At 36.7% G+C, this 50,373-nt stretch carries 46 protein-coding genes, 2 tRNA genes and 3 pseudogenes; 43 read left to right on the forward strand and 8 right to left on the reverse strand.

Annotated features, from left to right (window positions below):
• The 16 genes and pseudogenes from APF76_06745 (at window position 1) to APF76_06820 (ending at window position 18,329) form a co-directional block, all read left to right on the forward strand.
• Window positions 1-391 (forward strand): annotated as a pseudogene (locus APF76_06745).
• A 456-nt stretch (window positions 392-847) separates the two neighbouring features.
• Window positions 848-1,531 (forward strand): two-component system response regulator, encoded by a 684-nt coding sequence (locus tag APF76_06750; GenBank protein KUO51930.1) that lies wholly within the window; start codon window positions 848-850, stop codon window positions 1,529-1,531.
• 9 nt (window positions 1,532-1,540) lie between these two features.
• Window positions 1,541-2,788 (forward strand): hypothetical protein, encoded by a 1,248-nt coding sequence (locus APF76_06755; GenBank protein KUO51931.1) that lies wholly within the window; start codon window positions 1,541-1,543, stop codon window positions 2,786-2,788.
• An 87-nt stretch (window positions 2,789-2,875) separates the two neighbouring features.
• On the forward strand, window positions 2,876-3,559 hold the full coding sequence (locus APF76_06760; protein KUO51932.1) for a peptide ABC transporter ATP-binding protein: 684 nt from the start codon (window positions 2,876-2,878) through the stop codon (window positions 3,557-3,559).
• On the forward strand, window positions 3,556-5,970 hold the full coding sequence (locus tag APF76_06765; GenBank protein ID KUO51933.1) for a hypothetical protein: 2,415 nt from the start codon (window positions 3,556-3,558) through the stop codon (window positions 5,968-5,970). The genes APF76_06760 and APF76_06765 overlap by 4 nt, the downstream gene beginning before the upstream one ends.
• Before the next feature lie 926 nt (window positions 5,971-6,896).
• A complete protein-coding gene (locus tag APF76_06770) occupies window positions 6,897-7,088 on the forward strand; it encodes a hypothetical protein (GenBank protein KUO51934.1) in 192 nt (63 codons plus the stop codon).
• 937 nt (window positions 7,089-8,025) lie between these two features.
• Window positions 8,026-8,376 carry a hypothetical protein gene (locus APF76_06775; protein ID KUO51935.1) on the forward strand — a complete coding sequence of 117 codons (351 nt, stop codon included), beginning with the start codon at window positions 8,026-8,028 and terminating at the stop codon, window positions 8,374-8,376.
• Between the two features lie 538 nt (window positions 8,377-8,914).
• Window positions 8,915-9,517: a DNA-3-methyladenine glycosidase gene (locus APF76_06780; protein KUO51936.1), complete on the forward strand. Its 603-nt coding sequence runs from the start codon at window positions 8,915-8,917 to the stop codon at window positions 9,515-9,517.
• Window positions 9,518-9,646: 129 nt separating this feature from the next.
• Window positions 9,647-10,153, forward strand: coding sequence for a hypothetical protein (locus APF76_06785; GenBank protein KUO51937.1), 507 nt, complete (start codon window positions 9,647-9,649; stop codon window positions 10,151-10,153).
• Between the two features lie 1,596 nt (window positions 10,154-11,749).
• Window positions 11,750-13,255, forward strand: coding sequence for an anthranilate synthase (locus APF76_06790; GenBank protein KUO51938.1), 1,506 nt, complete (start codon window positions 11,750-11,752; stop codon window positions 13,253-13,255).
• Window positions 13,236-13,838, forward strand: a complete 603-nt coding sequence (locus APF76_06795) for an anthranilate synthase (GenBank protein KUO51939.1) — start codon at window positions 13,236-13,238, stop codon at window positions 13,836-13,838. Before APF76_06790 ends, APF76_06795 begins: the two co-directional genes overlap by 20 nt.
• A gap of 43 nt (window positions 13,839-13,881) precedes the next feature.
• Complete coding sequence (locus APF76_06800) at window positions 13,882-14,916, forward strand: anthranilate phosphoribosyltransferase (protein ID KUO51940.1); 1,035 nt, start codon at window positions 13,882-13,884, stop codon at window positions 14,914-14,916.
• The gene (locus APF76_06805) at window positions 14,913-15,689 is read left to right on the forward strand and encodes an indole-3-glycerol phosphate synthase (GenBank protein ID KUO51941.1); all 777 of its coding nucleotides are present in this window, start codon (window positions 14,913-14,915) and stop codon (window positions 15,687-15,689) included. The genes APF76_06800 and APF76_06805 overlap by 4 nt, the downstream gene beginning before the upstream one ends.
• Window positions 15,686-16,345 carry a hypothetical protein gene (locus tag APF76_06810; GenBank protein KUO51942.1) on the forward strand — a complete coding sequence of 220 codons (660 nt, stop codon included), beginning with the start codon at window positions 15,686-15,688 and terminating at the stop codon, window positions 16,343-16,345. Before APF76_06805 ends, APF76_06810 begins: the two co-directional genes overlap by 4 nt.
• The gene (locus tag APF76_06815; protein ID KUO51973.1) at window positions 16,345-17,529 is read left to right on the forward strand and encodes a tryptophan synthase subunit beta; all 1,185 of its coding nucleotides are present in this window, start codon (window positions 16,345-16,347) and stop codon (window positions 17,527-17,529) included. The genes APF76_06810 and APF76_06815 overlap by 1 nt, the downstream gene beginning before the upstream one ends.
• Window positions 17,530-17,552: 23 nt before the next feature.
• Window positions 17,553-18,329, forward strand: coding sequence for a hypothetical protein (locus tag APF76_06820; protein ID KUO51974.1), 777 nt, complete (start codon window positions 17,553-17,555; stop codon window positions 18,327-18,329).
• Window positions 18,330-18,428: 99 nt separating this feature from the next.
• Here the strand turns inward: APF76_06820 and APF76_06825 are convergent, their stop codons facing one another.
• A complete protein-coding gene (locus tag APF76_06825) occupies window positions 18,429-18,761 on the reverse strand; it encodes a hypothetical protein (GenBank protein ID KUO51943.1) in 333 nt (110 codons plus the stop codon).
• A 105-nt stretch (window positions 18,762-18,866) separates the two neighbouring features.
• On the opposite strand from APF76_06825, the pseudogene APF76_06830 reads away from it, so the two are divergent.
• The 5 genes and pseudogenes from APF76_06830 (at window position 18,867) to APF76_06850 (ending at window position 23,121) form a co-directional block, all read left to right on the forward strand.
• Window positions 18,867-19,213 (forward strand): annotated as a pseudogene (locus APF76_06830) (cytoplasmic protein).
• Window positions 19,214-19,609: 396 nt separating this feature from the next.
• Window positions 19,610-20,905 carry a hypothetical protein gene (locus APF76_06835; protein KUO51944.1) on the forward strand — a complete coding sequence of 432 codons (1,296 nt, stop codon included), beginning with the start codon at window positions 19,610-19,612 and terminating at the stop codon, window positions 20,903-20,905.
• A 695-nt stretch (window positions 20,906-21,600) separates the two neighbouring features.
• Window positions 21,601-22,533, forward strand: coding sequence for a hypothetical protein (locus APF76_06840; protein ID KUO51945.1), 933 nt, complete (start codon window positions 21,601-21,603; stop codon window positions 22,531-22,533).
• A gap of 43 nt (window positions 22,534-22,576) precedes the next feature.
• Window positions 22,577-22,852, forward strand: a complete 276-nt coding sequence (locus tag APF76_06845; GenBank protein ID KUO51946.1) for a hypothetical protein — start codon at window positions 22,577-22,579, stop codon at window positions 22,850-22,852.
• Window positions 22,849-23,121 carry a hypothetical protein gene (locus APF76_06850; GenBank protein KUO51947.1) on the forward strand — a complete coding sequence of 91 codons (273 nt, stop codon included), beginning with the start codon at window positions 22,849-22,851 and terminating at the stop codon, window positions 23,119-23,121. The genes APF76_06845 and APF76_06850 overlap by 4 nt, the downstream gene beginning before the upstream one ends.
• On the opposite strand, the gene APF76_06855 is transcribed toward APF76_06850, so the two are convergent.
• From APF76_06855 to APF76_06865, 3 genes are all read right to left on the reverse strand, one after another.
• Window positions 23,089-23,643: a hypothetical protein gene (locus APF76_06855; protein KUO51948.1), complete on the reverse strand. Its 555-nt coding sequence runs from the start codon at window positions 23,641-23,643 to the stop codon at window positions 23,089-23,091. The two genes, APF76_06850 and APF76_06855, sit on opposite strands and share 33 nt — an antisense overlap.
• Window positions 23,644-23,889: 246 nt before the next feature.
• A tRNA-Trp gene (locus APF76_06860) sits at window positions 23,890-23,965 on the reverse strand.
• A 6-nt stretch (window positions 23,966-23,971) separates the two neighbouring features.
• A tRNA-Met gene (locus APF76_06865) sits at window positions 23,972-24,048 on the reverse strand.
• A gap of 267 nt (window positions 24,049-24,315) precedes the next feature.
• On the opposite strand from APF76_06865, the gene APF76_06870 reads away from it, so the two are divergent.
• The 11 genes from APF76_06870 to APF76_06920 all read left to right on the forward strand — a co-directional run bounded on the left by APF76_06870 (window position 24,316) and on the right by APF76_06920 (window position 37,352).
• The gene (locus APF76_06870; GenBank protein ID KUO51949.1) at window positions 24,316-24,720 is read left to right on the forward strand and encodes a hypothetical protein; all 405 of its coding nucleotides are present in this window, start codon (window positions 24,316-24,318) and stop codon (window positions 24,718-24,720) included.
• Window positions 24,717-25,307, forward strand: coding sequence for a hypothetical protein (locus APF76_06875; protein ID KUO51950.1), 591 nt, complete (start codon window positions 24,717-24,719; stop codon window positions 25,305-25,307). Before APF76_06870 ends, APF76_06875 begins: the two co-directional genes overlap by 4 nt.
• Window positions 25,300-26,865: an oxidoreductase gene (locus tag APF76_06880; GenBank protein ID KUO51951.1), complete on the forward strand. Its 1,566-nt coding sequence runs from the start codon at window positions 25,300-25,302 to the stop codon at window positions 26,863-26,865. Before APF76_06875 ends, APF76_06880 begins: the two co-directional genes overlap by 8 nt.
• Before the next feature lie 788 nt (window positions 26,866-27,653).
• The gene (locus tag APF76_06885) at window positions 27,654-29,240 is read left to right on the forward strand and encodes a sodium:solute symporter (protein KUO51952.1); all 1,587 of its coding nucleotides are present in this window, start codon (window positions 27,654-27,656) and stop codon (window positions 29,238-29,240) included.
• A 145-nt stretch (window positions 29,241-29,385) separates the two neighbouring features.
• Complete coding sequence (locus tag APF76_06890; protein ID KUO51953.1) at window positions 29,386-30,303, forward strand: hypothetical protein; 918 nt, start codon at window positions 29,386-29,388, stop codon at window positions 30,301-30,303.
• Window positions 30,304-30,336: 33 nt separating this feature from the next.
• Window positions 30,337-31,638, forward strand: a complete 1,302-nt coding sequence (locus APF76_06895; protein ID KUO51954.1) for a phenylacetate--CoA ligase — start codon at window positions 30,337-30,339, stop codon at window positions 31,636-31,638.
• Between the two features lie 12 nt (window positions 31,639-31,650).
• Complete coding sequence (locus APF76_06900) at window positions 31,651-32,103, forward strand: hypothetical protein (protein ID KUO51955.1); 453 nt, start codon at window positions 31,651-31,653, stop codon at window positions 32,101-32,103.
• 305 nt (window positions 32,104-32,408) lie between these two features.
• Window positions 32,409-33,149 (forward strand): hypothetical protein, encoded by a 741-nt coding sequence (locus APF76_06905; protein KUO51956.1) that lies wholly within the window; start codon window positions 32,409-32,411, stop codon window positions 33,147-33,149.
• Window positions 33,150-33,398: 249 nt separating this feature from the next.
• Window positions 33,399-34,700, forward strand: a complete 1,302-nt coding sequence (locus APF76_06910) for a phenylacetate--CoA ligase (GenBank protein KUO51957.1) — start codon at window positions 33,399-33,401, stop codon at window positions 34,698-34,700.
• A 276-nt stretch (window positions 34,701-34,976) separates the two neighbouring features.
• On the forward strand, window positions 34,977-36,167 hold the full coding sequence (locus APF76_06915; protein ID KUO51958.1) for a hypothetical protein: 1,191 nt from the start codon (window positions 34,977-34,979) through the stop codon (window positions 36,165-36,167).
• Between the two features lie 27 nt (window positions 36,168-36,194).
• Window positions 36,195-37,352 carry a hypothetical protein gene (locus APF76_06920; GenBank protein ID KUO51959.1) on the forward strand — a complete coding sequence of 386 codons (1,158 nt, stop codon included), beginning with the start codon at window positions 36,195-36,197 and terminating at the stop codon, window positions 37,350-37,352.
• A gap of 323 nt (window positions 37,353-37,675) precedes the next feature.
• Here the strand turns inward: APF76_06920 and APF76_06925 are convergent, their stop codons facing one another.
• The 3 genes from APF76_06925 to APF76_06935 form a co-directional block, all read right to left on the reverse strand.
• Window positions 37,676-38,008: a hypothetical protein gene (locus tag APF76_06925; GenBank protein KUO51960.1), complete on the reverse strand. Its 333-nt coding sequence runs from the start codon at window positions 38,006-38,008 to the stop codon at window positions 37,676-37,678.
• A gap of 13 nt (window positions 38,009-38,021) precedes the next feature.
• A complete protein-coding gene (locus APF76_06930; GenBank protein ID KUO51961.1) occupies window positions 38,022-38,207 on the reverse strand; it encodes a hypothetical protein in 186 nt (61 codons plus the stop codon).
• Window positions 38,208-38,317: 110 nt separating this feature from the next.
• Entirely contained in the window at window positions 38,318-38,662 is a 345-nt protein-coding gene (locus APF76_06935; GenBank protein KUO51962.1) for a hypothetical protein, read from the reverse strand.
• Window positions 38,663-38,822: 160 nt separating this feature from the next.
• Between APF76_06935 and APF76_06940 the strand changes: the two genes are divergently transcribed.
• The 11 genes from APF76_06940 to APF76_06990 all read left to right on the forward strand — a co-directional run bounded on the left by APF76_06940 (window position 38,823) and on the right by APF76_06990 (window position 50,070).
• Window positions 38,823-39,797 (forward strand): hypothetical protein, encoded by a 975-nt coding sequence (locus tag APF76_06940; protein ID KUO51963.1) that lies wholly within the window; start codon window positions 38,823-38,825, stop codon window positions 39,795-39,797.
• A 283-nt stretch (window positions 39,798-40,080) separates the two neighbouring features.
• Window positions 40,081-40,674, forward strand: a complete 594-nt coding sequence (locus APF76_06945; GenBank protein KUO51964.1) for a hypothetical protein — start codon at window positions 40,081-40,083, stop codon at window positions 40,672-40,674.
• Between the two features lie 7 nt (window positions 40,675-40,681).
• The gene (locus tag APF76_06950) at window positions 40,682-42,031 is read left to right on the forward strand and encodes a hypothetical protein (GenBank protein ID KUO51965.1); all 1,350 of its coding nucleotides are present in this window, start codon (window positions 40,682-40,684) and stop codon (window positions 42,029-42,031) included.
• The gene (locus APF76_06955) at window positions 42,024-42,641 is read left to right on the forward strand and encodes a response regulator (GenBank protein ID KUO51966.1); all 618 of its coding nucleotides are present in this window, start codon (window positions 42,024-42,026) and stop codon (window positions 42,639-42,641) included. The genes APF76_06950 and APF76_06955 overlap by 8 nt, the downstream gene beginning before the upstream one ends.
• 300 nt (window positions 42,642-42,941) lie before the next feature.
• On the forward strand, window positions 42,942-43,913 hold the full coding sequence (locus APF76_06960) for a peptide ABC transporter ATP-binding protein (GenBank protein ID KUO51967.1): 972 nt from the start codon (window positions 42,942-42,944) through the stop codon (window positions 43,911-43,913).
• A gap of 2 nt (window positions 43,914-43,915) precedes the next feature.
• Window positions 43,916-44,896 (forward strand): hypothetical protein, encoded by a 981-nt coding sequence (locus APF76_06965; protein ID KUO51975.1) that lies wholly within the window; start codon window positions 43,916-43,918, stop codon window positions 44,894-44,896.
• 74 nt (window positions 44,897-44,970) lie between these two features.
• Entirely contained in the window at window positions 44,971-46,584 is a 1,614-nt protein-coding gene (locus tag APF76_06970) for a peptide ABC transporter substrate-binding protein (protein ID KUO51968.1), read from the forward strand.
• A gap of 118 nt (window positions 46,585-46,702) precedes the next feature.
• Window positions 46,703-47,707, forward strand: a complete 1,005-nt coding sequence (locus tag APF76_06975; protein ID KUO51969.1) for a peptide ABC transporter permease — start codon at window positions 46,703-46,705, stop codon at window positions 47,705-47,707.
• A 19-nt stretch (window positions 47,708-47,726) separates the two neighbouring features.
• On the forward strand, window positions 47,727-48,638 hold the full coding sequence (locus tag APF76_06980; GenBank protein ID KUO51970.1) for a peptide ABC transporter permease: 912 nt from the start codon (window positions 47,727-47,729) through the stop codon (window positions 48,636-48,638).
• Window positions 48,639-48,771: 133 nt separating this feature from the next.
• Window positions 48,772-49,461: a hypothetical protein gene (locus APF76_06985; GenBank protein ID KUO51971.1), complete on the forward strand. Its 690-nt coding sequence runs from the start codon at window positions 48,772-48,774 to the stop codon at window positions 49,459-49,461.
• Between the two features lie 180 nt (window positions 49,462-49,641).
• Complete coding sequence (locus APF76_06990) at window positions 49,642-50,070, forward strand: hypothetical protein (protein KUO51972.1); 429 nt, start codon at window positions 49,642-49,644, stop codon at window positions 50,068-50,070.
• 56 nt (window positions 50,071-50,126) lie between these two features.
• Here APF76_06990 and APF76_06995 read toward each other — a convergent pair.
• Window positions 50,127-50,373 (reverse strand): annotated as a pseudogene (locus tag APF76_06995).

Below are 50,373 nucleotides of genomic sequence, written 5' to 3' on the forward strand. Positions count from 1 at the left end.
GCAAAAAATAGACCATGAAAATCAGGATATTGCTCTAGGAAAAGACCTAATTCTCGAATTTGTTACTAATGCCGGTATCAATCCGGACGTTTTTGAAGCGATGACTTCCCTGATGTACCATTTCCCGAGTATTTTCAAGGAACCTGGATTGCACATTCTTTCCAAACACCAAAAGGAAACCGGGGGATTGCATTTATTCTCTGGTGTAAATACCGTGTTTTATTTGGAGAGGGCTATTCAGAGATACTTACTGCTTGATAATACTGAACCATTACCAAGGGACTTACATGAAGCCTGTTGTGTTTTACTGAATGCACTCATTGAAATGGCTTCTTCCGAGGCGTACTACCTTCGTGAACACTTGATTCGGTCTCGAAGGATAATTAATTAAGAAGGAATTTTAAAGCTATATTACTTACCAGTATCCATATACTGGGGGGAAAACTTAACTTCGGATAAGGCTAATAATAGGTAGTTGGATAATGGGGTAAAAATTTTAGGTTTCTGTAGTAGGTAATTTAAAGCTTAAATGCTTAGGTGTACAGTAATATTCTGCAGTAGTTAATTTTATTCCAGGGATGTTCATACGAAATGATGTTTGATTACATAAGTTTAAAAGTTTGGTCTAGTAAAACTGAAACACCAGGGTTTATACTAGAAGGTGATGATTGGCTATTAAATGGAGATGAAGGGGACCTGAATTTTGAATATGTTGGCATCGGTACTAATGTGTCCGAAAGTACATTGAAGAAGGGTTGGATAATCTAGCAGATGCCTAGAGGATCAGGACAAAATAACTAAATTGGCATTTGAATAATAATATAAAAAGGGAGGATGGAGGCATTTCATGAAAAATATTTTATTAGTTGAAGATGATTTAAGCATCATTGAAGGCTTGAAATTTTCACTTTCTAAACATGACTTTGATGTAACCATTGCTCGAACTGTAAGAGAAGCCAAAGCATGTTTAAAGCTACCTGAATACAATCTAATTATATTGGATTTAATGCTTCCTGATGGTAGTGGTTTTGACTTGTGTAAAGCAGTTAGGCAAACATCAAACATTCCAATAATTTTCTTGACCGCTTCAGATGAAGAAGTGAATATTGTCATGGGTTTGGATATTGGTGGGGATGATTATATAACAAAACCATTTAAACTAAATGAGCTTTTATCAAGGATAAATGCAGCCTTAAGGCGGTCGAATCATGATAAGCAACAATTAGCGGAATTAAATTCAAATGGTATTACAGTAAAGCTTTTAGAAGGCAAAGTAATGAAAAATGGAGTGGAATTAGAACTTACATCAGTAGAATACAAATTATTATGCCTGTTTATGCAGAATCCAAAGGTCATATTATCAAAAGAACAAATAATGCAAAAATTATGGGATTGCCGTGAATGTTTTGTTGATGATAATACCTTGGCAGTTTATATCAGCAGGTTGCGAGCAAAAATCGAAGATTGTCCAAAGGACCCATCATTTCTAGTAACAGCTAGAGGAATGGGATATAAGTGGAATATTGTATAAGGGGTTTTTATGAATCTACTAGTTAATAAAGAAGTCAAAAAATTATTTATATCGCTTATGTTAGTCTTTATTGCCGGAATTATACTCTTTCAAATTGCAGCTTACATAAATGCGATCAGTTTTAGAAAAGAGATGCTTGAGCATGATTATGAGATTGCAGGTTATTTAAGCCAAAAATATCCGGAGCTGTCTCATGAAATTCGGGAAGCCTTCACGGCGGAAAAGACATCTAGTCACCAGGAAACAGGAAAATCCTTGTTAGAACAGGTGGGCTATAAGGATAGTATTCAATTGCACTTGCTTCCTCAAGTCAGTAGATTTTATGAAACAAATGGGATAATAAATTTCATATTGTCAATCTTGTTTATATCTGCCACCTTGTTTTTTAGTTACTGTTTTTTGAGAAACCATTATAAGAAACTAGAACGGTATAATACTGATATTAATAAAATTATGAACGGAGAAATTTCAACCAGGCTTTATGATAATGAGGAGGGCAGTTTATCAAAATTAGCGTCATCTGTTAATATGTTGACTTCATCCTTATACACCCATATCGAAAAAGAAAAAGATAACAAGGTCTTTTTAAAGGAAAATCTGACAAATATATCCCATCAGCTTAAAACCCCTTTATCTGCCCTTACTATGTATAATGAGATCATGAAAAATGAAAATACAGACAATGATGTAATAACAAGCTTCTTAAATAAAAGCGAAAATGAGCTGGGACGGATGCAAACCTTGATAGCCAATCTATTAAAGTTGGCTAGGTTGGATGCTGGAATCATAAAGCTTAATAAAAAAGTACATATTTTTAACGACATTATGGAACAGGTGGCCGAAAGTTTTGAAACCAGGTTGTTAAAGGAGCAAAAAACCTTTGAGATAATATCCCATGGTATAGTTTCATATCCATGCGACAAGGAATGGATGTTTGAAGCCTTGAGTAACTTGTTTAAAAACGCTGTGGAACATACAGGAGCCGGAAACCACATCAGAGTTATAATTAGCACAACGCCGTTGATAACAAAAATAACCGTCGAAGATAACGGGGAAGGAATTCACCCTGATGACATCAATCATATTTTTAAAAGATTTTATAGGAGCCGGTTTTCGCAGGAAAAACAAGGGACTGGAGTAGGATTAACTCTGGCGAAAACGATTATTGAAATGCACGGGGGATACATATCAGTAGAAAGTATAATTAAAAAAGGAACAAAATTTACCGTCCATTTGCCAAACCTTACAAAATTGTAAGGTTTAATTCATGTCAGAGTAAGGTGGATAGGTTATTCTATTGTTGTTCTTAAATTAACTATTAGAATAATGATCGAGGTGGAAAAATTGGAAATACTGAAAACAGAAAATCTATCAAAAACTTATAGTCAGGGCGAAACAATGGTAAAGGCTTTAATTAAGGTGTCAATTTCTATTTCCAAGGGTGATTTCATTGCTATCGTAGGACCATCGGGTTCCGGAAAAAGTACACTTCTTAATATGCTTGGGGCTTTGGATGTGCCAACTTCCGGAAGGGTTTTTATAGATGGCAGGGATATTTATGCAATGGAGGAAGAGGCGCTGGCGGTTTTTCGCAGGCGTAACATAGGTTTCATTTTTCAAGCCTACAATCTGGTTCCTGAATTAAATGTCGAGGAAAACATAATCCTGCCCTTACTGTTGGATTATAAGAAACCAGATCGGCAGTATATTGATGAACTGCTGGAGATATTGGGACTGAAGGAAAGAAAATATCATCTTCCCAGTCAGCTTTCAGGAGGACAACAACAGCGCGTGGCAATTGGGCGAGCTCTAGCAACTAAGCCTGCAATTATTTTGGCCGACGAGCCGACAGGAAATCTTGATAGTAAAAATAGTCGAGATGTAATTGATCTGATGAAGCTGTCCGTAGAAAGGTTTAGACAGACTTTGATTATGATTACGCACAATGAAAACTATGCTTCCGTTGCAGACAGAATATTCCAAGTAGAGGATGGAGTGGTTACTGAGCTAGGAGGTGGAGGCAGATGAATCATTACACCGAACTTGCTTCCAAGTACCTTTCCATGCACAGGAGAAAGACCAGGTTGGCCATTGTTAGCGTGGCGATTTCGGTTGCTCTTGTTACCGGAGTATTTTCCATGTTGGATGTCTTTATGCGGTTCGAAAAATTACAGGTAATTCACGATTATGGGAATTACCATCTTGCTGTCATTGATGCAAGTGATAAAGAGGTTTCTTCCATAAAAAGCCGCATCGACGTTAAAAATTCGGGAAGATGGAAGGACTTTGGAAGTGGGACTATAAACGGTATCTCCTGCCGGCTTGGAGCGATGGATGAAGCTTTTGCCGGGAATTTAAACATAAAAGTTCTGGCAGGGAGATATCCAACTGGTAAAAATGAGATTATGGTGGAACAATGGGCGACTGAAGGCTTGTATCTGGATGCGGATATTGGCGACACGGTTAAGCTCTCTTTTGAGGATAATATTGAAAGGGAATACGTCATTAGCGGCATCTATAACGATTTGGGAAATATGAAGGCTGCCGCCATGCCTGGCGTATTTGTATCAACGGTCGGTGTCAGTAATATTGAGTCTGAAAAACCAACTTTGTATCTTGTTGAATTTAAGGAAAGGGTCAGGATCAATGAAGCGGTAGCAGATATCAAGAATGGTCTTAATATTGCCGATGACAAAATTGAACTTAATAATCACCTGCTCGCAGTAATGGGACAAAGCAAACACAAAGCAGCCATCGGGATGTATATCATCGGTGCCATTTTGTTTAGTATCGTCCTCGTAGCAGGCGTTGTGATGATATACAATACTTTTAACATTTCTGTTATGGAAAGGGTCCGGCAGTTCGGCCTTTTAAGGTGTGTCGGAGCATCCAAGTCACAGATAAAAAAGCTGATCCGAAGGGAAGGACTGGTCATAACCCTGCGGGCAATTCCTCTGGGTATTCTTGCAGGCATGTTTATGGCCTTTGTTTGCAGTGCTATATTAAAGTTTTTTAACAATAGCATATTCAAAGATATCCCCCTGTTTAGCATAAGTATAATAGGTATTGCGGCCGGAGTAGTTATCGGCTTTTTGACTGTATTTATTGCTTCTTTACTGCCTGCAAAAAAGGCGGCACGGGTTTCTCCTGTGAATGCCGTAACGGGAAGCAACGAAATAAAGATCTCTAAAAGAAAAAAGCTTGGTTTTTTATCAAAGATCTTGCGTGCTGAAATAGCGATGGGAATAAACAATGCCTTTATGCGAAAGAAAACGCTTTTTCTCATGTCGTGCTCCATTGCTGTAAGTATAATTCTATTCCTGGGCTTTAATGTGTTTATCGATTTTATGCATTCCTCGCTTAAAACTACCAAACCGTACACTCCTGATATTTCCTTGGTATCAGAACAGGGTATAGACGACGAGGTATATGCAAAACTGTCGGCTCTTGATGGAGCGGAAAGAGTCTATGGAAGGATGTTCGGCTATGTTAACGCTACCTTTGATGCGTCAAAACTGACCGATACATATAAAGAGGCCGTGAATGGGGTTACAGTAAAAGATAACGGTCTATTCGTACCTCCCGAAAAATCAGGGCTTATTTCCTACGATAGAAATCAGCTGAACTGGGCAAAAGCTGACCTGATAGCTGGGGAACTTTCAGAGGTCAGGATGAATGAGGGGAAAGGGGTTATTGCTGTTGCCAGTCACTTAAGAAATAACATTACGGCAGATACCGCCAATCTACAACCGGGGGATAAGGTCTATATTGATACCCCTACCGGCACAAAAGAGTTAACTGTTATGGGTATATTGCGTTCTGTACCCTTTAGCGATAATGAATTGACTTTAACTACATTTATTACTACAGAAGCAATATTTACCGAGCTTACTGGTGAAGCTTCATTCAAAGCCGTAGACATTCAACTTAGGAGAAAAGCGGATGAACAAACCGTTGATGCTATAAAGGCCATGGTGGATAACAGCATATCCTTCCATGACGTGCGCCAAAAAAACGCCGAGATCAATCAGATATATATAACAATGGCTGTCTTTGTATATGGTTTTGTAGCGGTAATTGCTTTGATAAGCATCTTGAATCTTATAAACACTATGAACACCAGCGTTGCGTCAAAAACCAAGTATCTAGGGGTCATGCGGGCGGTTGGAATGTCTGGAACCCAATTAGAGAAGATGATTTTATCAGAGGCTGCTGCATACAGCCTGACCGGTTGCCTTATGGGATGCACATTAGGAATTTTACTGCAAAAAGTATTGATTTCTAACTACCTTTCAAGTTTTCATGTGATTTGGGAATTTCCTTTAGTTGAGATTATTATGATATTCAGTCTTACTCTATTAGTTACTATTTACTCTGTGATTAGTCCACTTAAACGCATAAAATCAAAGGGTATTTCAGAGGTTATCAATTCACTATAAGTCTATTTTGATGTTTAGAATAGAACGACTTATCTTTGATTAAAACACAAATAATAGCAATAGTGATAATAAAAGTTAAATCTCTCAGAAGGAATTCAATTACTTTTATAGAATGTAAACAGGACTAAAGTCTTAAAATAATAGGACTTTTATTAAAAAAACTATATTACAGCTGAAAAAGGCAAAGCTATCGAAAGATAGTGACGCAAAGCTATGGGTCTAAAGTGTGCAGAGGTAATTTTTTTGCATTACTATGACTGCCAAGCCACCAGACTTAGAAGCTTATTTAAGCTTTATTAAATAGGAGTGGCCAGTTTGGCAATCCTATTTTTTTGTATTTCTAAACTCTTTAGGAAGTATTCGCTAAGATAGTTATTAAATTAGAGAAAGGATGAAAAGATAGTGCTTAAATTAAAACATTTCTTAAGTAGAGAAGAAAAGGAATTTTTACATCAAATAATACAAAGCACTAGCATAACCCCAAAGCCCAAAAAATTCAGCCTATCAGAATTTTTTAAGAAGATTTTTTGTTTTAACTTGTAAGGTAAATAGCTTAGTAACTCATTTATTTTCAACTTTAATATATACCTTTTCACTTCTTGACCTTGCATATAAAGACGACTTCATGGAACGAACAATGTTGATGGACTTGATTTTAATGGTAATCCTACTCTTTTCGAGTGCTGCTATTGCCTGCGATGTTATGGTTAAATGTGAATGAAAAGATAGTTAGCTTTCTAGCTCAGAAACTTCATATATAGATAGCACAATCTAGACACTCAATTCATTGCAGAATCATTTATAGCTAAAGCAACAGAAGCTATAACTCCAGCCCTAGAAAAGGCACGTAGCTTTATAAGCTAACAGTTTAAAAAATGCGATAAATTCTGATGTAGTTAGTAATTTGTCTAAGAGGAGGTAAAAGAATGTTAACAAGATACAATTATTTATGCCAACTAGCACACGACGATATTTTTGCTTTCATTGGAAAGATAATGAATATGGTAGAAAGCGAAAAGGGCAAAGAACTTGCAGAGCAGTACTATAACGAAGCTATATGCTCAGAAACCAAAACAGAAAGTATAAGGATAGCTCAAAAATATATATTCATTGGCTAAAAAATTATTATGTGTTTCCTTGTTTTCAAATTTTTGTGCTACAGCTAATAGTAATATCTATTAGTGAGAGCTTTAAAGTGTAGTCAAACATGGAGTCAACAAGCAAGTGTCCTTTAATTAAGGATAGTAATACACGAGCAGGATGTGGAAGCTCACGATTTGGATGTGGTTTATTCCACTATGGTGACAAAAAATCGCGCTGTGGAAGCTATTGTAGAAAGTGGTAATGACCGCTAGAACTTTTCTTTGAAGCACAATAATATAGAAGTAACAGGAGGATATAAAGTTTTCTCCCATAAGGAAATTCTACGAAAAAAGAGTTGGGGGTACCATCTGGATGTGGTTATATGGAATTTGGCTTTACGCAGGTCCAGAGTGCCGGTTAATAATACTCAGTTGAGGCTCTCTACGGAGAGCCTTTTAAGTTATGTAAAAAGGTAATTACTGTAGCAGAAACCCAATACTAATATACCCCCAAGAAGTTTTTTTATTTATAGGTGTAACAAAATAACAACTTTTGGTACTAATAATAAAATGAAAGAAATATTTTCGAACTGCTACTTTACATGACTTTGCTTCGATAAAAATAAGGAATAGATAATGTACAATACTATTGTTATGTATTAAACTATCAGAACTTCTCCCATGGACTATTCGATACCTAGTCTGTATGATTTGGCACAACAGATAGCTTACTAACTATAAAAGAATTAGATTTTATTTTTCCAAATACAGAACTAATTGCTAACCTAGAGAATGCAGGCATATCGCAAGATGCAATAGAAGAAATGATTTGGGAAGGTGGTCTACGATATAAAGATATAATAAGAGAAGCTTTGAAGTATGAAAATTAGTGGGTTAGAAGTTCTAACTTTACATAAAATCTATATGATAAGGCACATTTTATGGAAAAAGTGACTTAGGGAAGGAGGATTAGATGATATTTATTTTTTTAATTGCTTTTTTAATATTAGTTATAGTTGCAGAAAAAATTATTATAAACAAGTTTAATATTAAAAAGAAAAAGGGATTATATAAGCATGTTAATAAAGTCCATAAATGGTCAGAAGTAGTAATTATTATTGCATTAATAACAATGACTTTTTTTAGTAAGAGCAGTGAATTAAGGCAGTATTATCTTCCTATATTTTTTACTGTATTATTTGGTTTTCGTGCTTTTATAGAATGGAAATTTGAAAAAGAGTCAAAAGTATACATCTTAAGCATCTTAAATGGTAGTACAGTTTTATTGCTTTTGATAATATTAAAATTATTTTTCTTAAAGTAAGTGTAGTTAGATATATTAATTAAGTTGAGCTATGACAAATTAGTTGTTGCACATTATCTATAAGATGCGTCTCAAAAACACTAAATGAAAAAATATCAAATGCAATCCCTGGTAATTTCACAGGGATTTTATTTGTAATACAGATGATTTCATGCTTTGCTTTTTAACGGATTCTTTCGAGGTCATTTTGAATTTCTAGCTCAACCGCTTATACCTTACCGCCCATACTTGGTGTTATGTCTAAGGTCGGTCGGTAAAGTAACGCTAGGTCAAAACCGCAGCACCTGGTCCATAAACCTGCTAACACAGTCTTAATTGAACAGATTAGGACAAGACTTAATGAAGTTTTATATGGTAAAATAGGACCTACAAGGGTTAACTTTATAAATTACCTAAACCTAATGATATGGACTATAGGGTTTGTAAATAAGCATAATTTAATTCTGATATTTATTACATACTACCTTTGTATGGAATAGATGACTCGCGCTATTGTACTGTAATTGAAAGAATTGCTTGAAATGGAGAATATAAGAATATGCCAATTTTTAAGTACGAACAAAGAGAAATTGAATATTTAAAAAGTAGGGACAGAAAGCTAGGTGCAGCTATTGATAAAATAGGCATGTTAAAACGAGAGATTACCCCTGAACCGTTTACTGCACTTGTTTCAAGCGTTATCAGCCAGCAGATTTCAAATAAAGCTGCGGAAACTGTGCAGAATAGGTTTTCTAGTCTTCTTGGAAGCATAACACCAGAAAGCATTGCAAAGGTAAGCCTAGCTGAAATTCAAGGTTGTGGTATGACTGTAAGAAAAGCTGGATATATAAAAGGAATTGCAAATGCCGCTATATCTGGTGAGGTAGATTTTGAAGAACTTAATACTTTGACTGATGAGGAGATAATAAAAAAGCTTTCTGCACTAAATGGAGTTGGTATTTGGACCGCTGAGATGTTGTTGATTTTTTCACTCTGTCGTCCTGATGTAGTGAGTTACGGAGATTTAGCTATCCGTAGAGGAATGATGAATTTATACGGTCTTAAGGATCTAACAAAGGAAAAATTTAATAGGTATAGAAAAAGGTATTCACCATATGGCTCTATTGCATCATTATATCTGTGGGAGCTTTCCGTAATTTAGTTCACTTTATCACAATACCTTAACGAATAGTACATTAGTGAGATTAACATGATTATATATTACTAAATGATAGGCATATTGGATGGAAAATGCGTGGCAAATATTATTAGTATTTGGGGGTATAAGAGGATGAAACAGAAATATAAAACGATTGGAAAAGTGGTTGTGGCTTTAGTTATTGGGTTTTGGGTACTTTCTATAATTCCATTTAACCAAAATATAAAGCAAGAAATATCTGCAAATATATACGAAAATGGAGTTTTAACTGACAAAACAACTGTTTTCATAGATGGAGAAAAAAGTAACTATCTCTTTCGTGATGACGATTCATTTAGTGGAAAATTTCACATCCTATCCTATGAAAAAACGGGCAGAAAAGATATGCAAGCAGGCATTCGGTGGGGTGATGAGCAAAACATACAGAGGCTGCTATATTTTCAAAATGCCAGTTTTCCCGATATGGATGTAATAGGTACAATCCTTATCAACGAAGAAATGACACAGTTGGCTTTGATGTTTACAGACGGGACTGTCATTGCAACTTCCAACGAAATCTATACTCTTTATAAAAATCACGTTTCTTATTATCCCGAAATTGGTTCGACATCTGTTGAAGGTATCATTCCTGAAATATGAAGAAAAAACAAGTGAATGAGATTTTCTTGTTATGAGCATAATCTGTGTTTGGAGTTAAGACACATAATCTTTAAAATGTGAAGGAATAAAAGATTTTTTTAATTCATAGTATCTAAAATACGTCACAAGGTAAATGTCCAAAATTCTATTTTTAAGGGTGCGCGCTATGCACTCTTTTTCATTTGTGCTTTGCACTAACATATTTCCATAATGCAGCAGGAATGTAAATTTTATGGGGAAATTGTCCAATAGGAAATATGAAAAGTAACTAGATGCGGCATATTAGAAAATACTTAGGTATTATGTCTATTAGGCGAAGTGTGCGCCTTGTTTCCGAACAGACTGTATAGAAATATACAATAAAATCGGACTACGAGTAAAATAATAGCAAGTAGAACTAGTCATTTGAATTGGTAGGGGAAGTACCTGCCTGACTCTGTGTGAGGGGTAACAAAATCTCTAATACTCCGACGTGCATGAAGCAATGCCATGTCTAATGTACGAAGCTTGGTGAAGTAGCGGAAAATGATATCTGTGATGATATTAAGTACGCTGGAGGCTAAAAAGCAGTCATGCTTAGAATGTCTAATAGGATGACGAATATCCGAAAGTACGGCTCGTAACTAATAGGGTTGCGAATAGAAGCAACTCGCTCCCATGTGGGGTGCTGTCGTTGAATTACATATACTTCGGTGGAATTCAACAGAAAACCAAAAAAGGTTGAAAGGTTTCAATAATGCAATCACACTAGTTGAAAACGGCAGCCGGGTTAAAGGGTAGGGCTAAAACTGTTATGTAAAGCTAGAATGACAGGAACAAGGGAACTGTAATAGGATAAGTGGAAACACAATGGGTGGTATACCAGTCCTAACCAATAGACAATTATAGAGGAAGGGAAGCAACAGGGAGAATTTCGTTTTAATATAAATACTGAGCATGTATCTGATATTCTAGTTGGTATTTATTTTTTCACACTATTTTCATGGCTGGAAGAACCATTAAGCGACTCTTTAACAAAAGAGCTGTTAGCTAAGACAGAAATTATTATGAGTGGAATAGAACCATTGAATTAGTCAAAAATCGATCAGAGACCATTGAATTAGTTAAAAACTTTCTCTTGACAAAACAAGTATGGGGAAATATTATATTAATAATATCTATCAAAGACAAAAGCAATGCGTGGGAATAGTAGGCATTTTGCAGGCACTCCAGAGAGCCGGAGGTAGTGGAATTTCGGCGTGTACCGGATATGGTGAATGGACCCACAAGCTGTAGGTCGAAATTGCGCATATGCAAGAGTAGCAGCCTACCGGAAACCTTTACCGTTAAAAAAAGGCAGGTATCGGACTTGATGAATACCCATAGTCCCGTACTTGAAAGAGTGGGCTTTTATTAGCCAATGAGGGTGGTACCGCGTGACGTAAGCTTTTCGTCCCTATTATAGGACGAGAAGCTTTTTTATTTTACCATTTAAGAGGCAAGCAAGGTGTGTTCCGCGAAAAATTTGAGATGAGATGAGGTGAGGTTAGATGTTAGCTAAAGTGGTTCAGGAGTGTGGAGAGCAGTATCTAGACCGATGTATGGAGGGGGTGGAAGATGGTGTTTCCTCATTCTAAAGAAGAGTTCAAAAACTTGGCTGCACAAGCAAATTTAATTCCAGTATACAGCGAGCTTTCATCGGCTCTTGAGACTCCTTTGTCAGCTTTTATAAAGCTCAAAAAGGAATCCTATGCTTTTTTGCTGGAAAGCGTAGAAGGTGGCCAGCAATTAGGTAGATATTCTTTTATAGGGGTTGAACCTTCGATACTTTTTCAAGCAAAGGATGGAAAGGTTGCTATAACAGAAGAAGGAGAGACAGTTCAGTATGATAGTGTGGATCCATTAAAAGAATTGGAGAAGATATTTAACCGTTATACAACTTTAAATATACCCAGTTTGCCAGCTTTTAGCGGAGGAGCAGTTGGTTACTTTGGGTATGATATGATACGTTACTGGGAAAAGCTTCCCAAACCTGTAGGTAAGAATACTGAGTACCCAGATTGTTTCTTAATGTTTGCAAATACAGTAATCATTTTCGACCATGTTAAGCAAACAATGAAAATTGTAGTTAATACAAAAGTAGGAGATAATCCTGAAAAAGATTATGAAAGGGCTGTTTTGAGGATAAAAGAGATTAGTTCCATTTTAAGTAAACAACTAACAAGAGTTACTTTAGAAGAACAAAATATGCAAAATATGAAGAGCTGTGCTGATTATGAGCATAATTGCACCTCAGATGAATTTCAGGAAATGGTAAGAAGGGCTAAGGAATATATAATTGCCGGAGACATATTTCAGGTAGTTTTGTCTCAAAAAATAAAATTAAAGTTGGAAACGGACCCTTTAGCAATATATAGCAGTCTACGCTGTTTAAATCCATCTCCATATATGTTTTATCTTTCTTTCGATGATATAAATCTAATTGGCTCATCCCCGGAGATAATGGTCAAAGTGGTAGACGGGATTGCAAAAGTAAAACCTATAGCAGGAACAAGACCAAGGGGTGAAACATTAGAGGATGACAAACAGCTGGCAGATGAATTACTGGCAGATGAAAAAGAAAAAGCAGAACATTTAATGCTAGTAGATTTGGGGCGCAATGATTTGGGCAGAGTGTGCGAGTATGGAACCATTAAAGTAAAGGATTTCATGTGTATTGAGAACTATTCACACGTTATGCATATTGTTTCAGATGTAACCGGTACTCTTAAAAAAGGCTATACCTGTTTTGATATATTAAGAGCTTCCTTCCCAGCAGGTACGGTATCCGGTGCACCCAAGATAAGGGCAATGGAAATTATAGATGAGTTGGAAACTGATGGCAGAGGACCGTATGCAGGTGCAGTTGGATACATCAGTTATACCGGAAATATGGATACATGTATTACTATCAGAACCTTGATTGCTAAAAAAGATAGAGGATTTATCCAAGCTGGAGCTGGTATAGTAGCAGATTCAAATCCACTAATGGAGTATCATGAAGCTTGTAATAAAGCACAGGCACTTTTAACTGCTGTGGAGATAGCTAAAGGGGGGGAGCTTCTTGCTGTTAGTAATCGATAATTATGACTCCTTTGTATATAACCTGGTCCAGTATTTTGGAGAGTTAGGAGAAGATGTTGAAGTAGTCAGAAATGATAAAACTATTATAAAGGATTTGCAAGGGATGTCTCCCGAGAAAATAGTAATTTCCCCAGGTCCCGGTACTCCTGAAAATGCAGGAATTTGTATGGAGGTAATACACCACTTTTCGGGTAAAGTTCCTATTTTAGGTGTTTGCTTGGGCCATCAATGCATTGGAGCAGTATTTGGTGCCAGGGTTGTTCGAACTGAAAAGCCCTTACATGGGAAGACTTCAGTTGTCTATCATGAGAATACGGGAATTTTAGAAGGCATACCCCAGGGTATTACAGTTGCTCGTTATCATTCCCTGGTGCTTGAAAAAGATAGTATTCCAAAAGCACTTCATGTAACAGCCGTAACCGATGATGGTACTATCATGGCAGTTCAGCATGAGAATCACCCTACTTTTGGAGTACAGTTTCACCCAGAATCATATGCAAGCCAGTACGGACACCATGTTTTGCAGAACTTTTTGCAACTAGGTTGGGGACATTCCTCCTCCATAAAGCTAGACATTAAATAGAGGTGTGTCCCCTTTCCGTAATAAGTTGAGAGGAGCTGAGATGATGATTAGAGAGGCAATTAGCAGAGTAATTCAAAGAGAAAATCTTTCATTTAAAGAAACTAGTGAAGTAATGCTAAAGGTGATGGAAGGAAGGGCAACTTCTGCCCAAATTGGAAGTTTTTTAACAGGACTAAGGATGAAGGGAGAAACCCTCGAAGAAATTCTAGGCTGTGCACAGGTAATGAGAGACAAATCATTTCCCATAAACAGCAAACATTCTATTTTGGTTGACACATGTGGAACTGGAGGAGATGGAACGGGAACCTTTAATATTTCAACCACGACTATTTTTGTGGTGGCAGGTGCAGGTTTGGCCGTTGCCAAGCATGGTAACCGTTCGGTGTCAAGTAAATGTGGAAGTGCAGATGTACTTGAAGCCATGGGAGTAAAGATAGACCTCTCACCTCAGGAGGTAGAATTGGTCCTTGATGAAATTGGCCTGGGTTTTCTTTTTGCACCGGTTTTTCATGAAGCTATGAAATATGCAATAGGGCCGAGAAAAGAGATTGGAATACGCAGCGTTTTTAATGTTCTAGGGCCCCTTACCAATCCAGCACGGGCCAAGTTTCAGGTGCTAGGTGTCTATGATCCTAACTTAACGGAAGTTATAGCACAAGTGCTGGAGAGATTAGGAGTAGAAGGTGCCTATGTGGTACACGGATCTGGGGGATTAGATGAAATTTCTACGCTTGGGCCTACAAAAATTACCCACTTGAATAAGGGTAGCATAAAGACATATGAGATTAGACCGGAAGATTTTGGAATTCCTCGGAGAAAGCTTTCAGATTTGCAGGGAGATGATGCCTCCTGTAATGTGCAAATTATAAAAAGAGTACTGTCTGGAGAAAAGGGCCCTCACCGTGAGATAGTGTTGTTAAATGCAGCAGCTGCTATTTCTGCTGCTGGGGCTGCAAAGGATTTACATGAAGGGGTCAAAATTGCTGCTGAGACAATTGACTCAGGAAAGGCAATGAAAAAACTGGAAGAGTTGGTATATATGAGCCATATTGATTTGAGTTTGGAGGTAACAATATGATTTTGGATAAGATTGTAGAGCATAAAAAAGTTGAAGTTAGCAATAGTAAATCAAATATGCCTCTTGAACAGCTCAAAAAGAATTTATCACAAAAAGCAAGGATAAGTTTTAAAGAGTCAATTGTAAAACCTGGAATTAGTCTAATAGCCGAGGTTAAAAAGGCTTCTCCTTCAAAGGGAGTTTTCATGGAGAATTTTGATCCTGTAAAAATAGCTTTAGCTTATGAAAGGGCAGGAGCAGTTGCAGTTTCTGTGCTTACAGATAGCAAGTTTTTTCAAGGCAGTCTGCAGGATTTACAAAGGGTCAGGAAAGCAATAAAATTACCTATCTTGCGTAAGGATTTTCTTATAGATCCATATCAGGTGTATGAAGCAGCTTATAATGGAGCAGATGCAGTGCTTTTGATTGCAGCCATTTTAGATGAAAGTCAGTTAAGATATTTTATTGAGCTTGCAGGGGAACTAGGGCTTCATTCTTTGGTAGAGGTTCATTCTGGGGAGGAACTGAAGACAGCTATGGGCTGTGGTGCCAGGATTATAGGCATTAATAACCGTGATTTAAGAACATTTAAAACTGATATTGCTACAACTTTGAAGCTTGTAGAGCTTATACCAAATGATTGTATACTTGTTAGCGAAAGCGGTATTTCTACAGGTGAGAATGTAAAAAAATTAGCAGAAGCTGGAGTGGATGCTATCCTGGTGGGAGAGGCTTTAGTTACCAGTCTAGATATAGATGGGAAAATACAGGAACTTCTAGGTGAAGTTCTATGACCTGGATAAAAATTTGTGGCATAACAAATCTTCCAGATGCAAAAAAGGCGGTAGAACTTGGTGCTGATGCCTTGGGATTTATATTTGCTCCCAGTAAGCGCCAGATTGAACCCGAAAAGGTTAGAGAAATTATTGCCAGTTTACCGCCAAAAATTGAGAAAATTGGTGTTTTCCTAATTAGTGATGCAGATGAAGTTAAGAGAATAGCTGAGTATTGTGGCTTGACCGGGCTGCAGTTTCATGGCAGCGAATCTCCGCAATACTGCAAAGAAATTAGGGAGTTTTACCAATCTACCCCTATGGACACAGACGGGCACAGGCAGGTCATAAAGGCTTTTAGAGTGAATGCCGGGAAGGGTTGGGATGAAATAATACCCTATGTGCAGAGTTGTGCAATAGACAAAGTCTTGCTTGATACTTATGTAGAAGGATTGCCAGGGGGTACCGGCAGGACTTTCCCCTGGGAATTGGCAGCAAACTTCAATTGGGATAACATACCTGTTATTATTGCAGGTGGCATTAACCCGTCAAATGTGGTACGAGCCATTAAGGAAGCAGATCCCTTTGGAGTAGATGTTGGCAGCGGTGTTGAAAGAGAGATCGGAAAGAAGGATCACGAAAAGCTTTACAAGTTATTTCGGGAGGTAAATAAATGATGAAACGATCAGGATATTTTGGGGAATTTGGGGGTCAATATGTTCCAGAAACATTGATGTGTGCATTAAATGAGCTGGAAGAGGCCTATGAAAGATTTAAGGATGATAAGGAGTTTAAAGAGGAATTGGCTTATTATTTAAATCAATATGTGGGAAGACCTACACCTTTATTTTATGCAGAAAAATTGACTAAATATTTAGGCGGTGCAAAAATCTATCTTAAAAGAGAGGATTTAAACCATACAGGTGCCCATAAAATAAATAATAGTCTGGGACAGGCTCTTTTAGCAAAGAGAATGGGGAAAAAGCGAATAATCGCCGAAACAGGTGCTGGTCAGCACGGAGTGGCAACTGCTACAGCGGCAGCACTACTTGATTTTCAATGTGAAATATTCATGGGGGCAGAGGATGTCAGACGCCAGTCCTTAAATGTATTTAGAATGAAGCTTCTTGGTGCTAAGGTTAATGAAGTGGAAACTGGCACCAAAACCCTAAAGGATGCCACCAATGAAGCTTTACGTAATTGGGTTGGCACAGTCCGGGACAGTCATTATGTAATCGGCTCTGTTGTGGGTCCTCATCCATATCCAACAATGGTAAGGGGTTTTCAAAAGATAATTGGTGAAGAAACCAGGGAGCAAATAAGAGAAATTGAATATTGTATGCCGGATTATCTGGTTGCCTGTGTGGGAGGTGGCAGCAATTCCATGGGATTTTTCTACCCCTTTAAGGATGAACAAAAGGTACAAATGATTGGTGTGGAGGCTGCAGGTAGTGGTATAGATACTGATAAGCACGCAGCAACCTTAACTGCTGGAAGTAAAGGGGTCTTGCATGGTGCTTTAAGCTACCTGCTGCAGGATATTGACGGACAAATTCTTCCAGCCCATTCTATTTCCGCTGGGTTGGATTATCCTGGAGTAGGACCTGAGCATAGTTATTTCAAAGATATAGGCAGGGCCAAATATGAAGCTATAACGGATAAAGATGCCATGGAAGCATTTAAGCTACTATCCAATTTAGAAGGAATAATCCCAGCACTAGAAAGTGCCCATGCAGTTGCATATGCTTGTCAGCTGGCACCTCTTTTAGATGAGGATAAAGTACTAGTAATTTGTCTTTCGGGCAGGGGAGATAAAGACGTGGCAGAAGTACTAAGTATTTTAGGTGGTGAGCAAAATTGAACAGAATTGATAATGTTTTGGACATGCTGCACAAAAAAAATGAAAAAGCATTAATTCCCTATGTTAGCTGTGGTGATCCAAGCCTTGAGTTTACCGAGCAGTTGGCAACAATACTGGCAGAAAGCGGAGCAGATATAATCGAACTGGGTGTTCCCTATTCTGACCCAGTTGCTGATGGGCCGATCATTCAAAGGGCGTCAGGCAGGGCCCTGGCTGGTGGAGTAACTTTGGAAAAGATATTTTCTTTAGTAAAACGACTTAGAGAAAAAACGCAAGTGCCGTTAATTATTATGACATATTATAACCCCGTATATGTAACAGGTGTAGAAAACTTTATTGCCAGGGCAGCGTCTGTGGGCATAGATGGTTTGATAATTCCTGACCTGCCATTAGAGGAAGCTGGTTACTTAAAGAAGGCTGCAGATAGTAATAATATAAATCTGATATTATTGGTGGCACCTACCAGTTCTCCAGAAAGAATAAAGAGAATTGCCCAGCTTTCTAAAGGATTTATCTATTGTGTAAGTGTTACTGGGGTTACAGGAACCAGGCAAAGTACTTCTGGGGGGTTGGAGGATTTTTTGGATCAAGTGAGGTTGCAGACAAAATTGCCCCTTGCCGTGGGCTTCGGTGTTTCTGGACCTGATACAGCACGTAAAATGGCTAATAAGGCAGACGGGGTTATTGTGGGAAGTGCTATTATACAAAAGATTGAGGAAAATGTACAAAAAGGCGATACACTTAAGGCACTTGAAGAAGCTGTTAGTTTTATTAATACGCTGAAAAAAGCAATAGGGTGATAACCAAGGATTTGGGATTCTGATATTTCCTCAGAATCCTTTTTTGTTTGAGTAATTTAAATAGTTTTCTAGTATTTATCCGCCCTCTTATACTGTCGTTCACAAAAGCAGTATCTTAAACTTATCTTTGGTCAAAATCTCATGTGCAATGAATTTTCCATTCAAAAACAAACTGAATGTAGTTGATACGCTTGGAGCTTGCTGTGCTTCTTCCAAAGTCTCATATTTTCTGATGAAAAGTGGTATGTTTTCCTCTTTTGCAGCTTCTTTAAGCATGCCAATGTAATTTTCACAAAATGGGCATTGATGGGAATAATGAACTGAAACTCCTTGCTTTTGAGACACTTCAAGCTTTATTACACATTCCTTGAACTTCGGGTCAGGTGCATTTTTATTAAGCTTCAGACATAACAGTTCGTAATATGGTGGCACAGAATCACACACCTCAAAGCCTTTATGTAATAAATACTTCTTGTCCGATAAATAAGGCTTCTTCTGCCTGGATGAGATTACAATTATGCCATTCATACCCATTGAATCATTTATGCTAACGTGCAGGAAGTACAAAAGGAATATACTAATATATTGGCGGAGAATGAACAGATAGAAAAAGCTTATAATTAATAAGAGATATGTTTATATTTACCAACAAAAGATTAATTCTAGTAGACAAACAAGGATTAACTGGGAAAAAGATAGAGTATCACTCAATTCCTTATAAGAGTATAACCCATTTTAGTATTGAAACAGCAGGCAATTTTGATTTGGATGCAGAACTCAAGATATGGGTTTCGGGTACGCCGGGTGCAATAGAGAAAAAATTTAACAAGACATTAAACATATATCAACTACAATCAGTATTAGCTACTTATGTATTAAAATAGAAAACAGAACGACACTAATGGAGCCTTCTTAACGGAGGGTTCCTAACTTTTTGCCCACCGGGTAGATTCCGGTTTATCTTCACGAAGATAAAGCCTGCTATTATAAACAGTACTGGGTAAAGCATAATTTTGTATAACCCCCTCAAATTCTAAATATTTACTCACTAGCACTTCTATTTTCTCCCCAAGCCACCCATCGCTTTCTCTATATGAAGCCCACTAGAAAAAAAATAATATTTGGATTTTCCGTGAATTGTTTTATTTCATCAAGATTTGTTGTTTAATCTCCTGAGGCTTTAATAATCCTCATAGAAAGAGGATTATTTTCATTTTAAGTGTAACAAATTGGCTTCTTATGGTACTTATTAATAAGGAATTATAAAGGTGGAGGTTAAAATGTATAGATTTATGTTCATAAACATTAAAACTAGAATTAGCTTGATAATACTTATTACCCTTTTTTCTTTCTCTACTCTTTCCTGTTCAAATACATTAGAAGCTCCTAATGGTAAAGGAGAAGAAGGTGTTGACTATAAGGTAGAACAATTGATTAATGATGAAGAAATGAATAAATACCAAGAAAATGATAGTAATGGGCAGGATTTAGAGGAAATTTTAAAAATAACTAGTAGCACCTTTGAAATCATTAGAGACTATCTAGAAGAAATGGAGGCTGTTATTAGGCAGGATTGGTCTATTGATAATAAGTTAGTAGCCTTTTCATGGGGTAAAGATGGCTGGGATGACAAAATGTACATATGGAGAGTTGGAGAAGTGGAGCCAATTCAAATTGCAGATGTAGAAGATAGACTATGTAAGTTTTACTGGTCACCAGATACTAATTTTGTCTTTGCGGATGCAGGTTCTAGTTCAGAGCGAGTAGGCTACCTTATATCTATGGATTGGTTTAAGAAAATAGATGCAATACCATATGTTGGAAGCCCCCTTTGGTCTCCTGATTCAAAATGGATAGCAATTGGTAAATTCAGCAATGTAAAACTGTTACCTCTAACAGAGTGGTATAACACAGTAGATATGGTTTTGTATAATGTACTAACAAAAGAAATAAAGATATTAGCTGAGGGAAGAGAAGACTTTTTTTACATACCAAAAAGTTGGGATGGAGATGGAAGGTTAACATATCTTAAAAGAAGCATTCTAGATTCCAGTAGTCAAGAAGAAATAATATATAATTATTTATTTCCCCAACAAAATGAGGCAGCAATTATAAATAATGAAATTATTATTACAAGAGACGAGGTAGAAATTATAATAAAGGGTTCCAGAATGGATGTTTCTGTTGAAGAGGCGATTAAGATAAGGGCAGGATACAAATTACTTCTTCATGAGGCTCAGCAAAGAGAGATCAAATTATCTAAACAAGAAGCAGATGAACTAATAGAGAACCAGCTTAGAGACATAGAAGATACAAGAGCAATTTTACCAGATGAAGTATTAGATGCCTATGGAGTATCTGAAAAAGAGTATTGGGAGGATATATATCCTAATGAGGCAGTAGAATTTGAAATTATAAGAAGGTTAGGAGAGATGTTAGTTCAGGAAGCCATTGATAGAGGAGAATTAACTTCAAACCTCCAAGATGGGGGTAATGAGTATTTTCAGAAGTACCGTGATGAATTAGTTAGCTCTGCTAATATAAAGTTAAATCAAGATATTCTAGAACTAAGGTAGTTACTATTCGTCTACATAATGTGTCAGGGTAGATGTAGTTGAGTAAAATGGATTATTAAACCTATCCATCTATATGATGCGGCACAGGTCGATGGATTATGTGCAACAAATTGATTATATAGTACATTGTGGTTATAATATTCCAAAAATAGGGGGAAGCCCATGAAAATTACTAAATGGTTCTTTATAAGTTTTATAATATCTTATTCAATGTTAGGGTATTTGAGTGTATTTTTAGTAAGTATTAGCTGGAAACAGCAACAACATGGGACAAAATAAGAGAATATTTTAAAATTGCAATTACATATATGGCATTATATAAACTAATTATTTCAGCTTTAATTGCACTTATAACTAATGCAGTTGTAAACAGGTTTAGAAATGGTGTGAGTAAAATATAAAGTCTGTAGTAGCATTTATGAAAAGAATTAAATTAATGCTTAATACGCACTCTTTATAAAATACGCTACAAAGTAAATATCCAAAATTCTATTTTTAAGGGTGCGCTATGCACTCTTTTTCATTTGTGCTTTATACTAACATATTTCCATAATGTTGCAGGAAATGTAAATTTTATGGAGAAATTGTCCAAAAAGTACATTAAAGAAGAAGTGGATGATTCAACACATTCCAAAAGTCCAGGATAATATTGTCTATAATGGGCAGTTGGAAATGATATCCATGGAGGGATGATATTGCTGTTATTTGATGCATACATATTTGTCGATTGGAGTGCTGCTAATGGAGTTCAGCCACGGAGGCCAACAGCAGACGCGGTGTGGTCCGGAGAGCTTATCCCTAGCTTAAACTACCAACAGGAAACATATCACCAAACTCGAAAAGATGGTGCCTCACATGTCATAAACGTGCTATTAGAACATGTCAAGGAAAAGCGAAGGGTGCTTGTGGGATTTGATTTTCCTTACGGTTACCCAAGCGGTTTTGCAAGAGCGTTAAATCTTCCTTCCGGTACTCAAGCATGGTGGGAAATCTGGACTGAACTGGCATTAAGGGTAGAAGATAGAACTAACAACCAAAATAATAGGTTCCATGCCGCTGGAGAACTGAATGCAATTACAGGATGTGGTAAGACTGGACCGTTCTGGGGTTGTCCAACCCAATATGAAACTAACAATTTAAAACGTTACTCACCAGGTTTTCCTTTTATCACTGCGTGTGGAGTTTTGCAGAGACTCCGCATAGTTGAAAACCGGTTGCCAGGAACACAGGAGGTATGGGGGCTATTTGGGCCAGGGCGGGTAGGTAGTCAGGCACTGGTGGGCATTCCTTATCTATACAAGCTGCGCCGACACCTGGAATTAGTTCAATTCAGTCGCGTTTGGCCGTTTGAAACACTATTTACTGTAACGCCGTCAGTTGCTCAAGGTCCCTTCGTTTTACACGCAGAAATATGGCCAGGCGTTGTGGATGATAGAGTTCGTCAGATGATGATTATTTATCCTGATTTAATTCGTGACAGAGCCCAAGTTCGGGCAATGTGTGAATGGGCTGCCGAACTAGATTTACAAGGTTCGCTTGAACATCTTTTTACTCAGCCTAAAGGGTTGAGTCCTCAGCAGATTCAAGCCTGTATTGAAGAGGAAGGCTGGATTCTCGGAGCAGTTTAAGTACTACCGTGCCAGCGACTAATATGCGAAGGCATAAGAGTTTTTGATAAGGAGAGGGGTTAAATGGGGCTTTCGGAGTGGAGTACTATGTATTTTACAAAGTATTGGTGTAATTAAGGATACCGCACTTAGACCTACTGTTACAACACTACGCACAACTCCCAAGGAAATTTCTGAATTACAGAAGATTCTTAATAGATCTAATATTGTTGTTACCACAATGTCATTGTTACAAAGGTTTTCTGATTATTATTTGACAGCAATCAGCGAAATCTGCGATACATTAATTGTGGACGAAGCTCACCATGAGGTAAAATGATATTAGAGGTCCTGCCTTTAATTATAACTGCATTTTTACTAGCAGGAATGATTCAAGTTCTTATCACAAAAGAAACTATTAATAAGTGGCTGGGAAAAGACGCTGGGATTAAGGACATTTTTTTAGGGGCTATAGCCGGAGCATTAATGCCAGGAGGTCCTTATGCATTCTACCCTATTGCTGCTTCATTTCTTATTTCAGGTGCCGAAATAGGAACTGTGCTGGCCTTTGTTGTTTTAAGAAAGATACGTATGTTCAAGTTCATGTAAAAGTTCATGAAACTCCTCGTGTTTTCCAGTTCCTATCCTTTCCACTTCTATTTTCTCGAATTCCTCTGCTAGTTTTTCCTGCATTTCTTCGTTTATAAGCTGGTCAGCTAAAACAAAAATATTGGTATCCTCTTCCTCTATGTGCTGAGTTAGTAAATTTTTATAACCTTGTGTATTTTTAAGTAGATCTTCGGTAGCAGAATAATCCTTTGCTGAGTATCTTTCAACGGCTTCTCTTAGTCCTTTAATATAATTTCTTCCGATATTATGCTCTTCCAACAAGGTGCCAATAGGCCCACCTTTATTAATAACACCCATTTTTTCTAGTTGCGGGAATAGTATTTCTTCTTCTTTGGCATGATGGCATTTGTCTACAAAGACTATTAAAAACTCGGTAATCCTAGTCAGATGATTGGGGTCCACTTCTTCCCCTTTTGAAATTCTGGCACAAATATTATCTAACACCTTCAACATAAATTTGACTGCAGCATGTTCTTCTTTCAATTGTTTGGTAGCTAACATCATAACACCCCTTTTAAATAAATTCATTCTTGTTTCTTTTAAAGTAAGTATAAATAATAATTCCACTATTGAGTATGACATTTATCACAGTTGCCATTGTTTTTTAAATCTATTACCCTGTTATTTGTCTTTAGTCTGTCTGAGTGTTATAAAGTTATACTTAATGATAGTGTAAAAAGACAGGAATATCCTGTCTGTAGAATCAAAAAACTACAAACCTATTGTTTGTAGTAAGTTTATTAAATTTGGCAGGGGTGACGCGACTTGAACACGCAACCAATGGATTTGGAGTCCACTACTCTACCAATTGAGCTACACCCCTGCATTATGGTAGCGGTGGTAGGACTTGAACCTACGACTCTGCGGGTATGAACCGCATGCTCTAGCCAGCTGAGCTACACCGCCATGGCACTAGTATATTATAGCACGGTCAATTTAAAAAGTAAAAGAAATTTTATGGTAAAAAGCACTTTAAAGTATTTCGTGCAGATAATTATTCTACCACAGATAAGTTATAATAACAACCATGTTTATTCGCGGCTGTGATTATTTACGGTCAATTCTACTGCAATTCCAGGGTAAAACCTAAAGTTTTTGTTTTAGATGAATTAAATAGTTTTTTGGGGGAAATTTAACCTTAGAATAAATATTAAATGAGGAGTAGTGATCCACATGAATTGGCAGGGTTGGCCAGTTGAGAGAATTGTTTATTTGTATATATTTTTTGTTTTTGTAGGTCTTGGAATTCAAATCTTTCTTTATCATTACCGGGGAAATTTCCGGCATGTGATAATGTGGGGGCCTGTAAGTCTCGCGCCCATAATTGCCATTACTGCAGGATTGCTGGTATTGTATAACTTGCCAATAATAAGGACAATTCTTGCTGTGCTACTTGTTATTATACTTTTAGTTGGGTTAGTGGGCTTTACCTTACATGTCAGAGGTGTAAACCTACGGGTCGGAGGGTTGCAAATGAATAATATTTTAACTGGTCCTCCCATAGTACTGCCTTTAACTTTAGTGGGAAACGGCCTGCTTGGTTTAGCAGTACTCTACTGGCAGGTGATATTTAAATGAATACTCGTTACAAGGAATTTGATGTGATGAGATCCTTTGAGGAATGGGATGAGAGGACTCAAAAACTTATAGAGCAAAGAATTGCATCAGGTGAGAAAATCATGTTTTTTTCAGATAAACAAAAAGAACTATTAATTGACGTGCTTAAGGTTCTCTTGGCTGAGGAAAATGAAGATATTATAAAAAGAGTGGCGGCCTTCATTGGGGAACAACTAGAAAAGAATAAGGGCAAAGGCTATAGAGAAGCAACACTTCCGGAAGCGGAAATTCTATATTTAGAGGGCTTAAAAGGAATTCAAGAAGCATCTGCGGCCATGTATAGCGGTAAGGACTTTGGTGAATTAAGTCATGAGCAGAAAATAAAAGTATTAGAGGCTATAAGGCAGGGCAACCCAGGTGGCCGAGCTTGGCAGAAAATTAATGGGAAGAAATTCTTTAAGGATTTTTTAACCCAAGCTGTTTCCGGATTTTATTCGCAGCCAGAAATTTGGTCCCAAATAGGATATGCTGGGCCTGCCTATCCTAGGGGTTATGTTCGTGTTGAACTTGGGGGAAAGGATCCATGGGAGGCTAAAATGAATGAGTAAATGGATAAATGAAACAGTAGATTTTTGTATTGTTGGAGCAGGGGCAGCAGGCAGCGTCCTTGCAAAGGAGCTTAGTGAGGATGGATTTTCTGTTGTTCTTCTTGAAGCTGGGCCTTTAATGGATCCTCAAAGTGAATGGGTAAGTGACGAAGTTGAAATGAACAGTATGCTTGCCTGGAATGATTTACGAATAGTGGAAGGGAAAAACCCCCTTAAAATGGGTCATAATAACTCTGGAAAGGGTGTGGGAGGAGGTACTAATCATTTTTCTGGAGTTTCATTAAGATTTCATCCATCTGATTTTAAAGTTAAATCAAAAGATGGAGTAGCAGAGGACTGGCCAATTGGGTATAAAGATTTAGAGCCATATTATACAATTCTGGAAAAAGAAATAGGGGTCTCAGGTCCAAAGCATTTTCCGTGGGGAGCCTTTAATGGTCCATATCCTCTTCCTCAGAGGAATCCAGTAAATGCGGTGGCAGAGGTATTCATGGTAGGATGTGAGAGATTAGGTATACGAAGCTCGGTGGTACCATTAGCCATACTATCTATGCCACACAATGATAGGCCGCCGTGTACCAATAGGGGCTTCTGCAATCAGGGGTGTATACCCAATGCTAAGTTTAGCACCCTGATAACATATGCTAGATGGGCAGAAAATGCTGGTGCTGAAATAAGGCAAAACTCTATGGCAACACGGATAGAAACCTCAAAGGGGAAGGTTACTGGTGTGGAATATACCCATGAAGGGAAGGAGATTTTACAAAAGGCAAAAGTTGTCATACTCTCTGCCTTTGTCATAGAAACACCCAGGTTACTTTTTAATTCCTCAACACCTAAATTTCCTGACGGCTTAGCAAACAGTAGTGGCATGGTAGGGAAAAACTTAATGCCTCACAGTAGCCATGATATTTATGCAAGATTTGATAAAGAGATACTCCCATATAAAGGAACCCCTGTAATGGCAACAACACAGGATTTTTATGAAACCAATGAAAACAACGGCTATGTAAGAGGCTTTTCAATACATTCCCATGGATTTAGACCTGTGGGTTTTGTGAGACAGGTTGCAGGACATTATTTGCTCTATGGGGAACACTTACGAGAGGTCACCAGAGACTACAATCATTATTCAAGAGTTACCCTAATTGGAGAGGTGTTGCCAAATGAGAAAAACTGCGTTACCCTCGATCCTAATATAAAAGACAGTTATGGGTTGCCTGTGCCAAGGATAAGTTTCAGCTACGGTGAAAATGATCTGGCAATTATAGAATCAGGAATCGCAAAATGTAAGGATATTATGGAAGCTGCAGATGGGAAGGTTGAATTTGTAGTTGAAGATAGTGCCCATTTAATGGGAACATGCAGAATGGGAAATGACCCAAAAAACTCTGTGGTGAATGAGTACTGTCAAAGTCATGATATTCCTAATCTGTTCATATGTGACGCAAGTGTTTTTGTAACTTCTACACCTGCTAACCCAACCTTGACAGTAATGGCAATCGCTAAAAGAACAGGAGATTATATAAAAGAGAAGGCAAAAATGGGAGACTTATAGACATACTTTGGACATTAGATATTTAATAGAGTAATTTACTGAAATAATTTCTGAAAATCTATTGCCAAGGTGTTTGGACATATGGTATACTTGCAAACAATCAAACTATATTTAAAAGTGATGAAAGAGAAAAGTAGGTAGACTGAAGTCCTTCAGGGATAAGGTGCCATAGACTGGAAGCATCTTTAGGAAAGAGGTATACTGAAGTTCGCTCTTGAGCTGTAGGGTGAAACTGCTCCGAAAGCAGTAAGTAGTCCGAACCGGATCTTCTCCGTTAAAATGAAGCCAGTATCGGGTAGATATACCCCGTACAGGAAACTCAAGGTGGCTAGATATTTTCTAGCTATTAGGGTGGTACCGCGCTAAGCATAAGCTTTTCGTCCCTACAGGATGAAAAGCTTTTTATATTTTACCAACAGCTAACGGGTACTGGACTAAGGGGGCAACTGTCTAGTTGCTTAAAAGGGTGGTACCGCGGTTAAGAACCGTCCCTCGTTTCATTAGAGGGACGGTTTTTCCTATGTAGGAAAGGGGACACACCTCAATTACAGGGTGAATTTTGTGTCCGAGGAATGTCCCCAAACTATATTGCTAAGGAGGTGAAAAAATGTTTGGAATATCTGATTGGCAGGTTTCTATGGCTTATATTTTAACTTTACTATCTGCAATTTTATGCGTTGTTTACGGAGTTGTTAAGTGGAATAGTGACAATTAAACAAAATTTTAGTTTTAAGCTTTTATTCTGACTACTGAATCCTGTATTCTAAACTGAGAAAGGAAGGGTTAATATGAACAATATTTTGCTATATGGTTTAATTATTCTTTATCTAGCTATTGTCGCTGGTTTAACGTACTTGGCTTACAGCCGAACAAAGAGCTCCAAGGACTACTTAATTGCTGGGGGAAACGCTCATCCATTTTTGATGGCAATGGCCTATGGTTCAACTTTCATTAGTACTTCCGCCATTATAGGGTTTGGTGGTGCGGCAGCACTTTTTGGGATGGGTATGATGTGGCTGGCATTTCTAAATATATTTGTGGGTATTTTCTTAGCATTCATTCTTTTTGGGAAGCCTACATTGCGCTTAAGCAAAGAATTAAATGTGAGTACTTTTCCTGAGCTTTTGGGTAAAAGATATGACTCAAAATTTATTCAACAATACGCAGCGGTGATCATCTCGCTGACAATGCCCTTGTATGCAGCTGCAGTAATGATAGGGGCAGCTTGGTTTTTACAACTTGTATTAGATGTGCCATACAGCACTACAGTATGGATTTTTGGAATAATAGTAGGAATTTATGTTATGACTGGTGGACTTAAAGGGGTATTTTACAACGATGCTTTTCAAGGAACTTTAATGTTTGTGGGTATGTTCATTCTTTTAATTGCTACGTACATTCAATTAGGTGGAGTTACAAATGCGCATATGGCATTAACAAATCTAGCACACTTGGTCCCAGAAAACCTTGTTGCCCAGGGGCATCAGGGATGGACTCAAATGCCAAAGTTTATTTCAGAACAGTGGTGGGTCTTAGTTTCAACCTTAGTTCTTGGAGTAGGGATAGGCGTCTTGGCTCAGCCGCAGTTGATTGTACGCTATATGACTGTCAAAGGTCCCAAGGAATTAAACAGGGCAGTAGCCATTGGTGGAGTATTTATCATTATGATGACTGGTGTAGCTTTTTTGGTAGGTTCTTTGACAAATGTGTATTTTCATCAAAACCTAGGACAAATATCCCTAGCTGCCTCTGTTGATCCAGTCACTAATGTGGCAAATATAGATAGAATAATTCCTCTTTATATAAATATGGCTATGCCGGAATGGTTTTCATATTTGCTGCTTCTAACACTTCTGGCAGCAGCGATGTCAACCTTGAGCGGGCAATTTCATGCTATTGGAACGTCAATAAGCCATGATCTTTATAAATCTTCAGGTTTACTAGGTCACAGGGGAGGTATAATAGTCGCTTTATTGGCAACTGTATGGTTATGCTTTAAACTTCCCCCTAGCATTATTGCGATTTCAACGGCCATGTTTTTTGGGATATGTGCATCAACCTTCTTGCCAGCTTATAGTGCAGCTCTTTTCTGGAAAAAGGCAACAAGATCAGGTGCTATAGCAAGCATGATAGTGGGTTCATTTGCAAATATTCTTTATATGATGTTTATCCATGCCAAAGAAGCTAATGCTATAGGCATAAGTAAAGCTCTATTTGATAAAAGCACTTTACTTAGTTCTCCCTGGACTGTGGTTGACCCAATGCTTGTAAGTCTTCCTATTGCGGCTTTTACCCTGGTGGTTGTTAGTCTTTTAACCCAGGAGCAGGAAAGTGATGTAACACAAAAAACAGCTTTAGCAAAGAGTAATGCTTGAAATTAATGCTTTAGTAACCAATAAACAAAGCTTGTTGACCGCCAATAGAACAAGAAATTTCCAGCAAAGTTAATATAACCTATTGAATTATAGTGATATATTGATGATAATTGAGGAAAGTTCATTCATATAAGGCGGGCTGGAAGTGGATAAAAGTAAACTAGGTATAATAATTACAGGATTATCAGCAGCGGGATTTGGCTCCATGGCAATATTTGCTAAGATTGCCTATGCGCATGGTTCCAATGTAATAACAGTATTAGCTATCCGTTTTGTGGCAGCAAGTCTACTGTTTTTATTAATAATGAAAGTATCAAACACACCTTGGAGTATAAAGAGAAGGCAGTTATTATACTTAATTGGACTTGGTGCAGCGGGTTATGGTGTTCTGTCAAATTTGTTTTTCTATGGGGTGTCTTTGATACCTGCTTCAGTAGCTAGCCTTGTTTTGTATACTTATCCGACAATTGTCTGCATAATGGCCTACTTGCTAGGTGATGAAAAAATGTATCCCAAAAAAGTCATTGCCCTAATTGTATCAGGAGTGGGTTTAATACTTGTACTAGGACCAACCTTTGAAAATTTAAATATTAGGGGAGTTATTTCAGTTCTTGCGACAGCAGTACTTTATGCATTGTATATTGTAATGAGTAATAGGGTACTAAAAGAGGTTCATTGGCTGCCCAGTTCCACCATTGTTACTTTATCTGCAGCTGGATTTTTCACTATAGGAGGCAGTATTACTGGCAAGATAGATTATTCAGTATCAGGCGTTGTTTTACTTAGTGCACTGGGAATAGCACTTTTTTCAACTGTATTAGCTATCGGGGGCCTCTATGCTGGGATTAGCATGATTGGTCCGTCTAAGGTAGCTATAGTGAGTACTTTTGAGCCAGTTGTGACAATAGTTTTGGCAGCTATTATTTTCTCAGAAGTCCTAGCTGTAGAGCAGTTTTTAGGCGGAACTCTCATACTTGTGTCAATTATTATATTGCAGTTATCAAGAGATCAAAAGTGGCAAACTAATAGATTGGAAGAAATAGAGAGAACAGAAGAGCAGTAATAACAAGCACTAATTTGCTTATAGGAGGTAAAAATTATGTATTGGAATGAAAAATATGAATGCCTAACAAGAAATGAACTACAGCATTTACAATTAGAAAGATTAAAACAAACCCTTGAAAGAGCCTATCACAATGTAAATCATTATAGAAAAACAATGCAAACAGCAGGTGTGGAACCTAAGGATTTAAAAACCCTGGAGGATCTGCAAAAATTTCCGTTTACCAGAAAGACAGATTTAAGGGATAACTATCCATATGGAATGTTTGCCGTTAATTTGAGTGAGGTTGTAAGAATTCATTCCTCATCAGGTACTACAGGAAAGCCCACGGTTGTTGGATATACAAGAAATGATATTAATAACTGGTCAGAGCTTATGGCACGTTCTCTTATGAGCGCTGGAGCACAAAAAGAGGATGTCATTCAAAATGCTTATGGATATGGTTTATTTACAGGGGGTCTTGGTGTACATTATGGTGCAGAGAAAATTGGCGCGTCCATAATTCCCATTTCAGGTGGTAATACTAAAAGACAGGTAATGATAATGAAGGACTATGGAAGTACTATAATAACCTGTACACCATCCTATGCCTTATTTATAGCTGAAGTTATAGAGGAAATGGGATTAGGGCCTGAGGACTTTAAATTAAAGGCAGGAATATTTGGAGCTGAGCCCTGGTCGGAGAATATGCGCAAGGAAATTGAGCAGAGATTAGGAATATTAGCAATTGATATATATGGGCTTAGTGAAATAATAGGCCCAGGTGTGGCAGTTGAGTGTAAGCATAAAAATGGTTTACACGTTATGGAGGATCATTTTATTGTTGAAATTATAAACCCTGAAACAGGGGAAGTGCTTCCACCTGGAGAAAGAGGGGAGCTTGTATTTACTTCTCTCACCAAAGAAGCATTGCCTATTATACGGTATCGAACTGGAGATATTTCCAGGTTAATTATAGAAGAATGTGAATGCGGCAGGACAAGTGTTAAGATAGGTAGAATTGAAGGTAGAACAGATGACATGCTAATTATTAGGGGTGTAAATGTTTTCCCATCGCAGATAGAGCACGTTCTCCTGGAAATTGGCGAAACAGAGCCTCATTATATATTAGTTGTAGATAGAATTGGTAGCTTGGATATATTAGAGGTTCAGGTTGAGGTTTCTGAGAAAATGTTTTCTGATGAAGTAAGGCAGCTTGAGGTAATAAGTAAAAAAATTAGAAATGAAATAGAAAGTGTTCTTGGAGTTTCTGTAACAGTAAAACTAGTAGAACCAAAGAAAATAGCTAGAAGTGAAGGAAAGGCTCAAAGGGTTATTGATAAGAGAAAAATATAAGGAGGAATTTTGATGGTTGTAAAACAAATATCAGTTTTTCTAGAAAATACACCTGGCCGTTTAAGGGCAGTAACCTCTGCTCTGGCAGAAAACAAAATAAATATTAGAGCTCTTAATTTAGCTGACACTTCAGATTTTGGGGTTCTTAGGCTAATAGTAGATAAGCCAGAGTTAGCAGTAATAATACTTAAGGAAAAGAATTTTACTGTAAAATTGGCAGATGTAATCGCAGTTGAAATGGATGATACACCTGGAGGACTTGATGCAGTTTTGAATATATTAGATGAAAGAAAAGTTAATATTGAGTATATGTATGCCTTTATGGGTGCAAAACCAAGGAAGGCACTTGTAATCTTTAGAGTTGATAATCTAGAAGAAGCTGCTGAAGGTTTAAAGGAAAAAGGCATACGTTTGATTATTACCGAGGAAGAAGCAGCAGACTTAATTTATTACTGCTGGGATTGAAAACAGAATAATATGTTATAAAGGGGCCTTTGCTTTTAGAGCAGAGGCTTATTTTTATACTATCAGAAAGAAGTATAAGTTCAAACAAAGTAGATAGTATTCACAAAGACTAAGGCTTCCGCCTACGTCTAAGGACTTGGCGCACTATAGTACTGGTATTTCTACTCATCGCAAAAGGCACAATGCTAGAACTACTGGCGCAAACCAAGTTTTGTTTTATACTCATATCTGCCTTTAAATAGGGTTGCTTATGTGATATTCTAATGGGGTACCGTACTAAAAATTTAGGTGTTTGGAGTGTTAATATGAAAATCTGTCCCCAATGCACAAGTGACAGCCATGAGAGAACCTCATCTACAGGTTTGAGGGTGGTAGGTTGTATTGTTCTCCTTTTTATACCCTATGGTTTTTTTATTTGCTGGGTGCCGTTTGTTTTACCACACAAATTCCTGTGTAATGTATGTGGTTATCATGGGAAGGAAGAGGAGCTTCTTAATTTAGATTGGCGAGAAAGTGAGGAGTTAAAAGGCCAGCATAGAGAATTACATGAAAAACTACAGCCGGTTAAGGACATGTGGGTACAAGATACAAAGCAAAATTCCTATAAAGTAATACATGGCAAGGGGCAGTATCTTTTATTAAAGGTTTTGGAAAATAACATAGTACCATATCGTATCGTTGGCTATGACAAAGATACTGATCCAAAAAGAATAATGATTAAAGATAACCTTGTAGAAAATTTTAACGTTACTTCATCTATTTCCAAAATCATTGATAAGAGTAATGTTCAGGTAAATGATTTTGGTAAAACCATCTTGTTGGATGAGGAAGTTACTAAATTTTTTAGCTGCAATGTAGAAGAGTTCTCACAATGGTTAAATGAGCAAGCAAAAGTAGCACTATTGATAGATATAGAGGTTTTACCCAATACTGAAAGAACAATTATTGAAGGTAAAAATGGCTATTCTAATAAGAGTACTCTCTTTACAAATGAAAATGAAGAAGAAGCATCAGATTCTAAGAAGTATAATGACTTCCACGTATAATGAGGAAACAAATGCCTAGGAGAAAGGATAAAAAAATCTAAACTAAAACAGGATTTTTTAGTTTTAAGTTGAATATAATTTAGTTAATGACCTTAAGCGCGAGTCTTGGGGTCATTAACTAATAACTTTCAGATAATAACTTAATATGTAGAATGGAAGGATGGTAGGAATGAAATTTGATATTTTCAGTCATCTCCAAGAGGTTTTTGGCCAAAGACATTTAAAAGCCAAAATGGAGGTGACTAACTAATGGTATGGTCAAGAGAAGAAACTATAGCTAGAGAAGAGTTAAATCAATTACAGTTAAATAGATTACAGGATACTGTAATGAAAATATATAATAACGTACCATTTTATAGAAAAAGGTTAGATGAAATGGGAGTTAAACCTGAAGATATTCAAAGTTTGGAGGATGTTACTAAACTTCCTTTTACAACAAAAGATGATTTTAGGGATAATTACCCCTATGGGCTTTTTGCAGTCCCCATGGATGATGTTGTAAGACTTCACGCGTCTTCAGGAACAACGGGAAAATCAACAGTAGTAGGATATACACAAAAAGACCTGAATACATGGACAGAGGTAGTTGCAAGAATCATTAAACAGGCAGGTGTAACTAATAGAGATATAGTCCAGGTTGCCTTTGGCTATGGATTATTTACAGGAGCATTTGGACTTCACTATGGATTGGAAAAGGTAGGGGCAACAGTAGTACCAACTTCATCTGGTGGAACAGAAAAGCAAATTATGATTATGAAAGATTTTGGAACTACCGTGCTTGTTAGTACGCCCTCCTATGCCCTTCATATGGCAGAGGTTGCAGAAAAGATGGGACTCATAGGAGATTTAAAGCTGAGAGTAGGTCTTTTTGGTGCCGAAGGCTGTAGTGATGAAATGAGAAAAGAAATTGAAAAAAGATGGGGAATAATTGCAACAGATAATTATGGATTAAGTGAAGTAATAGGACCTGGAGTATCAGGTGAGTGTGAATATAAACAGGGTATGCACATAAGTGAGGATCACTTCTTGGTTGAAGTAATTGATCCGCATACTCTGCAATCTGTCAAACCTGGACAAAAGGGTGAACTAGTTTTTACCACACTTACAAAGGAAGCTCTGCCAGTAATAAGATACAGGACAAAAGATATTTCGTATATAATGCAGGAGCCCTGCCATTGTGGAAGGACTACAGCGCGTATGGCAAAGGTCTCGGGTAGAAGTGATGATATGTTAATTATCAGGGGAGTAAATGTTTTCCCCTCCCAGATAGAGAGTGTTCTTATGGAAATAGATGGTATTGCACCTCATTATCAGCTTGTTGTTTCTAAAAAGAATCATATGGATCAATTGGAAGTTAAGGTTGAGGTTACTGCAGCTGCTTTAACAAGGGGGCACCTTGAAATACAGCGCATTGAAAGAACAGTTACAAAAAGACTGCAGTCTGTATTATCAATAAAGGCTGTAATTAGTATCATGGAACCTTTTACCATGGAGAGATTTCAAGGGAAAGCAAAAAGAGTTATTGACATGAGGCAAAAAGCAGCAATCTAGTTTCCGTTAATTAATGGGTGATATCATTCACTTTTTACTTCATATTTTATACTTTTGTTGGTAGACAGTTAAAGACTTGCTGAAAGGCAAGTCTTATTCTGCTTGCCACTTTAACCTTGTTTGAGTTATGATTTAATATAGATAATATAATATGAGTCTTATTAGCAGCATAGGCACACAGCCAAATTGCTAATTTTTTTCGCCTGCTTGGCGCAAGCCAAGTTTTGTTTTATGTTGAAAATGAGACAGTATGTTTAATAAAATGGGGGCTAAGCAGTGCATTTGCTGAAAATACTTTTCATTAGTTTAGGCCATATGATTACCGACATTGCACAGGGGGCTATTCCTCTGTTTCTTCCGTATTTAAAAGATGCATTTGAGTTAAGTTATTTTGCTGTGGGTTTAATATTTTTATTTAGTTCATTTTCATCTTCTATCATTCAACCCCTATTTGGATTCATTAGTGATCGCTATCAGTGCCTCTGGCTGCTTCCTGCTGGGTGTTTTCTCGCAATCGCCGGGGTTTCATTAATAGGATTTGTACCAAATTATTATCTCTTGCTATTGACAGTAACTTTATCTGGTTTAGGGGTAGCAGGATATCACCCTGAAGCCTCAAAAGCAGTTTTTTATTTAAGTGGAAACAAAAAGGCAACAGCAATGTCTATCTTTTCTTTAGGTGGCAATCTTGGGTTTGCTCTTGGTCCTATTATAGCTGCTATGTTCCTTGGGCTTTATGGTTTAAGGGGAACGGGAGGATTTATAGCTATTGGAATAATTATGGGAGGATTATTGCTTGTTCTTCTTCCCAATATAACGAAACAAATTGTATATAATAAAGAAATAATTAATAAGGGTAAAAGGATTAATGAAAAACCCAAGTTTATAATTACTATTCCAATTATTCTACTTATGTTGATAGTTACCATTAGATCTTGGACCCATATGGGTTTAATGATGAACATACCTTTATATTATATAGATTACCTGAAGATGGATACAGCCTATGGTAGCTCATTATTAACTGTTTTTTTAATGTTTGGGGCAGTAGGAACATTAATAGGTGGTCCTATAGCGGACAAACTTGGTTTAAAAACCATACTATATGCTTCCTTTATATCGGCACTTCCACTTATGTACTTTCTCTTTAACTCTAGTGGGTTTTCCACATATATATTTACAGGATTTATTGGAGCAAGCTTGATTTGTACTTTTTCTATTACCACTGTGTATGCACAAAAACTAATGCCAGAAAATATTGGCCTTGCTTCTGGGTTGGTACTTGGTTTTGCAATTGGTACTGGAGGGATTGGCACAACTTTATTAGGTTTAGTTGCAGATAATTATGGCCTTATGATGGCAATTAGGATCCTAACATATTTACCTGTTTTAGGGGTTATTTTAATTAGTTTTCTTCCTAGTCCTGATGAAGTTCATGAGGAAGTTGATGATGCAGTAAAAGTTTAAGTGTTTTTATCTAAGGAGAGGATTATCTTGAAAGAAGGGTTACAGTCGTCTATTAAGGCACCCTTATGGACAAAAGATTTTTGTTTAATATGCCTTACTAATCTCTTTTTATTTGCAGGCTTTCAAATGCTTATGCCTACCCTACCTTTATATGTAGAAATGCTTGGTGGAGGCAGAGTAGCTGTTGGCGCTGTCGGTGGGATATTTGCTATATCGGCCATAATAGTAAGGCCTATAGCAGGAAAGCTCCTTGATCAGGGAGGCAGGAAAAAGATTTTTGTGATGGGTCTAATTGTTTGTTTAATAGCTATATTTGGTTATCCATGGGCAAGTGGTTTGGTAATATTGATTATAGTAAGATTAATTCATGGGGTAGGATTTGGGATGGCAACTACCTCGGCAGGTACAATAGCTTCTGATTTAATACCTTCTAATCGGTTAGGTGAAGGTATGGGATACTACGGATTAACCAACACTTTTTCCATGGCCATAGCTCCTGCTATGGGGTTGCTACTATTATACTATACAAACTTTACAACCCTTTTCATAGTTGCTGCTGTATTTAGTATTTTTGCGTTACTTACAAGCTTTTCAATAACATGTCCAGAATTTGAAAGAGCGGAAACTACAAAAAGCTATAAGTACCTTGAACCTGCAGCCTTTTTGCCAAGCATTGTTATGCTGTTTACCGTTCTGCCATTTGGGGCAATTGTGTCATTTATATCTCTTTATGCTATAGAACAAGGTATTGAAAACATAGGTTTTTTCTTTACAGTATACGCAATGGCGTTAGCTGTAACTAGACCCTTAAGTGGAACATTATCAGATAGACATGGGTACCATAAGGTGATTGTGCCTGGATCTTTTTCCATGGCTACTGCAATGTATGTGATGAGTATTGCAAATAATCACTACTTATTTGCAATCGCGGCAATAATGTTTGGATTGGGAATAGGTCTAGTAATGCCCAGCATGCAGGCACTAACTATTAGGAATGTAGCCCCAAATAGAAGGGGTGCAGCTAATGGAACTTTCTTTTCTGCCTTTGACATAGGTATGGGCTTAGGTTCTCTGATATGGGGGGTTGTTGCCCATTTTTATGGTTATTCAATAATGTACATGATAACAATAATTCCTGTACTAATCGGGTTAGCTATTTTTTTAAGGTATTATAAGAAAACTTGATGTATTGATGACTTAAATAGTAAGGACTGCTTAGCTATATTGCTAAACAGTCCTTTTTCTATGCCTAATGTCTAGGTGCAAAGGTTGCACAGTCAGTATTATCAGTATTTGAAGCATTAGGACCTTGAATTTCAATAGATTTAGCTGTACAGTGATCTCCACTATCATAATACTGACAAGTGTTAACAACGCATTTAACTCTTCCAATTGGGTTGCTTTTATCTACTCTTCCCTGCATCTGGCAATCTCCTTTCGTATTGTTTAAAAAATTTTTTTTATCTATTTACGGCTAATTAGTTTTAACTAAATACTTTAATAAGTTGTTATTGATATCTAATGGGCCCGCCGTACTGTGGGTGCATTTGCTGCATATCTCTCCCCATCTGAGGTGAAGGCATTTGCTGCATTGGTTGATTAAAAAACTGTTGTGTTCTTTGGATGTCAGAGTGATCAGCAGGGGGTGAGGGCATATACCAGCCCTTGCTTTGAGTAATTTGAGCAATTTCCTGTTGAGACTGTTCAGTTCGATTTCGCATTTGTGTAATTGTATTCTTCAATGACGGGTTTGAGCATTCCATAGCAGCTTTCGTAAGCTCTGAAACAAAATGTTTTGTTGCTTCTAAAGAGTCCATTGCCATGTCTTTATCAGTTAACATTTAAATACACCTCCTAATTTAAAAATTGTTTTAAAGTTTGCAGAGCATGGGATTCCATTTGAGCTGATGAGTTAAAATAGTTTCTTAACTGTGGATCGTTACATTGCTGAGCATAGGTCTGACACTTAGCGGCTTTTAAAGTAAGATCACCAATAAAGTGTCTCAAGTTTTCTAGTTCTATATTTGATATATGAGACATGCATTCACCTCCCCTATGTGAGTCATTATTTACAGGATTATTATTTCCAATAATTTTAAATAGATGTAAAAAAACATCCATTTTATTAAAATGGATGTTTTTAGATAGTATTATTTATTGCCTGGGGCAAAGCAAGATAAAAATACCAAATCGTACAATGTTTCATTTTTAAGTCCATGTGTAATTCCAAGGGGAACATTAACTCCCTGTCCGGGAACTGCTTTTTCCTCTACTTTTCCTTTAGTCATTATTCCTTCACCTTCTAGAAAATAGAAAAATTCGAGGGTTTCATGGGTATGTGCTGGGATTATTCCGCCTGGTTCTATCTTCATTAGAGCTGTTCTTAGGTTCGGATCATCTGCTGGGGTTAGGAGAGGCTTAAGATATGTTTTTACACACTTAGGATTAGGGTGAGGTCTCCATTCGACATTTTTGATATCAACGGTTTTAACCATGGATTGATTTTCCTCCTGAAACTTTATTTTAAATATATTATACCAAAGGTTAGATATTATTGGAAATCGAAATAGACTAAAAATTTACCTTAAAAGTAAATACTAATAGGAGGATAAGGATTATTAAATCATTTAAAACACTTAAAAGGAGGATAAATTTTTGGATATCTATAGAACAAATTATAGACCAATAGATTGCATTAGTCCTACTCAGGAAAAACAGATTTCTGGGGAGCTTATTACAAGGCTACAAAAAATACTGGGTGATGAGTTAAATAGGATGGCGATGTACCTACAAGCGACATATTCCATTCCAAAAAATGCCTATTCTGTCGACTATTTTGGATACTCTAAGGATATGCAGCATCAGCTTATTTGCCACGCAATCCATGAAATGAGGCATGCCGAGACAATAGGAAGAATTCTATGTAAGATAGGTCATAATCCTCGGCTAAAAACCTCTAGGTTAACGCCTCCAAAAACTTATAAGGAAATGCTTACCATGATATTTGAAAGTGAACAGGACGGCATCAAAAATTTGTCTGAAGCGTTGGACGCTACAAATGATCAGGAGATTAAAGTAACTCTCTTAAATCAGATAAGGGAAGAAAACGCTCATCTACAAATGAGGACTCAAATATATGATCAGATAGAAAAGACAGGTTTAATTGACACGGTACTTCCATCACCTGAGGGAGCAGGCCCTGTATCCTATGATATAAATATTTTACTAGATGCTTTTGAATTAGAGATTCAATCAATAATAACCCTTATATACGGTTCAATACTATTGGGTATGGATATGGCTATACCTCCTAGATTGAGGGCTCTATCAATAGAAGACATGCAACACTTAAACAAGATTGCTCAAGACATAATAACACTTGGAGGTAGACCAGTAGTTTCTCCTGAAAGTTTAAATAACGTACCCCGGTTAAGTAATGCTGTCCAAGTGATAGATCATGCAATTGAAATCAAGCAACAAAAAATCAGACAGTATGACCAGTTTAGTCAAATGATCAAATCGAAGGGTGCTGCAAAAACATTATCAGATATGATGGGCAAAGAAGAGGAAAATATATCAGACTTAAAGGGTTTTGCTAACTCACTTCAGACAGCAGAACCTATACATTAATACAAGGTTATTCAAAAATTTAATCAGATGGCTCATATTTTAGAACCTAATCTTTTAGTTCGTTTTACATTAGATAGAGGTTTTAACTGTGGGTCTTTTTTAAACTCTAGGTATTTAATTTTTACAACTTAGTCTTTGATTAAGTTAAATTGTCCTTAAAATGACTAATCGACTGAAATAACAACAATTAGGTAGGACTTTGAACTATGTATGTTGAAATACTATAACATAAACAGGTACAAACTGTTAGTTAAATTTATACTGGTCAAAGAAGGTGGACGTTTTGAAAGCTAGGGTCTTACTAATTACCATCTTTATGGTGATAATAATTCTATTTTTTGTTGGTTGTCAGTATGCAGCTAATAAGAATTTAGACTATACCTTACCGCATTTACCTTATCCCATTGCTGAGGAAAGAGCTTTAATAACAGTCGCTGGTCAGGGTCCCGAAGGATTGATAGTCTCCAAAATGTGTGATCAATTAAAAATATCTAATACTTATGGCTATAATTCTCAAACAGATGACCTAGATCGAAGAAAAAGCTTAATAATAGTGGTAGGTGTTAGTAAAATTGGAATGGATAATATATCAACAAACATTTCTGAAGAAAAAAAACGAATCTCGGATTTACTTGCTAAAGCAAATGACCAAGGGATACCAGTAATTATGGTCTATTTAGGAAAGGGGAAGAGATGGGATGAAGATAATAAAGAAATGTTAAAATTAGTAGGTAAAGATTCAGACTATATAATAGCTATCAGTAATAAAGTAGAGGAAGCATTTTTTAGAGAATTGGCAAATGAGAACAGTATTCAATTTACATTGGTAAAAGATATCCAAAGAGTAAAAATTCCATTAAACTCAGTTTATAAATAGGTGAATTATGAAGAAGTATTGGTGGATAGTATTATTTATTACTTTTATTCTCGTAAGCTATGCTATAAAACAGCTAACAGTACCCTTTTCAGATGAGATACTGAAAGATATAGAAAGTAGCATTACTAATACTAACATTGGATTGCTGGTAATGGCTGCAGTAAAATCAGTAATTTATGAAAGTATTAATGATTTATTTGTATATATATTTGCGTATTCTTTTACCTTTTACTATTTAAAAGGTAATAAACTAATATACAAGGTTATCTTAGCACCTATATTAACTATAGTTCTTTATACCTTAAATATGCTTATACATGGAAGCATAACAGAATATGCAATTCTATTTTTCATTATTTGTTGTGAGTTAATATTGTTGATTATTTTTGATAAGCATGAAGAATATTATTTGTCTAGCATATTTATTTTCATACAGCTTAATTTTGCATTTTATAGTTTGTTAATTACTACTATTTTAAACGATTATAAAGTAGGATATAGAGATTTAATTACTAGCATTAAAATTAGTTCAGATTTTTTAGGTAGTAATACAGTTTTAAACTTTGTAAGCTTGTCTTTATTTATCCCCCTTATAATTGGTAGTATACTGCTGATATTATTAACTATTTTATACTCACGCAGATTAGCTAGTGAAAAAAGAGAGAAGGAAAAAGAAAGAGAATTGCGACTAGTTAAATCTGTTGCTGAGGAAGCAAGAATATGGCAGGAACTCCACTATTTAGTTCATGACTTGAAGTCTCCCTTGATGACTGTGTCGGGCCTTACATCATTAATCAAATTGCAGGTTAATAATAATCATATAAAAGATTATTGCAAAAAGGTAGAAAGTGCTGTAGATAATGTAAATGACATGATATCGGAGTTCTTAAATAATGAAAAGAGGAGAATTACTGCAGTAGAGGAATTATTAAAAATTGTAAGGGCTCATGTTGTCGTTAAAGGTACTGAGCCAAATTGCCTATTCGAAATAGAAAAAGATCTCCCATTGATAAAAATTAATCGCATAAGAATGGCGCGTGCTTTAATAAATGTTATAGAAAACGCAATAAGGGCTGTAAAAGATAGGGAAGATCCCCAGATAAGTGTTCAGATCTATTCTAATCAAGAAAATGAGCTGATTTTTATTGTCAAGGATAATGGTGTTGGTATTGCAACCGAAGATTTGAAAAAAATATGGAATATAGAATTTACCACGAAAAGTAGTACTGGTGGTTTAGGTATGAGTTTTGTCAAAAAAGTGATTGAAAACCATCAGGGGGAAATATCCATAAGCAGTAATATGGGTAATGGAACTGAAGTGATGATTACTTTGCCGGGGGTGAAGGACTATGAGTAGAATTCTTATTGTTGAGGACAATCTGGATATCTGCTATACATTAGAAGAAATTTGTAGTTTTGCAGGTTGGGAGACCGAAACAGCAGAAAATGGGTATGAAGGGGTTTCGAAATTTAAACAAGGTTCCTTTAATTTAATAATTGTTGATTATCATATGCCTGTTTTTGATGGCTTAAAAACCATAGAAGCGATAAGAAGCATTAATAAGAATGTACCAATACTGGTTTTAACTGTTGATGAAAGACAAGAATTAGCAGATGAGTTATTAAATGCTGGAGCAACCGACTTTGCGTTAAAGCCGATAAAGGCACCGGATTTAATAGCTAGAATTAAGGTAAATTTAAAGGTAGCAAATCTGGTGTTACAGTCAGACAACATTTATGTTAATAAAGGAATTAGTAAGGCTACCCAATCCATAATTATTAGTTTTTTGGAAAAGCAAACTAAAGCAGTTACCATCCATGACATTGTTGCGGAAACAGATCTGGCCTACCAAACAATTCATCGATATTTATCAAATTTGGTGGAAGAAGGTACGGTGGAAACTGATTTTGACTATGGAAAGATAGGTAGACCCAAAAACATATATTGGATCAAGAATAGGAATTAGCATCTATCTTTTTCTAAAAGATAGATGCTTTTTTGTACTATCAGAAGTATAATTTCAAACAAGGTAGATAGTATTCACAAAGACTAAGGCTTGCGCCTGCGTCTAAGGACTTGGCGGAAGCCAAGTTTTGTTTTATACTTCGCTAAGTTTTGTTTAAGAGAAAAAAGAGAAAAACCAAGAATATCTAAAATTTTGTGATATTCTATATGGTATTAGAATACAAAATTAGAATAATTAAATTATTCTAATTTAAGAAAAAAATGTGGCAAAATTTTGTAGAAGTAGCAAGGAGGACTTGACTTGGCTGAAAGAGCAATATTAGAAGTAACAAACCTTAAAACACGGTTTTATACAGAGGCAGGAGTGGTCAAGGCCGTTGATGGAGTTTGTTTTACTCTAAATAAAGGACAAACATTGGGTATAGTTGGGGAATCTGGATCAGGTAAATCTATCACAGCTATGTCAATTATGAGACTAATACCTATTCCTCCAGGGCGTATAGTAGATGGAGAAGTCTTATTTAAAGGCAATGATCTATTAAAAAAATCGGACAAAGAAATGCGATTGATTAGAGGTAATGAGATTGCAATGATTTTCCAGGATCCGATGACGTCATTAAACCCTGTTCTAAAGATAGGGGAACAAATTGCGGAGGCTGTTGTTTTACACCAGGGTTTAAGTAAAAAGATGGCCTGGAAGAAAGCTGTAGAAATGCTAGAAAAAGTAGGGATAGCGGAAGCTGAGCTTCGAGCTAATAACTATCCCCATGAATTTAGTGGTGGTATGCGTCAAAGAGCAATGATTGCCATGGCATTATCCTGCAACCCAGAATTACTAATTGCGGATGAACCAACAACAGCCTTGGATGTAACTATACAGGCACAAATTTTAGAACTAATGACTGAATTAAAGGATGAGCTAGATACAGCAATTATTTTAATAACCCATGACTTAGGAGTGGTTGCTGAATTATGTGACCAAGTTCTAGTAATGTATGCCGGAAACCTTGTTGAATATACAGATGTTGAAACTTTATTTGAAAAACCACAGCACCCTTATACATGGGGATTACTAGCTTCCTTACCTAAATTTATTGATGAAGAGGAACAAAGGTTAGAACCAATTGAGGGGAGTCCCCCTGATTTAAGATTTTTACCAGAAGGATGCAATTTTGCGCCTCGATGTAAAATGGCTAAGCCAATATGTTTGAATGAAAAACCAAGTTTAAGAAAAATTAGGGATGGACATTTGGTGGCTTGCCACTTGTATTAGAAATGGGGGATTTTATGGCTGAAATAGTTTTGGATGTTGTAAACTTAAAAAAACACTTTCCTATTAATAAAGGACTAATAATACCTAAAATGGTTGGAGCTGTGAAAGCAGTTGATGGAGTATCTTTTAGCATTAAAAAAGGTGAAACATTAGGGCTAGTTGGAGAAAGCGGATGTGGTAAATCCACAACTGGACGATGTATATTACGCTTATTAGAACCTAGTGATGGAAAGATTATTTTTAAAGGTCAAGATATCACGGAACTGGATAGTTCTAAAATGAGGCATTTACGTAAAGACATTCAAATAATCTTCCAAGATCCATATGCATCACTAAATCCGCGTCTTACTGTGGGCGATATGATTTCTGAACCCATGCGCAACTTTCAAATAGGAGATAAAGTTTCTCAACAAAAGAGGGTGCAAGATTTATTGGAGATTGTGGGATTAAGCAGCTATCATGCATCACGTTATCCCCATGAATTTAGTGGAGGTCAGAGACAGAGAATCGGGATTGCTAGAGCGTTAAGTGTAGATCCTGAGTTAATTATATGTGATGAGCCAGTATCGGCTTTAGATGTATCCATTCAAGCCCAGGTAATCAACCTACTAAAAGACCTACAAGAGCAATTAAACCTAACTTTATTATTTATTGCTCATGATTTAAGTGTTGTAAGGCATATTAGTGACCGCGTTGCAGTTATGTATTTAGGGAAAATAGTTGAGGTGGCTGATTATAAAGAGTTATATAAAAATCCTTTACATCCATACTCACAGGCTTTACTATCGGCTATTCCTGTTCCCAATCCTAAATTAAAGAAAAATAGGATTATTTTAACCGGGGATGTTCCAAGTCCTTCCAATCCCCCTGAAGGTTGTACTTTCCATACTCGTTGTAGCAAAGTAACTGATATTTGTAAACAAGAATCACCTCAGTTAGTTGGAGATAAAACAGGTCATTTTGTGGCATGTCATCATGTATAACTAATGTTAACTTAAGGAGGTGCTTAGTCTAATAAAATAAGATTGTGTGATTAATAATTTGAGGAGGTAAAGAATTGAAGAAGAAAATTTGGATTGTGGGGTTAGTTGTTTTATTAAGTTTGTCATTAATTTCTGGTTGCGGTGGCGGGGATGCCACAAATGAACCAAATGAACCGGAAACAGAGGAAAAGGTATTAGTTTTTGCACGAGGCGGTGATGCGGTAGGTTTAGACCCAGCAAATGTTACTGATGGTGAATCCTTCTATGTAACTAGACCTGTCATAGATACTTTGGTAGATTATGATGTTGATACTACTGATGTAATTCCAGGCTTAGCAACAAGCTGGGAACCACTAGACAAGGATGGCTTGATATGGGAGTTTAAATTAAGAGAAGGTGTAAATTTCCATGATGGCACACCTTTTAATGCAGAAGCTGTAAAGTTTAATTTTGATAGATGGATGGATGAAAGCAATCCATATCGTCATGATGGTGAAGTATTTGAATATTGGGGATATATGTTTGGTGACAGTACAGTTAAAGAAGTAAGAGCTGTAGATGAATATACCATAGAAATCGAACTAAACAATCCATTTGCTCCATTTATTAACAACTTAGCCATGCCCTGTTTTGCAATATCTAGTCCTGATGCTATAAAAGAGCATGGGCAAGATTACTTTAAAAATCCTGTTGGTACTGGGGCTTTTAAATTTGTTGAATGGGTAAAAGATGACAAGATTGTTTTAGAGAAAAATCCTGATTTCTGGGGCGAAACTGCTAAAGTGGATAAATTAGTATTTAGAGCAATACCTGATAATTCAGCACGATTATTAGAATTACAAGCAGGTACTATTGATATCATGATTGGTTTAAGTCCTGAAGATGCTCAAATTGTTAAGGATGATGCAAATTTAAATCTTTTACTTCGTCCAAGTATGAATGTTGGTTATATGGCCATGAATATGATGGAGGAGCCTTTTGATAATCCATTAGTTAGAAAAGCTATCAATCATGCTGTAGATAAGCAAGCATTAATTGACGCATTTTATGCAGGAATGGCTAAACCAGCCAAAAATCCTATACCACCATCTTTATGGGGATATAATGATGAGGTAGTAGATTATGAGTATAACCCTGAAAAGGCAAAGGAACTTTTAGCTGAAGCTGGTTTCCCAGATGGGTTTACAACGGAATTATGGGCTATGCCTGTTGCTAGACCATATATGCCTCAGCCTAAAGAAATTGCTACAGCTTTGCAGCAACAGTTAGCAGTTGTTGGAATAGAAACAGAAATAGTGACAATGGATTGGGCTACTTATTTGGAAAAAGGAGAATATGGTGAACATAAGCTATATTTATTAGGTTGGACAGGAGATAATGGAGACCCTGACAACTTCCTATATGTGTTACTTGATCAAGATAATGCAAAGGTTGGTTCTGCAGGAAACGTAGCATTTTATAAAAATCAAAGTGTTCATGACCTTTTAGTTGCAGCTCAAAAGGAAACTGATCAAGATAAGAGGGCTAAGTTATATGAAGATGCCCAAGTTATTATTAATGAGGATGCCCCTTGGGTTCCATTAGTTCACTCAACCGAGGGCATAGCTGCCAAGAAATCTGTTAAAAACTTTATTCCACATCCTACAGGTGGAGAATCTACTTTCTGGATGGTTGATATTGAAGAATAAAGGATGATTGGTTCTTTAAGGGGCCTACGGGCCCCTTACTTATTCCATAGCATTAGCTATTCGCAAAAAGCAATTAGAGAGGCAGATTTTTCTTTGTACGCTAATGGAGGTAATTCTATTGTTAAATTATATTTTAAAAAGATTCTTAATGTTAATACCAGTACTTCTTGGGGTAAGCTTACTAGCATTTTCTATTATTCATTTGATTCCTGGTGACCCAGCACGGGTAATCTTAGGTGAGAGGGCAACTGAAGCTGCTATTCTCAACCTTCAAGAAAAATTAGGTTTAAATGAGCCATTATACGTACAATTTTTTAACTTTTTAACTAATACTTTGCAGGGAGATTTGGGAAGATCTATTATAACAAATGAAGAAGTAAGCCATGAATTATTGATTGCTTTTGCTGCTACTATTGAGTTAACAGTTGTAGCTATGATAATTGCAATAGTTGTTGGTATTGCTGCAGGTACCATAGCAGCTGTTAGACAGTATTCAATATTTGACAATGCAAGTATGGTAGGAGCACTTGTAGGAGTTTCAATGCCAATTTTCTGGTTAGGGCTAATGATGATTTGGCTATTCGCTTATAAATTAGGTTGGTTTCCTCCATCAGGAAGACTTGATGTTGGTTTTGATATACCTAGAATTACGCACTTTTTATTAATTGATACCCTATTAGCTAGTAATCTTAAAGCATTTATCAATACTTTATGGCATCTGGCAATGCCGAGCTTTGCATTAGCTACAATACCCATGGCAATAATTGCACGTATGACCCGGTCTAGCATGCTAGAGGTCATGCGTCAGGATTATATTAGGACTGCTAGGGCAAAGGGTCTTAGTGAAAAAGTAGTTATATTTAAACATGCAATAAAGAATGCCTTTTTGCCTGTTATTACAGTAATTGGTTTACAAGTTGGACTTTTATTAGGTGGAGCTGTTTTGACTGAAACAGTTTTTTCCTTTCCTGGCTTGGGGCGTAGACTTTATAACGCAATAATGGCTCGGGATTATCCAGTAGTGCAGGGTGGAATATTGTTAGTTGCAGTTTGCTTTGTATTGGTTAATTTATTAGTAGATTTAACTTATAACCATATAGACCCAAGAATAAAGATGGAATAGGTTGGGAGGAAAAATGTTTATGACTGAAACTTCTGTGAAACGACCTGGCAATCCTCAACCTAATTTAAAGAATGATGAGCAGGAGAAAGTGCGGGGATTATGGCAGGATGTGTTTAAAAGACTTAGAAAAAATAAAATAGCAATGTTTGGTGCGTTCTTAATAGCCCTATTATTATTTTGTGCTATTTTTGCTCCGCTTCTCACCTCGCATGATCCAGAAAATGGAGTTTTAGCGGAAAGACAGCAAGCGCCTTCCTCTGAAAACTGGTTTGGCACGGATTCTCAAGGAAGGGATGTTTTTAGTAGAATTTTATATGGTGCATCTATATCAGTACAAATAGGTGTTATTTCAGTAGGAATTGCATTAATTATTGGCAGCTTAATGGGAGTATTGGCAGGGTATTATGGCAAATGGCTGGATGTTCTAGTAATGCGTTTTGTAGATATCATGCTTGCCTTTCCTACTATTTTACTTGCCTTAGCCATAGTATCTATTTTAGGACCAAGTTTAAAAAATGCAATGATTGCTGTGGGGATAGTTAATATCCCCCGCTTTGCAAGGATAGTTCGCTCGTCGGTGCTCTCGGTAAAAGAAACTGAGTATGTAGAGGCGTCACGAGCAATTGGCTGTACAGATATGCAGATTATAGGAAGGCATGTCTTACCAAATTGCCTAGCTCCTATTATAGTTCAAACTACTTTAACTATTGGTACTGCAATTTTGGAAGCAGCAGGTTTAAGCTTCTTGGGTTTAGGAGCTCAACCACCACAACCTGAGTGGGGAGCAATGTTAGCTGATAGTAGGGGATATTTAAGGCAAGCTCCTTGGTCAGTAATGTTTCCAGGTTTAGCAATTATGCTTACTGTTTTAGGTTTCAATTTATTAGGTGATGGCTTGAGGGATGCTTTAGACCCTAGATTAAAAGAATAACAACGTAAGAAGGTCAGCTAAATGCTGATCTTTTTTTGTACTATTATTATTAAAAGATGGGCAGGACTTTAGCTATAAACATGGAAAAATAGTATAGGTCATAATCTAAAGTGAGCTGTAAAGGTGGACAATAATGAAATTGTATAATGAATATATCAATACAAGAATTAATGAAGAAGCATTTGCTATAGAACAAACTTATTTTGTTAAAACAGATCGCAGGGTTAATCCTAAAGAGATAGAACCATATAAGTTTTTTTTGGGATCTATTCCCATTTTAATTACTGCTCCACATGCAGTAAGGCACATTCGTAAGAAAAGAATCAAACCATCTGATCAGTTTACAGGAGCTATTTCTGTAGTGCTTCATAATAAGACCAATGCATATTGTTTGGCAGCTACTAAACTTTATGGTGGTGACCCTGCTTTTGATAAACCATGTATTTTTAAAGAAAAAATAAGAGAAATAGTCACAAAACATAGGATAAAATTTGTCATAGATATTCATGGAGCTTCTGGCGAGAGGCCTTTTGATGTGGATATAGGATCAATGAACGGCATTTCATTTGGAGAGAGAAGAAATTTTGTAGAGGAGATAAAAAACTGTTTTCAACAAAATGACATAAAAAAGATAACCTTAGATAATTTTCCTGCTTTAAAGCAACATACAATAACAAGATTTGTTGTAGAGGAACTGAATTGCTCTGGAATCCAGTTGGAAATTAATAGGAAATACCGAGCTTTTCAGAATTTAAATTCTTTTGCACAATTAATGGCAAGCTTAACTTGTGCAGTAAACTATTTGTCAAAAAAATCTAACTAAATTAAGCTAAAAGCTTTACCTCTTTGGGTATTTGTATTTTGCTACATTTAGAGGATATGGGAGAGATGACTTATAAATCTAAAAAAGGAAGTAGTTTTCAAAAATAGTATTGCAACAATAATGCTACCACTATTCTTAATGCTCTTTGGCCTAGCTTCTCCCTGGCTGTTCAATAGGTGGATGCCGATTACTCCTCCAGATACCTATTCTTATTCTGCACTATTTGTTTCTGGAGCTATAGGTATTGTATTGGGGATATATTCCCATGAATATTATAGGTATCTCATGACAAAGTTACTGGGATTAGAAAGTATATTACATAAAGAACCTGGACTTAGAGTAATGGTGAAAGATTATGTGGTTAAATGGCAGGCCATTAGTATTACAATTGCACCTTTTACAGATTTGACATTGATAGCCCTATTAATTATGGCTTTAACAAAGTCATGGTTAATAATAGCAGGAGTGATAACTTTTCTAACAATCAATTTAATGTTATCTGCCAAAGACATAATAACTAGCATTTTGATAGTTAGATATACAGCGTCAAGAGAGGCTATTTTGTTTACCAAGGAGGGTTTTCAAGTCTGGACAGCAAAAGATAGATAAAGTTATAATTTGATAGTGTAATTAAAGGAGACAGAACTCTTCTGTCTCCTTTAAAATTACTTTTGTTTTTGACTATATTGCGAAATTGACTGTTGGAACTGTTGTGGATCATATGAAGCTTGACTTCCGTTATTTTGGCCGCTATAGCCATAGTTTTGGATTCCATAGGTCTGTTCTTGATGTTGCTGCTGAAGAGCCTGCTGGAACTGTTGTGGGCTATAACTGGCTTGACTACCTTGGCCCTGCATACCATATCCTTGAGTACCTTGGCCAGACTGATTTTCATACTGCTGTACAGTCTGC

It is taken from the genome of Desulfitibacter sp. BRH_c19 (assembly GCA_001515945.1).
Classification (GTDB): Bacteria; Bacillota; DSM-16504; order Desulfitibacterales; family Desulfitibacteraceae; genus Desulfitibacter.

Bases quoted from the DNA above. Each gene is read 5' to 3' on its own strand.
- APF76_06750 (KUO51930.1), top strand. From the start codon at position 848: ATGAAAAATATTTTATTAGTTGAAGATGATTTAAGCATCATTGAAGGC.
- APF76_06755 (KUO51931.1), top strand. From the start codon at position 1,541: ATGAATCTACTAGTTAATAAAGAAGTCAAAAAATTATTTATATCGCTT.
- APF76_06765 (KUO51933.1), top strand. From the start codon at position 3,556: ATGAATCATTACACCGAACTTGCTTCCAAGTACCTTTCCATGCACAGG.
- APF76_06770 (KUO51934.1), top strand. From the start codon at position 6,897: ATGTTAACAAGATACAATTATTTATGCCAACTAGCACACGACGATATT.
- APF76_06775 (KUO51935.1), top strand. From the start codon at position 8,026: ATGATATTTATTTTTTTAATTGCTTTTTTAATATTAGTTATAGTTGCA.
- APF76_06780 (KUO51936.1), top strand. From the start codon at position 8,915: ATGCCAATTTTTAAGTACGAACAAAGAGAAATTGAATATTTAAAAAGT.
- APF76_06785 (KUO51937.1), top strand. From the start codon at position 9,647: ATGAAACAGAAATATAAAACGATTGGAAAAGTGGTTGTGGCTTTAGTT.
- APF76_06790 (KUO51938.1), top strand. From the start codon at position 11,750: ATGGTGTTTCCTCATTCTAAAGAAGAGTTCAAAAACTTGGCTGCACAA.
- APF76_06800 (KUO51940.1), top strand. From the start codon at position 13,882: ATGATTAGAGAGGCAATTAGCAGAGTAATTCAAAGAGAAAATCTTTCA.
- APF76_06805 (KUO51941.1), top strand. From the start codon at position 14,913: ATGATTTTGGATAAGATTGTAGAGCATAAAAAAGTTGAAGTTAGCAAT.
- APF76_06810 (KUO51942.1), top strand. From the start codon at position 15,686: ATGACCTGGATAAAAATTTGTGGCATAACAAATCTTCCAGATGCAAAA.
- APF76_06815 (KUO51973.1), top strand. From the start codon at position 16,345: ATGAAACGATCAGGATATTTTGGGGAATTTGGGGGTCAATATGTTCCA.
- APF76_06820 (KUO51974.1), top strand. From the start codon at position 17,553: ATGCTGCACAAAAAAAATGAAAAAGCATTAATTCCCTATGTTAGCTGT.
- APF76_06835 (KUO51944.1), top strand. From the start codon at position 19,610: ATGTATAGATTTATGTTCATAAACATTAAAACTAGAATTAGCTTGATA.
- APF76_06850 (KUO51947.1), top strand. From the start codon at position 22,849: ATGATATTAGAGGTCCTGCCTTTAATTATAACTGCATTTTTACTAGCA.
- APF76_06855 (KUO51948.1), bottom strand. From the start codon at position 23,643: ATGTTAGCTACCAAACAATTGAAAGAAGAACATGCTGCAGTCAAATTT.
- APF76_06870 (KUO51949.1), top strand. From the start codon at position 24,316: ATGAATTGGCAGGGTTGGCCAGTTGAGAGAATTGTTTATTTGTATATA.
- APF76_06875 (KUO51950.1), top strand. From the start codon at position 24,717: ATGAATACTCGTTACAAGGAATTTGATGTGATGAGATCCTTTGAGGAA.
- APF76_06880 (KUO51951.1), top strand. From the start codon at position 25,300: ATGAGTAAATGGATAAATGAAACAGTAGATTTTTGTATTGTTGGAGCA.
- APF76_06885 (KUO51952.1), top strand. From the start codon at position 27,654: ATGAACAATATTTTGCTATATGGTTTAATTATTCTTTATCTAGCTATT.
- APF76_06900 (KUO51955.1), top strand. From the start codon at position 31,651: ATGGTTGTAAAACAAATATCAGTTTTTCTAGAAAATACACCTGGCCGT.
- APF76_06905 (KUO51956.1), top strand. From the start codon at position 32,409: ATGAAAATCTGTCCCCAATGCACAAGTGACAGCCATGAGAGAACCTCA.
- APF76_06910 (KUO51957.1), top strand. From the start codon at position 33,399: ATGGTATGGTCAAGAGAAGAAACTATAGCTAGAGAAGAGTTAAATCAA.
- APF76_06925 (KUO51960.1), bottom strand. From the start codon at position 38,008: ATGTTAACTGATAAAGACATGGCAATGGACTCTTTAGAAGCAACAAAA.
- APF76_06930 (KUO51961.1), bottom strand. From the start codon at position 38,207: ATGTCTCATATATCAAATATAGAACTAGAAAACTTGAGACACTTTATT.
- APF76_06935 (KUO51962.1), bottom strand. From the start codon at position 38,662: ATGGTTAAAACCGTTGATATCAAAAATGTCGAATGGAGACCTCACCCT.
- APF76_06950 (KUO51965.1), top strand. From the start codon at position 40,682: ATGAAGAAGTATTGGTGGATAGTATTATTTATTACTTTTATTCTCGTA.
- APF76_06955 (KUO51966.1), top strand. From the start codon at position 42,024: ATGAGTAGAATTCTTATTGTTGAGGACAATCTGGATATCTGCTATACA.
- APF76_06965 (KUO51975.1), top strand. From the start codon at position 43,916: ATGGGGGATTTTATGGCTGAAATAGTTTTGGATGTTGTAAACTTAAAA.
- APF76_06980 (KUO51970.1), top strand. From the start codon at position 47,727: ATGACTGAAACTTCTGTGAAACGACCTGGCAATCCTCAACCTAATTTA.
- APF76_06985 (KUO51971.1), top strand. From the start codon at position 48,772: ATGAAATTGTATAATGAATATATCAATACAAGAATTAATGAAGAAGCA.
- APF76_06990 (KUO51972.1), top strand. From the start codon at position 49,642: ATGCCGATTACTCCTCCAGATACCTATTCTTATTCTGCACTATTTGTT.